Here is a 57,010-nt window from a genome sequence, read left to right on the forward strand (position 1 = left end):
GGTTCTGGCGCTGCTACGCCACCCCGTGCAAGACGACCCCTTCCGGCCGCTCCAACGCCTGGACCCAGGACATACGCCTCCGGGGCAACCGCCCTACTTGAGCGGCTCCAGAATCGCCACGCACTCCACATGATGGGTCATCGGGAACAGGTCGAACGCACGCAGTGTCCGTACCCGGTAGCCGCCCTCCCGGAAGTACGCCAGGTCGCGGGCCAGGGCTGCCGGGTCGCAGGCCACGTAGGCGATGCGGCGGGCGCTCAGGGTGGAGAGGTGGGCCACCGTGTCGCGGCCCGCGCCGGTGCGCGGGGGGTCCAGGACGATGAGGTCGACCTCGGTGATGCCGGTGCGCGGCAGGACCGCGTCGACCTTGCCCTGTTCGATGCGGACGCGGTCGAAGTCGGCCAGGTTGTGCCGGGCGTCCTCCACCGCGCGCTTGCCGGACTCGATGCCGAGTACCGCGCCCTGCTCGCCGAGCCGGTCCGCGAGTGCGCCGGCGAACAGGCCGACGCCGCAGTACAGGTCGAGCGCGGTCTCGCCCTTGCGCGGCAGCAGGCCCTGCATCACCGCGGTCACCAGGGTGTCCGCGGCCTTCGGGTGGACCTGCCAGAAGCCGCCGGCTCCGACGCGGTGGGTGCGGCCGTCGGCGCGTTCGCGGACGAAGGGGCGGCCGTGGACGCGGTGCACCCCGCCGGACCGCTCGTCGACCCTGAGCACCGACACCGGCCGGTCCAGCTCCACCAGGGGCAGCCGTGCGCCGGGCTTCGGGGTGAGGATCACCTGGCGGTCCTGGGAGCCCGTCGCGGCGATGGCCTCGACCGAGTCCATGCCCGTCCAGGACCGCTTCTCGACGCCCAGCTCGCTGACGCCCTCCGCAGCGATCATGCAGCGCTCGACCGGCTCCACCTCGTGCGAGCGGTGCCGTCGCAGGCCTGCCCTGCCGGAGGGGTCCACCGCGTACTGCACCCTCGTACGCCACTGCGGGACGTCGCCCGCCGGGAGCTTGTCGCCCTCGGCCGGCACCACCGTGCCGTCCCAGCCGGCCTCCTCGGGGGTGAGGCCGGCGAGCCGGCTGAGCTGCTCGGCGATCACCTCGCCCTTGAGCCGGCGCTGGGCGCCCGGCTTGGCGTGCTGCCAGTCGCAGCCGCCGCAGCGGCCGGGGCCCGCGTAGGGGCAGGGCGCGTCGATACGGTCCTTGGAGGCCTCCAGGACGCGTACGGCGTCGGCGCGCAGGAAGCGGGCGCCCTCCTCGCCCTCCGTCACCCGCGCCACGACCCGCTCACCGGGCAGGGTGTGCCGGACGAACAGGACCTGGCCCTCGTCCGTGCGGGCGATGCAGTGACCGCCGTGGGCGACGGGGCCGATCTCGACCTCGTACTCCTCCCCCACCAGGGACTTCTTCGGTTCTGCCTGCATGGGGGGACGACTCCAGATGCGCGAGGGGGCAAGGGGGCGGCTACGCCACGGCCGGACAACAGCCCACCAGTCTACGTGGGTGTCGTCCGGCCGTTCACCACGAGCGGGCGGGTTCTCAGCTCTGCGAGGCCGACGACTCCTTGGCGCGTTCCGCGGGGCCCCGCCGTACGGCGCCCGGCGCGTTCCAGTCCTGGCGTCGGCGGGCGCGCAGTTTCGCGGCCTCCGAGGACTGCAGCTGGTAGGGCACCGAGGTCACCATGACACCCGGGGTGAACAGCAGTCGGCCCTTGAGCCGCAGGGCGCTCTGGTTGTGCAGCAGATGCTCGTACCAGCGGCCCACCACGTACTCCGGGATGATCACGGAGACGGCGTCGCGCGGGGACTCCCGTCGCAGGCCCTTGACGTACTCGATCACCGGGCGGGTGATCTCGCGGTAGGGCGAGTCGAGGACCTTCAGCGGGACGTCGATGCCGCGCCGCTCCCACTCGTCCCGCAGCGCCTTGGTCTCCGCCGGGTCGACGTTGACGCTCAGGGCCTCGAGGGTGTCGGTGCGCAGCAGCTTGGCGTAGGCCAGGGCACGCAGCGTGGGGCGGTGGATCTTGGAGATGAGCACCACCGAGTGGACGCGCGAGGGGCGGACGCTGTCGTCGCTGGGTACCTCGGGAGCGGCGAGTTCCTCGGCCACTCCGTCGTAGTGCCTGCGGATCGCGGTCATCGTCACGTAGAAGATGCACATGCCCAGCAGGGCGACCCAGGCGCCGTGTGTGAACTTGGTGACCAGGACGACGACCAGGACCAGGCCGGTGAAGAAGGCGCCGAAGGCGTTGATGGCACGGGAGCGCACCATGTGGCGGCGCTTCGCCTGGTCCGTCTCGCTCGCCAGGTGCCGGTTCCAGTGCCGGACCATGCCGGTCTGGCTGAGCGTGAACGACACGAACACGCCGACGATGTACAGCTGGATCAGCCGGGTCGAGTCGGCACCGTAGATGAAGATCAGCAGGCTGGCCGTGCCCGCGAGCAGCACGATGCCGTTGGAGAAGGCGAGCCGGTCGCCGCGGGTGTGCAGCTGGCGCGGGAGGTAGCGGTCCTGGGCCAGGATCGAGCCGAGCAGCGGGAAGCCGTTGTAGGCGGTGTTCGCGGCGAGGAACAGCACCAGGGCGGTGGCCGCCGCCAGGATGAGGAACAGGAAGCTCCCCTTGCCGAATACCGCCTCGGCGACCTGGGAGATCACCGGGTTCTGGACATAGCCGGCGCCCACTCCGACGCCGTGGTGCAGGAGGTCCGTGGCGGGGTTCTCGGCCATCCGCACCTTGGTCGTCATGGCGAGCGCGATGATGCCGCAGAACATGGTGACGGCGAGCAGGCCCATCATCGCGAGCGTGGTCGCCGCGTTCTTCGACTTGGGCTTGCGGAAGGCCGGCACGCCGTTGGAGATCGCCTCGACGCCGGTGAGCGCGGCACAGCCGGAGGAGAAGGCGCGCAGCAGCAGGAACACCAGCGCGAAGCCCGCGAGGCCCTGGTGCTCCGCCTTGATCGTGTACGCGGCCGTGGGCGCGCGCATGGTGTCGCCGAGGACGAGGCCCCGGAAGGCACCCCAGGCGATCATGATGAAGACGCCGGCCACGAAGACATATGTCGGAATGGCGAACAGCGTGCCCGACTCCTTGACGCCGCGCAGGTTCATCAGCGTGAGGAGCACGACCACGGCGACCGCGCACAGCACCTTGTGCTCGATCACGAAGGGGACCGCGGAGCCGAGGTTCTCGATGCCGGAGGAGATGGACACGGCGACCGTGAGGACGTAGTCCACGAGAAGGGCGCTGGCGACCGTGAGGCCGGCCTTGGGGCCGAGGTTGGTGGTGGCCACCTCGTAGTCGCCGCCACCGCTCGGGTACGCGTGCACGTTCTGCCGGTAGGAGGCGACCACGGTGAACATCAGCACGACGACCGCGACCGCGATCCATGGGCTGAAGTGGTAGGCCGACACTCCTGCGATGGACAGGACCAGCAGCACCTCGCCGGGCGCGTAGGCCACGGAGGAGAGGGGGTCGGAGGCGAAGACGGGGAGGGCGATGCGCTTCGGCAGGAGCGTTTCCCCGAGCCGGTCACTGCGCAAGGCGCGCCCGATCAGGATCCGCTTGGGCACGTCGGTCAGTTTGGACACAAGAGAGGATCGTAAGGGTTCGAACTGGGGGCCGCCCACCCGCGGACGGAGATCTGCCTCACGAGGGGGTCGCGCGGGGCCTCCCCGACGGCTCTCCCGGGGCGCTCTGGCGCGCGGCGGCGCGCAACACGGTCCGGCGCGCCCGTGGGCAAGGGTGACCGACGTGGACCGTGCCTGTGTAGCTTGGGCGGCGGTCTGAGACCCTGTTCCCTGCACTTCACCTGAGCCGCGATATCGACATCGGCGTCGATGTCGCGACATCGGCATCGGATGACATCGGAAGGACGGTCGTGCACATCGTCATCATGGGCTGCGGAAGAGTGGGATCCGCTCTCGCCCAGACCCTGGAGCAACAGGGGCACACGGTCGCCGTGGTCGACCAGGACCCCACCGCCTTCCGACGACTGGGCTCGGGGTTCGGCGGCCGTCGTGTCACCGGGGTCGGCTTCGACCAGGACACCCTGCGCGAGGCGGGCATCGAGGAGGCGGGCGCCTTCGCCGCGGTCTCCAGCGGCGACAACTCGAACATCATCGCGGCGCGCGTCGCGCGGGAGATGTTCGGCATCGAGAACGTCGCGGCCCGTATCTACGACCCCCGCCGTGCCGAGGTCTACCAGCGGCTCGGTATCCCGACCGTCGCCACGGTCCGCTGGACGGCGGACCAGATGCTGCGGCGGCTGCTGCCGTCGGGCGCGGAGCCGCTGTGGCGCGACCCCACCGGGGGCGTCCAGCTCGCCGAGGTGCACGCCTCGCCGAAGTGGGTCGGGCACAAGATCAGCAAGATGCAGGAGGAGACGGGCGTACGGGTCGCGTTCCTCACCAGGCTGGGCGAGGCGATCCTGCCGACCTCGCAGACGGTGTTGCAGGAGGGCGACCTCGTGCACGTGATGATGCGGACGGACGACGTCGACACGGTCGAGGCGTCGTTCTCCGAGGGGCCTGAAGAGGAGGGCGGTCACTGATGAGGGTCGCCATTGCCGGTGCCGGCGCGGTGGGCCGCTCGATCGCGGGCGAGCTCCTGGAGAACGGGCACGAGGTCCTGCTGATCGACAAGGCTCCGACCGCGATCTCGGTCGAGCGTGTCCCGCAGGCGGAGTGGCTGCTGGCCGACGCCTGCGAGATCACGTCGTTGGACGAGGCGGCGCTCCAGCGCTGCAACGTGGTGATCGCCGCGACGGGTGACGACAAGGTCAACCTGGTGGTGTCGCTGCTCGCCAAGACGGAGTACGGCGTTCCGCGGGTGGTCGCGCGCGTCAACAACCCGAAGAACGAGTGGCTGTTCAACGAGGCGTGGGGGGTGGACGTCGCCGTGTCCACTCCGCGCCTGATGTCGGCGCTGGTCGAGGAGGCCGTGAGTGTCGGCGACCTGGTGCGGCTGCTGCGGTTCAGCCATGGGGACGCGAACCTGGTGGAGCTGACGCTGCCGCCGGAGTCGGCGCTGGCGGGTACCCGGGTGGGCGATGTGCAGTGGCCGCAGGACACGTCGCTGGTGACGATCATCCGGGGGACGCGGGTGCTCACGCCGTCCCTGGAGGACTCGCTGGAGGCCGGGGACGAGCTGCTGTTCGTGGCGGCGCAGGCGCGGGAGGAGCAGCTGGAGGAGCTGCTGTCCGTGCGGCGCGAGGAGGCTTAGCCGGTTCGGTTCGCCGGGGGCGTGGGGTTGCGCAGTTCCCCGCGCCCCTGTCAGTGGGCTTGCCCGTTCGTTGTCGGGTGCCGGCCCGTGGGTGGGTTTTGCGCAGTTCCCCGCGCCCCTGGTCGACGGCCCGCGCGTTCGTCGTCGGGTGCCGGCCCGTGGGTGGATTTCGCGCAGTTCCCCGCGCCCCTGTCAGTGGGCTTGCCCGTTCGTTGTCGAGTGCTGGCCCGTGGGTGGGTTTTGCGCGGTTCCCCGCGCCCCTGGTCGACGTCCCGCGCGTTCGTTGTCGGGTTCCGGGCCGTGGGGGGCTCTCGCGGTCCCCCGCGCACCCGGTCAGCCGGGTGGCGGCCTTCCCGGGTCTCTAGCTAGCCAGGGCTACGGGTTCCTGCGGTGTTTGCCGGCCGGTTCGGTGGGCTCCTTCTGGGCCTGCTGGGCCTTCTCGGCCTGTTCCTCCGCCTCCATCTCGGCGAAGACGTCGATCGGGGCGGGTGCCTTCGCCAGGAAGACCCAGGTCAGCCAGACGGCGAGCAGGAACGGCGGGATCTTCAGCGCGATCAGGACCCAGCCGAGCTGGGAGGTGTTGGCCCACCAGTACAGCGGGAAGAGGATCGCGCACTTGGCGAGCAGGATCAGGCCCCACGCCCAGCTGGCCTTCGCGTAGGCCTTCTTGCGGCCCGGGTTGCGCGTGCGCCAGGAGAGGTTCTCCTTGAAGACCGGGCCGAGGATCAGCCCGATCAGCGGGACCCCCGCGAGCGTGGTGACGATGTACGCCAGGGCCAGGCCCAGCGTGTAGAGCATGCCCGGCAGGTAGAAGTCCTTCGCGTTGCCGGTCATCATCGCGAAGACCACGCCGAACGCCACGCCGAACACACCGCTGAAGGCGTGCTTGACGGTGTCCCTCATGACGAGGCGCACCACCACCATCGCCAGGGACACCACGAGCGCGGCGATCGCCGACCAGTGAAGGTCCTTGTTGATCGTGAAGATGGTGACGAAGAACAGGCCCGGCAGCACGGTCTCGACCATGCCGCGGACGCCGCCGAACGCCTCGAAGAGCGCGGCCTCCGTCACCGCCCGTGAATCGTGCTGGGTGTCTTCGGTCGGCTTCTCGAGTGACGTCACCGGCTACTCCCGTCCGAGCGGTCTGAGTTCGTACTTCGGATTGAACAGGACTCTGCGGCCCCGGCTCATGGAGATGCGGCCCGAGGCGATCAGCTTGCGCCCCGGTTCTATGCCGACGATGGAGCGCCTGCCGAGCCACACCACGTCCAGAGCCGCCGTACCGTCGAACAGTTCGGCCTCCAGGGCGGGAACACCGGCCCGCGGACGCAGCGTGACCGTGCGCAAGGTACCAGTAACCGTGACGATCTGCCGGTCGTGGCAGTCGCCGATGCGCGTGCAGCCCGTCTCCTCGGCGTCCTCCCGCAGCTCCTCCGACTCCAGGTCCTCCTGGGACGAGGAGAGCCGGTCGAGCATGCGACGCAGGCGGCCGACCGGCTTTTCGGATCGAGGAACAGCGCTCATAGAGAAAGCGTACCGGGGCGTGCCCGGACCCCGTGCCGGCACGGCCCGCTCACCTCTCGAAGCGGTAGCCCATCCCCGGTTCGGTGATGAAGTGCTTGGGGTGGGCCGGGTCCGCCTCCAGTTTCCGCCGCAGCTGGGCCATGTAGACCCGCAGGTAGTTCGACTCCGTCCCGTACGACGGGCCCCACACCTCCTGGAGCAGCTGCTTCTGGCTGACCAGGCGGCCCATGTTGCGCACGAGCACCTCCAGCAGATGCCACTCCGTGGGCGTGAGGCGTACGTCCCTGCCGTCCCGCCCGACCTTCTTCGCGGCGAGGTCGACGGTGAAGTCGGCGGTCTCCACGACGACGTCGTCCTCGCCCGCCCCGGTCGGCTCGGCCCGCCGGACGGCGGCCCGGAGCCGGGCGAGCAGCTCGTCCATGCCGAACGGCTTGGTGACGTAGTCGTCGGCGCCCGCGTCCAGGGCCTCCACCTTCTCGTCCGAGGTGTGGCGGGCGGAGAGGACCAGGATCGGCACCCGTGTCCAGCCGCGCAGGCCCTTGATCACCTCGACGCCGTCCATGTCGGGCAGCCCGAGGTCGAGCACCACGACGTCGGGATGGCGGGCCGCGGCGAGCTGGAGCGCGGTGGCGCCGTCGGGGGCCGCGTCGACCTCGTACTTGCGTGCCTTCAGGTTGATCACGAGGGCGCGCACGATCTGCGGCTCGTCGTCGACCACGAGCACCCGGGTCATGTGGTTCGCCTTTCTGCTTCGGCGGCGGAGCCGGCGGGTACGGGGATGCGCTCCACGGCCCGGAGGGTGAGGACCATGGTGAGGCCGCCGCCGGGGGTGTCCTCTGCGTTCAGCGTGCCGCCCATGGCCTCCGCGAAGCCGCGTGCCACCGCGAGGCCGAGGCCGACGCCCGCACCGCGCGGTGCGTCGCCGTAGCGCTGGAAGGGTTCGAAGATCCGTTCCTTGGCGTCGTCGGGCACTCCGGGCCCCCGGTCGACGACACGGACCTCCACGCGGTCGGCGAGGGCGCTCGCCAGGACCAGGACGGGCAGCCCGCGGGGGCTGTACTTGACGGCGTTCTCCACGAGGTTGGCGACCGTGCGTTCCAGGAGCCCCGCGTCCACGTGGACCATCGGCAGGGTCTCGGGGACGTCCAGCTCCACGCTGTCCTCGGGTACGCCGCCGAGCGCCATCGGGACCACCTCGTCCACGTCGATCTCGCGGATGATCGGGGTGACGGTGCCCGTCTGCAGGCGCGACATGTCGAGCAGGTTGCCCACCAGGTGGTCGAGCCGGTCGGCGCCGTCCTCGATGGCCGCGAGCAGTTCGGCGGTGTCCTCCTCGGACCACTCGACGTCGTCGGAGCGGAGCGAGGTCACGGCGGCCTTGATGCCGGCCAGCGGGGTGCGCAGGTCGTGGCTGACGGCGGCGAGCAGCGCGGTGCGGATGCGGTTGCCCTCGGCCAGCGTGCGGGCCTGCTCGGCCTCCTGCCGCAGGCGCTCGCGGTCCAGGGCCACGGCGGCCTGGGCGGCGAAGGCGGCCAGGACCCGGCGGTCGGATGCGGGCAGGACCCGCCCGGACAGTGCCAGCGCCATGTGGTCCCCGACGGGCACGTCGACGTCCGCGTCCTCGGGCCGTTCGACCGGGGTGCCGGGGCCCACGCTGCCCGCGCAGGTCCACGGGTCGACGTCGCTGACGCGTTCCAGCAGGGCCGCCGTGTCCATGGCGAACGTCTCCCGTACGCGGTCGAGGATCGCGTCCAGGCTGGTCTCGCCGCGCAGCACGCTGCCCGCGAGAAAGGAGAGGATCTCCGACTCGGCGCGCAGCCGTGCGGCCTGGTGGGTGCGCCGGGCCGCCAGGTCCACCACCGAGGCCACGGACACGGCCACGGCCACGAAGATCACGATGGCGACGATGTTCTGGGGATCGGCGATCGTCAGCCGGTGCAGGGGCGGCGTGTAGTAGTAGTTCAGCAGCAGCGAGCCGAAGGCCGCGGAGGCGAGCGCCGGCAGGAGGCCTCCGAGCAGGGCCGCGGCCACGGTCAGCGCCAGGAACAGCAGCATGTCGTTGGCGAGGCCGAGGTCGACGGCGTTCAGCGCCAGCGCGAGCACGACCGGGCCGAGGACGCCGGCGAGCCACCCGGCCAGGATCCGGGCGCGGCCGAGTCGGGCACCGCGGGCGACGGGCAGACCGCGCCCCTTGGCGACCTCCTCGTGGGTGACGATGTGCACGTCGATGTCCGGGCCGGACTCCCGGGCCACCGTGACGCCCACGCCCGGCCCGAAGACGTACTGCCACGTCTTGCGGCGGGAGGAGCCGAGGACGATCTGGGTGGCGTTGGCGCCGCGCGCGAAGTCGAGCAGCGCGGCGGGGATGTCGTCGCCCACCACATGGTGGAAGGTGCCGCCCAGGTCCTCGACGAGGGTCCGCTGGAGGGCCAGTTCCTTCGGTGAGCCGGAGGTCAGTCCGTCGCTGCGGGAGATGTACACGGCGAGCACCTCGCCGCCCGCGCCCTTCTCGGCCAGTCGCGCGGCCCGCCGGATCAGGGTCCGGCCCTCGGGGCCGCCCGTGAGGCCCACCACGATCCGCTCGCGCGAGCCCCAGATCTTCGACACCTGGTGCTCGCTGCGGTACTCGTTCAGGTACTCGTCGACCCGGTCCGCGACCCACAGCAGGGCCAGCTCCCGCAGCGCGGTCAGGTTCCCGGGCCGGAAGTAGTTCGACAGGGCCGCGTCGACCTTGTCCGGCTGGTAGATGTTGCCGTGCGCCATCCGCCGGCGCAGGGCCTGCGGCGACATGTCGACCAGCTCGATCTGGTCCGCGCGCCGCACCATCTCGTCGGGTACGGTCTCGCGCTGCCGTATGCCCGTGATGGACTCGACGACATCGCCGAGGGACTCCAGATGCTGGATGTTGACGGTCGAGACGACGTCGATGCCCGCGGCGAGCAGCTCCTCGACGTCCTGCCAGCGCTTGGCGTTGCGCGAGCCGGGGACGTTGGTGTGGGCCAGTTCGTCCACCAGGGCGACGGCCGGGGCGCGGTGCAGGACGGCGTCCACGTCCATCTCGGTGAACGCGGAGCCCCGGTGGACCAGCTCCTTGCGCGGGATCTGCTCCAGGCCGTGGAGCATCACCTCGGTGCGCGGGCGCCCGTGGTGCTCCACGAAGGCGACGACGCAGTCCGTTCCCCGCTCGACCCGCCGGTGCGCCTCGGACAGCATGGCGTAGGTCTTGCCCACGCCCGGTGCGGCACCGAGATAGATCCGCAGCTTTCCGCGTCCCATGGTCCTATTGTCTTCCCGTCGCAGCCGCGCACACCGAGGTCGCCGTGTACGCTGCGTCGACCTTACGGCCAACAAATACGACAATCGGGACAGCGAGCATCCGGGGTGGGCGTCTTTGACGCAACTCTGACACCGCGCCGTGGGCCCGGTCGCCGCGGGACTCCTCGCACGCGGACGGCCGCACCCCGGGTCGAGGGGTGCGGCCGTCCACGATGCGACTGTTTCGACTCCGTGGTGCCGGTCAGCGGACCTCGGTGATCTCGGGGCCGCGCTGGAGCTGGCCCATGCCTCCGGAGAAGCGCGAGCCGCCGTCGTCCTCCTGCGGCTGCATCCCCTCGGCCACCATCTGCGCGTCGTTCGGCAGCCTCAGGACGATCGGGTCGCGCGGGGCCATCGGGCCCTCGCCCCGCACCACGACCGCGTCCCGGAAGATCTGCTCCAGCAGACCCGCCGCCTGCGGCTGCACGGCGCCCTGACCGGAGATCACACCGCGCAGGAACCAGCGGGGGCCGTCCACGCCGATGAACCGCACGACCTGGAAGCCGCTCGTGCCGTCCGGCAGCTGCACCGGAACCTGGGCGCGCAGCTCCCAGCCCAGGGGGCCCTCGACCTCGTCCACGATGCCGCCCTGCTGGGTGATGCCGCCCGCGATCTCCTCGCGGACCTCGCCCCAGATGCCCTCACGCTTGGGGGCGGCGAAGGCCTGCAGCTGAACGGCACTGTCCTGCAGGACGACGGTCGCCGCCACGATCGCGTCTCCGGCGACCTCGACCCGCAGTTCCATGCCCTCGACCGCGGGCACGAACAGGCCACCCAGGTCCACTCGCCCCTCGGCGGGGTCGCGGACCTCCGAACCGTCCCAGGGGCCCTCGGGCCTCGGCTCCGGTTCCAGCCTCACGCGCTCGCGCTCGGCCTCTTCCTCGTCCGCCTCAGCGTCGACACCGTCGACGACCTGCTCGGCCTCGCCGGCCGCGTCCTCGGCGGCACCCTTCTTGTTGCGACGTCCGAACACGTCACTGTCCTTCCCGGTCGGATACGACCGAAGCGTATCGATTCCCACCCGTTGTGCCGCCCACGGCGGCATGACCGCCGGTGGACCCGAAGCCCCCCTCGGCCCGCGCCGAATCGGGAAGTTCCGCGACCTCCTGGAAGCGGACCCTCTCGACCTGCTGGACGACCAGTTGGGCAATCCGGTCGAAGCGCTCGAACCGCACGCTCTCGTGCGGGTCGAGATTCACCACGATCACCTTGATCTCTCCACGGTACCCGGCATCCACCGTCCCCGGGGCATTCACGAGGGCGACACCGCAGCGAGCGGCGAGGCCGGAGCGTGGGTGCACGAAGGCCGCGTACCCCTCGGGCAGGGCGACGGACACGCCCGTGGGCAGCACGGCCCGTTCGCCGGGCTTCAGCTCACGGCTCTCGGTGGTGCGCAGATCGGCTCCGGCGTCGCCCGGGTGCGCGTACTCCGGAAGCGGTACGTCGGGGTCCACGCGGCGGATGAGCACGTTCACCGGGCCGCTCACGGGTTCACCTCGAAGGCCCGGGCGCGCCGGACTCCGTCCGGGTCGTTCATGACCGCCTGGATCTCCTCCTGCCGGCCGTTGTCCGTGAAGTGCTCGACCTTCACCTCGACGAAGAGGGCTTCGGCGCGCACCGCCACGGGACCGCCGGGGCCGCCGATCCGTCCGGTCGCCCTGGAGTAGATCTTCCGGCCCGCCACGGCCGTCACCTCGGCCTCCAGGAACAGCACGGTGCCCACGGGCACCGGCCGCACGAAGTCGGTCTCCAGCCGTCCGGTGACCGCGATGGTGCGCAGCAGCCAGTTCAGCGAGCCCAGCGTCTCGTCCAGGGCCGTCGCCAGCACCCCGCCATGGGCGAGCCCGGGAGCTCCCTGGTGGGCGGGCTGGACGGTGAACTCGGCGGTGATGGTGACGCCCTCGCCCGCCCGCGCCTGAAGGTGCAGCCCGTGGGACTGCCCTCCCCCGCAGCCGAAACACTGCGTGTAGTGCTCGCCGAGCAGGTCGCCGGGCGCGGGGGCGTCGGGATGCCGTACGGGCGCCAGCGCGTCGGCGGGGGGCGTCAAAGCCGGGGAAGAACCACTCACAGGCGCAGACCTTACCCGCGCGTGAACGCACCGCCGACACCGTGCCAAGCTGGACTCCATGCAGCTGACCGCGTCGCCGTACGAAGAACGTCTCACCGCGCCTCGCTCCTGGTGGCTGATGTGCCTCCTGGTGGGCATCGCCATGGCCCTGGTGCTGGTCCCGTTCGGCACGCTGCCGCTGCTGGGCGGACTGGTCGGCGGCACCGCGGCCGCGGCGGTCGTGGCGAGTTCCTACGGCTCCTTGCGCATCCGCGTGGTGGGGGACTCACTGATCGCGGGCGAGGCGCGGATCCCGCTGGCGGCGCTGGGCGAGACGGAGGTCCTGGACGCCGAGGAGGCCCGCGCCTGGCGGACGTACAAGGCGGACACGCGCGCGTTCCTGCTGTTGCGCGCGTACATCCCGGGGGCGCTGAAGGTGCAGGTCACGGACCCTGAGGACCCGACGCCCTACCTGTATCTGTCGACCAGGGAGCCGGAGCGGCTGGCGGCGGCGATCAAGGCCGCGCGAGCCGGGGTGTAGCCCGGGGCGCAGGCACCGGCGCGCGCGGGAGGCCGCGGCTCAGGGCGCACGCGCACGACCTCCGAGCAGCGCGCGGGGGCGCGGTCGCCCCGGCGCGAGGGTGCTCAGTCCCCGAGGTCCTCGACGTCCAGGGGATTCTCCGGCTGTTCCAGTCGCGGCAGCTCGGGCAGCGCGTCCCACGGGACCTGCGCCTTCCGCAGGTCCTTGCGGATCCGCTCCGCGAGGCGTCTGGTGTCGCGCCGGTTCATGACGGCGCCCACCGCGGCGCCCACCATGAAGGGCATCAGGTTCGGCAGGTCCCGGACCATGCGCTTCATGACCTGCTGCCGCAGCTCACGCTTCATCCGCCCGCCGAGGGCCGCGTCCACGCTCGACGGCTTGGTCACCTCGATGCCGCGCTCGCCGGCCCAGGACCTCAGGTAGAGGGTGGTGCGCTGGGGGAGCGTGCCGGGCGGGCGCAGCCCGTACACCTCGTGCAGTTCGGCGATCAGCTTGAGCTCGATCGCGGCGACCCCGGTGATCTCCGTGGCCAGTTCGGTCGGCATGGCCGGGGGCACCGGGAGCATCGCCGCGGCCCCGACTCCGGCTCCGACCGTGGCCGTCGCCCGGGACGCGCCCGCGACGAGCTTGTCCGCGAGTTCCTCGGGTCCCAGTCCCGGGAACTGTCCGCGCAGCGTCGCGAGGTCCCGTACGGGGATCCGCGGGGCCATGTCGATGATGCGGTCGGCGAGGTAGCCCACGCCCGCCCGGGCCCGGCTGCCGCCTTTGCGGACGCCCTGAAGGACCCCGTCCCGGACGGCCGCCACGCGCCGCGCCATGGGCGCCGGGGAGGCGACCGGTGCCGCGGGCCCCGACGGGGCCTGTGACGTGGGAGCCGGTTCGAGCGAGGCTGCTCCCTGTCCGGAGGAGCCTCGCCCGTCGTCACGCACGCCTGAGGAGCCTTCGTGAGGCTCCGGGTCCGCTCCCTCGTGTGGGAAGCGGCGCTTCCGGGGAGGGGTCGAGCCAGTCACGGCCGACCCCGCCTCAGTCGCAGTCGCGGCAGATCGGCTGACCGTTCTTCTCTCGGGCCAGCTGGCTGCGGTGGTGCACGAGGAAGCAGCTCATGCAGGTGAACTCGTCCTGCTGCTTGGGCAGGACGCGGACGGCCAACTCCTCGTTCGAGAGGTCGGCGCCCGGCAGTTCGAGGCCTTCTGCGGCCTCGAACTCATCTACGTCGACCGCCGACGCGGACTTGTCGTTCCTCCGGGCCTTCAGCTCTTCAAGGCTGTCGGAGTCGACGTCGTCGTCGGTCTTGCGTGGGGTGTCGTAATCCGTTGCCATTTCGCTCTCCCCCTCTGGGTGTCTGCGGGTGTCTCCAGCGCACGTAACGCGTGAGAGGCCGGACTTGTGCCCGCCTCGAGGCGGAGATTTTGCCTCACATCAAGGTCTGTTACTCAATCGACACCCAACCGGACTCCTCAAGAGTGATCGGGTTGGATGGCGAACGGGACCGTACACGGTCTGCATGCCGCACTTCAAAGGCATCTCACCGTGTACTTCCCGTGATCAGGGCCCGGGAAAACCCGGATTTTCCGGCATTATGAACGGCTTCGAGGTCACCGAGAGTAGATGGCCGGAAAGCCCTCTCTGTGATCGATCACACACGCCCCGGCCGCGGTCCACGTCCGAGGATTCCGCGCAGAGCGAACAACGTCGGATAGGCGAGCCCGGGGCGGGAGCATGATCTCAGATCGGCAGGCTGACCCGCATCACGAGCCCGCCTCCCTCATGGGGCAGTGCGCTGATGTGGCCGCCGTGGGCGCGCGCCACGGAGCGCGCGATGGACAGGCCGAGGCCCACCCCCTTGTCACTGCCCGTGCGGTCCGTACGGAGCCGGGTGAAGGGCTCGAACAGGTTGTCCACCTCGTAGGCGGGGACGACCGGACCGGTGTTCGTGACCAGCAGGACGGCCTGTCCGTGCTGGACCTGGGTGACGACCTCCACCCAGCCGCCCTCCGGGATGTTGTAGCGCACCGCGTTCTGGACCAGGTTCAGGGCGATCCGCTCCAGCAGGACCCCGTTGCCCTGCACCACCGCGGGCGAGCGCTCGCCCCGGATCCGCACGCCCTTGCTCTCCGCCTCGGCGTGCACCTGGTCGACGGCCTGTGAGGCCACCTCGGCCAGGTCGACGGGCTTGCGCTCGACGATCTGGTTGTCGCTGCGCGCGAGCAGCAGCAGCCCCTCCACGAGCTGCTCGCTGCGCTCGTTGGTGGCGAGGAGGGTCTTGCCCAGCTGCTGGAGCTCCAAGGGGGCCCCGGGATCGGACAGGTGCACCTCCAGAAGGGTGCGGTTGATCGCCAGCGGGGTGCGCAGCTCGTGCGAGGCGTTGCCGACGAACCGCTGCTGGGCCGTGAACGCCCGCTCCAGCCGCGTCAGCATGTCGTCGAAGGTGTCCGCGAGCTCCTTCAGCTCGTCGTCCGGGCCGTCCAGCTCGATGCGGCGGGACAGGTCCGAGCCCGCCACCGCCCGCGCCGTGCGGGTGATCCTGCCGAGCGGCGACAGGACCCGGCCGGCCATCGCGTACCCGAAGGCGAAGGCGATCACCGCGAGGCCGAGCAGGGCCAGCAGGGAGCGGCTGAGGAGGCTGTCCAGGGCCTGCTGGCGCTGCTGGTTGACGCAGGCGTTCATGGCGTCGTTGAGCTCGTTCGCGGGCAGGGCGACCGGGAAGTTGCAGGTGTCGCTGCTGACCGCACCCTTGACGATCTTGAACGGCAGTTCGCTGCCCACCTTGAGCGCCTGCGCGGCGAACAGGTAGATGATCGACAGCAGCAGGATGCCGGCGATCAGGAACATGCCGCCGTAGAGCAGCGTGAGCCTTATCCGGATCGTGGGGCGCAGCCAGGGGAAGGGGGGCTCCTGTTTCCGGGGCTCCCAGGTGGGCTTGGGCGGTGCGGTGGGCGGGGCCGGAGTCGTCGCCACGGTCATCAGATCCGGTATCCGGAGCCTGGCACGGTGACGATCACCGGAGGCTCGCCGAGCTTGCGCCGCAGGGTCATGACGGTCACCCGCACGACGTTGGTGAAGGGGTCGGTGTTCTCGTCCCACGCCTTCTCCAGGAGCTGCTCGGCCGAGACGACGGCGCCCTCGCTGCGCATGAGCACCTCGAGGACGGCGAACTCCTTGGGAGCGAGCTGCACCTCTCTGCCGTCGCGGAAGACCTCGCGGCGGTTGGGGTCGAGCTTGATCCCGGCGCGCTCCAGGACGGGCGGCAGGGGCATGCTCGTGCGCCGGCCCAGCGCGCGCACGCGCGCGATGAGCTCGCTGAACGCGAACGGCTTGGGGAGGTAGTCGTCGGCACCGATCTCCAGACCCTCCACTCGGTCGCTGACGTCGCCCGACGCGGTGAGCATCAGCACGCGGGTGGGCATGCCGAGCTCCACCAGCTTGCGGCAGACGTCGTCCCCGTGCACCAGGGGAAGGTCGCGGTCGAGGACGACCACGTCGTAGTCGTTGACCCCGATGCGTTCGAGGGCGGCCGCGCCGTCGTACACGACGTCGACGGCCATGGCCTCCCGGCGCAGTCCGGTGGCCACCGCATCGGCGAGCAGCTGCTCGTCCTCGACGACGAGTACGCGCACGGCTGGGTCCTTCCTGTGTCCACCCGGGCAGCCCAACCGTGGGCAGCCGACGGGCAGGCCTGTCGTGAATGGGACTCCATCCTGCCCTTTTCGGCCGTAAACCGGCTGTAAGGCGGGGGAGCGCCCGTGCGCGGGCCGGCCGGGGGCCCGGCCGGGATCGGGGACGGGCGGTGGGGAATGCGAAGTTTTCTTCCGAGGTTGAGGTTTCCCGAGAAGGGAGCGGGGGGAGGACGGCTTTACACCCCGCGATCACGCTCTGCATGTGACGCACCACCATGTGGTCGGTCGCTCACGTTTCCACCGAGCGGGCGTGGGTGTCCGGCACCGTGGCCGCCCGGCCGGGGCAGCGCCGGGCACCCAGTGAAGACGTGATCGTCCCTTCCCAAGGGCACACCCCCGTGCCATCGACCCACGACCCAGGACGAGGGGGCGCAGCATGGACGCTTTCACCACAGGACTTCTGCAGCGCATACGGGCAGCCGAATCCGACCTGACAAGGGCCCGCCAGACCGGCGACGACTTCCTGGCGGAGGTCGAGATGTCGGAGCTCGACGACCTGCACCGCCTTGCCGCCGAGCACGGTGTGGAAGTCGGCGCGACACCCGTCTGAGCGACTCGCACGCAGCGGGCCCCGGCAGATCCGGACCGGGGCCCGCTTCGTGTGCCCCCACGGACGCGACGCGGTGCCGCGTAGAGGGCACGGTCAGTCGTGCCAGGCTCCCAGCTCGTCCAGCCTTGCCTGGAACGGCTCGAACAGGCCCGGCGGGGCCGCGACGGCCAGGGCCGGGGAGAGCGGCTCTCCCGGGCGGCCGCCGGTCACGGCGCCCGCCTCCCGGGCGATCAGGTCCCCCGCCGCGTAGTCCCAGGGGTTCAGGCCGCGCTCGTAGTAGGCGTCCAGGCGCCCGGCCGCCACGTCGCAGAGGTCGATCGCCGCGGAGCCGCCCCGGCGGATGTCCCGCACCTCGGGGATCAGCCGACGGACCACCTCGGCCTGCGCGGCCTTGCGCTCGGCGAGATAGCCGAACCCGGTGCCCACCAGGGCCAGCCCCAGCTCCGTCGCGGGCCGCACCCGCGCCGGTCGGTCTCCGAGGAACGCGCCCTCACCGAGGACCGCGCGGAAGGTCTCCCCACGCAGGGGGACGTGGACCACCCCGACGAGCGTCCGGCCGTTCAGTCGGGCCGCGATGGAGACCGACCAGCCGGGAAGCCCGTACAGGTAGTTCACGGTGCCGTCGATCGGGTCGATCACCCACTCGACGCCGCTGGTGCCCTCGACGCTCGCGCCCTCCTCGCCGAGCAGCCCGTCCTCCGGCCGTCGGTCCGAGAGCAGGCCGGTGATCAGCTTCTCGGCGGCGATGTCCATCTCGGTGACGACGTCGATGGCGCTGGTCTTGGTGGCGGCCACCCCGAGGTCGTCGGGGCGCCCGTCTCGCAGGAAGTCGCCCGCACGGGTGGCGGCCTCCAGCGCGAGGTCCAGCAGTTCTTCCTTCAGCCGGTCGGACGGCTCGTCCTGCTCGGTCATGGTGCTCCTCACGTGTACGGGCTGTCGGCGCCCGCGGCGGCGGGCTTGGGGGCGCGGGCCGGGCAGCAGCCCACGGGGCACAGGTCGTGGCTCGGTCCGAGGGCGCCGAGGGCGCAGGGCCTCACCCGCTGCCCGCGCTCGGCCGCGGCGCGCTCGACGACCAGGTCGCGGACGGCCGCGGCGAACCGCGGGTCGGCGCCCACGGTGGCCGAGCGGCGCACCGGCAGGCCCAGCTCCCGCGCCTTGGCCAGGGCCTCGGTGTCGAGGTCGTAGAGCACCTCCATGTGGTCCGAGACGAACCCGATCGGTGCCATCACGACGGCCGGCGCGCCCGCCCGGTGCAGCTCCTCCAGGTGGTCGCAGATGTCCGGCTCCAGCCAGGGGATGTGCGGGGCGCCGGAGCGGGACTGGTAGACGAGGCGCCAGGGGTGCTCGGTGCCGGTCCGCTCGCGCACGGCGTCGGCGATCAGCCCGGCCACCTCCAGGTGCTGACGCACGTACGCGCCACCGTCCCCGTGGCCTTCGGCCGGGCCCGAGGTGTCCGCCGCCGAGGTGGGGATGGAGTGGGTGGTGAAGGCGATGTGCGCGCCCGCCCGGACCTCCTCGGGGAGGTCGGCCAGGGCGTCCAGGACGCCCTGCGTCATCGGCTCCACGAAGCCGGGGTGGTTGAAGTAGTGCCGCAGCTTGTCGATCCGCGGCGACTCCAGGCCCTCGGCCTCCAGGGTCGCGAGGGCCCCGGCGAGGTCCTCGCGGTACTGGCGGCAGCCCGAGTAGGAGGCGTACGCGCTGGTGGCGAGGACCAGGACGCGGCGGTGGCCGTCCGCGACCATCTCGCGCAGGGTGTCGGTCACATAGGGTGCCCAGTTGCGGTTGCCCCAGTAGACGGGCAGGTCGAGGCCGTGGCCGGCGAAGTCCTCGCGCAGGGCGTCCAGGAGGGCGCGGTTCTGGGCGTTGATGGGGCTGACACCGCCGAACAGGAAGTAGTGCTGCCCCACCTCCTTCAGGCGCTCCTTGGGGATACCGCGGCCCCGCGTCACGTTCTCCAGGAACGGGACCACGTCGTCCGGGCCCTCGGGGCCCCCGAACGAGAGGAGCAGCAGGGCGTCGTACGGCCTGGCGTCGAGCGCGTTGTGTGCATGGTCCGGCATGTCTACGATCCTGCCACCCACCTTCGGCATCCCCGCCGCCACCCGCCCTCCGGCCACCGGGAACCGTGTTTCGGACGGTCCTCGGTCCGACACCGGCACACCCCCCAGGCATGGGTTAGGGTTGCCTAATTCGTAAGGCGCGTGCGGTGATGTGACGCCTTACCGGACCCATCGGAGATCCCGTGCCCAGCCGCTACCGCGCCCTCTTCGCCGCCCCCGGCTCCAAGGGTTTCTCCGTCGCCGGCTTCGTCGGCCGGATGCCGCTGTCGATGACGGGCGTCGGCGTGGTGACGATGATCTCCCAGCTCACCGGACGCTACGGGCTCGCCGGTGCGCTCAGCGCCACCATCGCGCTGTCCGCCGCCGTGGTCGGACCGCAGATCTCCCGCATGGTGGACCGGCACGGGCAGCGGCGGGTGCTGCGCCCGGCGACGCTCGTCGCGCTGACGGCCGCCGCGGGACTCCTGCTGACCGCGCGCCTGTCCCTGCCGGACTGGCTGCTGTTCGTGTGCGCCGCGGGCATCGGCGCGGTGCCGAGCGTCGGGGCGATGGTCAGGGCCCGGTGGGCGGCGCTGTACGGGGGCACCCCGCATCTGCACATCGCCTACTCCTTCGAGTCGGTGGTGGACGAGGTCTGCTTCATCCTCGGGCCGATCATCTCCATCGGGCTGTCCACCGCCTGGTTCCCCGAGGCCGGCCCCCTTCTCGCGATGTGCTTCCTGGCCGTCGGCGTCTTCTGGCTGACGGCCCAGCGGGCCACCGAGCCCGACCCGCATCCGCGCGAGGCGGAGGGCAGCGGCAGCGCCCTGCGCTCCCCCGGACTCCAGGTCCTGGTCGCCACGTTCGCGGCGACCGGCATGATCTTCGGCGCCATCGACGTGGTCACCGTCGCCTTCGCCGACGAGCAGGGCCACAAGGCCGCCGCGAGCGTCGTCCTGGCCCTCTACGCGGCCGGCTCGTGCGCCTCGGGCGCCGTGTTCGGGCTGATGCGCTTCACGGGGGCGGCCGAACGCAGGTGGTTGCTGGGCGTGTGCGCGATGGCCGTGAGTATGATCCCCCTCCTACTGGTCGGAGACTTGCCGTTTCTGGCCGTGGCGCTGTTCGTTGCGGGCCTCACCATCGCACCCACGATGATCACGACGATGGCCCTCATCGAGCGGCACGTACCACGCGCGCACCTGACCGAGGGGATGACCTGGGTGTCCACCGGGCTCGCGGTCGGGGTCGCGATCGGCTCGTCCGCGGCCGGCTGGGTGATCGACGCCGCCGGTGCGAGGGCCGGGTACGGGGTTCCGGTGGTGTCCGGGGCCGTCGCGGTCGCGGTGGGTCTCCTCGGGTATCGCCGGCTGAGCAGGCCGGTTCCGCGGCGGGGAGGGCCTCATGAGCACCACAGCGAGCGGGAAGAACGGCACGTGGCGTAACTGGGCGGCCAACGTCACCGCCCGGCCGGTACGGGAGGTCGCCCCGGCCTCGGTCGAGGAACTCGCCGCCGCCGTGCGCACGGCGGCGGAGGACGGCCTGCCGGTGAAGGCCGTCGGCACGGGCCACTCCTTCACGGCGACCGCCGCGACCGACGGCGTGCTGATCCGTCCTCACCTGATGACGGGCATACGTGGCATCGACCGGGCGGCCGGCACGGTGACCGTCGAGGCGGGCACTCCGCTCAAGAGACTCAACGCGGCGCTGGCGCGCGAGGGGCTGTCGCTCACCAACATGGGCGACATCATGGAGCAGACCGTCTCCGGCGCCACCAGCACCGGCACGCACGGCACCGGACGCGACTCGGCCTCGCTCGCCGCCCAGATCACCGCGCTCGAACTGGTGACGGCGGACGGTTCGGTGCTGACGTGCTCCGCGCGGGAGCACCCGGATGTCTTCGCCGCCGCGCGCGTCGGCATCGGCGCCCTGGGCATCATCACCGCGATCACCTTCGCGGTCGAGCCGCTCTTCCTGCTGACGGCCCGTGAGGAGCCGATGCCCCTGGACCGGGTCCTGTCGGACTTCGACGAACTGTGGGCCGAGAACGAGCACTTCGAGTTCTACTGGTTCCCGCACACCGGCAACACGAACACCAAGCGCAACAACCGCAGCGCGGGTCCCGAACGGCCGCTCGGGCGGTTGAACGGCTGGTTCGAGGACGAGTTCCTCTCCAACGGCGTGTTCCAGGCGGTCAACTGGGTCGGCCGCGCCGCGCCCGCCACCATCCCGCCCATCGCACGGGTCGCCAGCCGCGCGCTGTCGGCCCGCACCTACACGGACATCCCCTACAAGGTGTTCACCTCGCCGCGCCGGGTGCGGTTCGTGGAGATGGAGTACGCCGTCCCGCGCGCGGCCCTGGTGGAGACCCTGCGCGACATCAGATCCATGGTCGAGCGGTCGCCCCTCAGGGTGAGTTTCCCCGTCGAGGTGCGCACCGCCCCCGCGGACGACATCGTCCTCTCCACGGCGTCCGGCCGCGACAGCGCCTACGTCGCTGTACACATGTTCCGCGGTACGCCCTACCAGGCGTACTTCAGCGCCGCCGAGCGCATCTTCACGGCCCATGAGGGACGTCCGCACTGGGGCAAGGTCCACACCCGGGACGCGGAGTACCTCGCCGGCGCCTACCCGCGCTTCGGCGAGTTCACGGCACTACGGGACCGCCTCGACCCCGACCGGCGCTTCGGGAACGACTATCTGCGCCGGGTCCTGGGCGCCTGACGGGTGCCGAGGGCTCCGGTCGCCCGCGTATCCGTACCCCTGTCCGTCGTCCGACCGCATGAGATCAAGGACGCATGTACGAAGGGATTAGTTCTGTTTCTACCGATTAAGTGAGATCTGTGGCGTTTGATAGCCGCGAAAACGGCGCATCGGGCGGCCAAGTCGCACCTCTTGCCAGAAGTTGGACGGCGTGCCGATCCACGCGGGTGGCCCGAATGGAGTACTGTTGCCACCCCTGGACCCGGTCTCCCGCCAGGGTGTCCGGAGCTTGCCGGAGCGCCGGGAGGGGGCTTGTTGCACAAGGTGACGAGGTTCGTCACTGAGCGTTGCGAATAGGTAACCGTGCCATAACGGCGGCCCAGGGCGCGTGCCCGACACGCCGGGCACCTCGGCAAGGTTGTGGCAGGCTGCACCCGGGCAGGCCACACTCGACGACTAGCGGAAGCAGCGACGCACGTGACGTCGGCAGGCACCACCCGGGAGGTCCCCATGCCCGAACTGCGTGTCGTGGCCGTCTCCAATGACGGCACACGGCTGGTGCTCAAAGCTGCGGACAGCACGGAGTACACGCTTCCCATCGACGAGCGGCTGCGCGCCGCCGTCCGCGGTGACCGCCCCCGGCTCGGCCAGATCGAGATCGAGGTGGAGAGCCATCTCCGCCCCCGGGACATCCAGGCGCGTATACGTGCCGGTGCGTCGGCCGAGGAGGTGGCGCAGCTCGCCGGGATCCCCGTGGACCGCGTCCGCCGTTTCGAGGGGCCGGTGCTGGCCGAGCGCGCCTTCATGGCCGAGCGGGCCCGCAAGACACCCGTGCGCCGTCCCGGTGAGAACGCCGGCCCCCAGCTGGGCGAGGCCGTGCAGGAACGGCTGCTGCTGCGCGGCGCCGACAAGGACACCGTCCAGTGGGACTCCTGGCGCCGCGACGACGGCACCTGGGAAGTGCTGCTGGTCTACCTCGTCGCGGGCGAACCGCACTCGGCGAGCTGGACGTACGACCCGCCCCGGCGGCTGGTCCAGGCGGTCGACGCCGAGGCCCGTTCGCTGATCGGCGAGTCCGACGACCTCGCCGCACCCGAGCCGAGCTACCCCTTCGTGCCGCGGATCGCCCGGCTGCCGCGCGAGGGCCGGATGGACCGCGCCCTCGACCGCCAGATGGAGCGCCCCGCCCTGCCCGCGCAGTCCTCGGAGCCCGCCGAGGAGATCTCCGCCGAGCGCGACTCGCTCACCAGCCTCCTGGAGGCGGTGCCGAGCTTCCGCGGCGACCTGGTGGTGCCCGAGCGGCCCGTGGAACCGCAGGAGGAGACCGAGGAGGAGCCCGAGGTCGAGGAGCCGCCCGCGACGGCCGCCTCGGCCGGATCCGCGTACGCGGACGTACTCATGCCGCGCACGGTCGCCAGCCACCGCGACCGGCTGGTCGGGGCGACGGACCGGCAGGCCGAGGCGGACGGGGTCCGCCCGGGCCGCCGGGCGGCGGTCCCGAGCTGGGACGAGATCGTCTTCGGGACGCGACGCAAGAAGCAGGAGTAGCGGGCCCGGCACAACCACGCCGGCCCCACACCCCTCACCCCGAGCGGACCCGCACGCCCCAAAGGGGCGCGGGGAACTGCGCGACCGGCCACGACGGCGCCGCAGACGAACGACGGGCGCGGTGAACCGCGGTGCGGCGCCGCGCCCGTGCGGGCGTTCGGAAAGGGCCTCAGCCCCTCACTACCCTCACTGCGGGTCCGGCCCCACCGCCACAGGGCGGCCGCCGTCCGCCGACCACTGCGACCACGAACCGGCGTACAGCGCGGCCGGGATGCCGGCGATCGCGAGCGCCAGCACCTCGTGCGCCGCCGACACGCCCGACCCGCAGTAGACACCGACCTCGGTGCCCTCCGTCGCGCCCAACGCCTTGAAGCGGTCGGCGAGTTCGGCGGCGGACCGGAACAGACCGCTCTCGGCCGTGTTCTGCGCCGTCGGGGCCGACACCGCGCCCGGGATGTGACCGCCCACCGGATCGATGGGCTCGACCTCGCCCCGGTAGCGCTCACCGGCACGCGCATCCAGGAGCAGTCCGGTCCTGGCGAGTTCCGCCGCGCCGTCCGCGTCAAGCAGCGGCAGCCCGCCCGTGACCGGCCGGAAGTCACCGGGGGCCGGCTCCTCGGCGCCCGTGGCCGAGGGCCCGTCCCAGGCGGCGTATCCGCCGTCGAGGACGCGCACGTCCGGGTGACCCGCCCAGCGCAGCATCCACCACGCGCGGGCGGCGGCCCAGCCCTGCCCGCCGTCGTACACGACCACCGGCCGGTCCGCGCGGACCCCGGCGGCCCGCATGGCCGTGCCGAAGCGCTCCGGGTCGGGCAGCGGATGACGGCCGCCGGCGCCCGGCGGATCCGCGAGGTCGGCGTCGAGGTCCACGAAGACGGCGCCCGGGATGTGCCCGGCGGCGTGGGCCGCCCGGCCGTCGAAGGGAGGGGCGCCGTCGGCGGTCGCCAGGGACAGCTGCCAGCGCACGTCGAGGAGCACCGGCGGCCGCGGTCCCGTCAGGTCGCTCGCGAGTTCGGATGCGGAGATGATGGCCTTCATGGCCCCCATCCTCGCGCACGGGGTGGCCGAGTCGCCCGGGTACGGCTACTCTGCTCCGCCTGACGGGTTGGATCACCCGGTGTACAGGGCCGGGTACATGCTGTGCAGCAGATGGACGGCGCAGGGCAATCTCCTCGAAACGGATGGTCCACCCGGCAACGGGCATCCTCTGCTCGTGGGGCGCCGTGGGACGAGGGCCGAGGAGAGAGTTGACCATGACCGAGACACGGGGGTCGGCGGGCCTGAGCGGCACGACGCGGCGGCACGCGCCCGGCACTCCGTGCTGGGTGAGTCTGATGGTGCACGCGATGACCCCGACCCAGGACTTCTACCGGGCGCTGTTCGGCTGGGAGTTCCAGCCGGGCCCCCAGCCCCTGGGGCCCTATGTGCGGGCCCTGTTGGACGGCTACGAGGTGGCGGGCATCGGACGGCTGCCGCCGGACCGCCATCTGCCGATCGCCTGGACCCCGTACATCGGCTCGGACGACGTCGACGCGACGGCCGAGCAGGTGCGCAGTTGCGGCGGCACGGTCGGCGTCGGCCCCCTGGACGCGGCCGAGGCGGGGCGGCTGGCCATCGCCTGCGACCCTGCGGGCGCGGTGTTCGGCATCTGGCAGGCCGCCAGGCACCTGGGCACGGGCCTGACGGGCGTCTGCGGCACCCCGGTCTGGAACGAGCTGCTCACCTATGACACGGCGGGTGTCGCGCAGTTCTACCGGACCGTCTTCGGCTACACGCAGGAGGCCGTGGTCTCCCCCGACTTCGACTACGTGACCCTCCATGTGGAGGGCCGCCCGGTCGCGGGCATCCACGGCGTCGGGCACACGCTGCCGCGGGACCGGGGTGCGCACTGGATGACGTACTTCCAGGTCTCGGACGCCGACCGGACCGCCGAGCGGGCCGCCGAACTGGGCGGTCACGTCGTCCGCGCCCAGTGCACGACAGCACTGGGCCGCATGATCACGGTGGCGGACCCGGAGGGCGCGACGTTCTCGGTGGTCAGCCCCCTCGGCTGACCGCCTGCCCCGCCGCCGCGCTCGACGGCTTCCCCGGCCGGGCCGTCAGCCCGGGGTGACGGGCAGCACGTCGGGCGACAGTGCCGCCGCGCGGGCGCCGGCCGCCGTCATGCGGCGCCGGTGGTGGCGCCGGCACAGGACCTCGTAGCCGATCTCGTCCGCGGACTGGTTGACGTCCCCGATGACCACCTGGGCGCCCTCGACCACCATCTGCCCGCCGACCGTACGGGCGTTGTGCGTGGCGCGGGCGCCGCACCAGCACAGGGCCTCCACCTGGAGGACCTCGACCCGGTCGGCGAGCTCGACCAGGCGCTGGGACCCGGGGAAGAGCTTGCTGCGGAAGTCGGTCGTGATGCCGAAGGCGTACACGTCCAGGCCGAGGTCGTCGACCGTACGGGCCAGCTGGTCGATCTGCTCGGGTGCCAGGAACTGCGCCTCGTCGGCGATCACGTAGTCCGCGCGTCCGCCCCGCGAGAGGTGGTCCACGACGTACGCGTACAGGTCCTGCCCGTCCGCCACCTCCACCGCGTCCGTGACCAGGCCGAGCCGCGAGGAGAGCTTGCCCTCGCCGGCACGGTCGTCACGCGTGAAGATCATGCCCTGGAGTCCGCGCGCCGAGCGGTTGTGCTCGATCTGGAGAGCCAGCGTCGACTTCCCGCAGTCCATCGTTCCGGAGAAGAACACCAGCTCGGGCATGGGGGGTCGGGAACCTTTCGAGGTCAGGGGGCGGACGGCCCCGGGGGCCGTACGGCGGTCGGATGCGGGACGTGGGGGGCGAACGGGGGGTGAGCGACGGGTCAGGTGCGGACTTCCAGCAGCGGGACCAGCTGTTCCGCCGGCGTCATCGACCCGTGGTTGCCGACCATCGCCGACTCCCTCGGCTCCCGGTCGGAGGCGATGATGAGCACGTCGTCGCGAGCCGCCGCCAGCACGTCGCCGAGGCGTCCGCGGACCCGCTCGTCGACGTGCGGTCCGAACCAGCCCGCCTCGATCGCCTCGTCCCGCGAGGCCACCCAGAACTGCTCGCCGAGCACCTCGCGCCAGCACGCCAGCACGTCACCGGCGGCGCCGGGGACCGCGTACACATGGCGGGCGCGGCCCTCGCCGCCGAAGAGGGCGACCCCCGCGCGCAGCTCCCAGTCCGCGTCGAAGTCGATGCGGTGCTCTTCGTCGAACGGGATGTCGAGCATGCCGTGGTCGGCGGTGATGTACAGGGCCGTGCGCGGCGGGAGCTGCTCGGCCAGCCGCTGGGCGAGCCGGTCGACGCACATCAGCTGGCCGCGCCAGGCGTCCGAGTCGACGCCGTAGCGGTGGCCGGAGCCGTCGAGCTCGGAGTAGTACGTGTAGACCAAGGACCGGTCCCCCGCGGCCAGTCGCTCGGCCGCGAGGTCCATGCGGTCCTCGCCGGTCAGCCGGCCGAGGAAGGTTCCGCCGCTGAGCGCGACCTTGGTCAGCGGGGTGTTCTCGAAGGTCGGGGAGGACACCTGGGCCGTGTGCACCCCCGCCGCGTGGGCGAGCTGGAAGACGGTCGGGTACGGCTGCCAGGCGTGCGGGTCGGTCCAGGGATGCCAGCGCAGCTGGTTCATCAGCTCCCCGGTCGCGGGGTCGCGCACGGTGTAGCCGGGCAGGCCGTGCGCGCCGGGCGGCAGGCCGGTGCCGACGGAGGCGAGGGACGTGGCGGTGGTCGCGGGGTAGCCGGCGGTGATCGGGCGGCCGGTGCCGCCGCGGGAGGACGCCAGGAGCGAGGTCAGGAACGGGGCGTCGTCGGGATGGGCCCGCAACTGCTCCCAGCCGAGGCCGTCGACCAGGAACACACAGGCGCGGTCGGCGGGGGCGAGCTCCGGTATGGCGGCCGACAGACCGGACACGCCCATGCCCGCGGCGAGCGTGGGCAGGAGGTCGGCGAGGGAGCCGGTTCCGTACTCGGGCAGGGGCGCGGAGGCGACGGCGAGCGGCTCCGGGTGGTCGTCCCAGGTGGTCAGGGCCATCAGCGGGCGAGATCCGCGGTCGCCTCGGACAGGGACTGCGCGAAGACGAGCGCCTGGCGGACCGTCTCCGGTCCGTCCCCGGCCTCGCTGACCCGCAGGCTGAGGTCGTCGGCGGTGGAACTGCCGGTGTAGCCGTGGTCGGCCTCGCAGTTGGGGTCGCCGCAGGCGGCGGGCTCCAGGTCGATCCGGGAGACGGCGCCCCAGCCGATGGTGAGGACGACCTCGCGGGGCAGCGTGCCCGGCGCGTAGGACTCCGGGTTGGCGACGACGCGGCTGACGACGACCGAGGAGATCCGGCCGAGCTTCACGGACTCCGTGGAGGTCGTCGCGTACGGCGTCGGGGAGGTGTCGTCCGAGGCCTGCTCGTCGGTGTGGCTGACGATGAAGCGGGTGCCGGTGAGCACGAGCACGGTCACATGGCGGCGCACTTCGTTGGCGTCGAACGTGGTCTCCTGGTGGACCAGGTACGACCGGATGGGCTCGCCGCCCACCGCGGCGTCCACGGCCTCGGCCACGAGAGCCGGGTAGTAGCCGCTGCGCTCGATCGCCGAGCGCAGCCCCTGGGTCGTCGTACTGGTCTTGGCCATGACGTCCATCCTAATCCCCGGACAAGGCGGGTCCGGGCCAGTGAGCGGCATCAACGGCACTGTCCCGTGCCCGGATGCCGTGCGCAAGGACGGGGCGCGAGGAGGAGGCGCTCGGACGTGCTCGGCCAGGGGCCGTGCGCGGGGGCGCGCGGGCGACGCGGAACGCTGGGGGTTCCCCCGCCCAGTACCCGGGACGCAGTACACGGGACTCAGTACACGGGAAGCGTCCTCGGCCCCAGGTCGTCGCGGGCCGGGGGCGGCGCCAGGCGCACGGTGGCCCCGAGGACGCTCAGGCCGCGCGGGGCGACGACGACGGGTTCCAGGGTGACGGCGACGACCTCGGGGTGGTCGTGGACCAGGTGGGACACCCGGAGCATCAGCTCTTCGAGGGCGGGGGTGTCCACGGGGGCGGAGCCGCGCCAGCCGAACAGGAGGGGTGCCGTGCGGATGGACCTGACCAGGGAGGCGGCATCACGGTCGGTGACCGGGATCAGGCGGTGTGCGGTGTCGCCGAGGAGCTGTGTGGCCGGTTCGGCGAGCCCGAAGGACAGGACGGGGCCGGCCGCCGGGTCGGTGACGGCGCGGACGACGGTGTCGACGCCGCGCGGCGCCATGGCCTGGACCACCGGCCACAGATCCTCCGGCGGCCCGAAGAGTGCGGTCAACTCGCCGTAGGAGCGCCGCAGTTGCTCCTCGTCGGCCAGGTCCAGATGCACTCCGCCCAGGTCGGCTCGATGCCGCAGATGGGGCGCGGTGGCCTTGAGGGCCACCGGGTAGCCGATCGCGCGGGCGGCCTCGGCGGCCGCTTCGGGCGTGGGAGCGGGCAGTGACCTGTGCACATCGATGCCGTAGCGGGTGAGCAGGTCGCAGGTCTGGTTCCCGCCCAGGGTCAGGCCCTGTCCGCGCGCCAGCAGTTTGTCGATCAGTTCGGCGGCGCCCCGCTCGTCGATGTCGTCGTACTCGGGCACCTTGCCGGGCTCGGCGGCCTCCCGCTTCCACTGGGCGTACTTGACGGCTTCGGCGAGCGCCCGGACACCGCGCTCCGCGGCGGGGTAGGCGGGGATCAGGCGGGCCTGCGCGGGGGCTGGGGCGGAGGCGGGCGCCCGGTCCGAGGCGGGTGTCCCGGCGGCGGAGGACCGCGCCGCGAGGGGTGGCGGAACAGGCGGTTGCTGCCCCGGGCGCGGGAGATCGCCCCCCTGGGGCTGGGGCTGGGGCTGCGGGGGCGTCGGTGAGGTGCTGGCCGCCGCCGACAGCGCTTCGGCGAGCCCGCCGAGTTCCACGTGCACCACGAGCACCGTCTTTGCGGGTGCCGAGGCGGCCGCGGACCTCAGCGCCTCGGCGAGCGTGGCGTCGTCGGGAGAGGACTCGCCGAGCGCCGGGATCGCCGTCACCACGACGGCGTCGCACGACGCGTCGGCGAGCGCCGCCGTCAACGCGCGGTGGAAGTCGTCCGCGGTCGCCGCCGTCGTCAGGTCGAGCGGCGGCTGCGGGCGCAGCCCCTCGGCCAGGCAGGCGTCGTAGGTCAGCAGGCCGAGCGACTCGGAGTTGCCGAGGATCGCCACCCGCGGCCCGGCGGGCAGCGGCTGCCGGGCCAGGAGCAGTCCCGCGTCCACCAGTTCCGTGATCGTGTCCACGCGGATCACACCGGCCTGCCGCAGCAGCGCGGACACCGTGGCGTGCGGCAGGCGCGTCGCGCGGACGGCGTGGCCCTGCGGGGTGCCTCCGTGGCGCGCGCCCTGCACCACGACCAGCGGCTTGGCCGCGGCCGTGCGCCGGGCGAGCCGGTTGAACTTGCGCGGGTTGCCGATGGTCTCCAGGTACATGAGGACGACGTCGGTGTCGGGGTCGTCGTACCAGTACTGCAGCACGTCGTTGCCCGAGACGTCCGCCCGGTTGCCGGAGGAGACGAAGGTCGACACCCCGGTGGTCCCGGTGACGCCTCCGCCGCGCCGGTGCAGCCGCGACAGCAGCGCGATGCCGATGGCGCCGGACTGCGCGAACAGCCCTATCCGGCCGGGGCGCGGCATCTCGGGCGCGAGAGAGGCGTTGAGGCGCACCGCCGGCGAGGTGTTGATGATCCCGAAGGCGTTCGGTCCGATGATCCGCATGCCGTACGACCGCGCCTGGCGGACCAGCTCCCGCTGCCGCTCCCGGCCGCCCGGACCGCTCTCCGCGTAGCCCGCGGCGATGACGACCAGCCCCTGCACCCCGTGCTCACCGCACTCGGCGACGACCTCGGGCACCCGCTCGGCGGGCACGGCCACGACGGCGAGGTCGACCGGCCCGGCGACCTCGCGGATCGAGCGGTGGGCGGGCACCCCGTCGAGTTCCTCCAGGTCCTCGGGGAACGCGCTGTTGACCGCGTGGAGCCGGCCAGTGTACCCGGCCTCCCGCAGATTACCGAGGATGCCCCGGCCCACTCCGCCGGGCGTACGGCCCGCGCCGATGACGGCGACCGAGCCGGGGGCCAGCAGGCGCTGCACGGACCGCGCCTCGGCGCGCTGCTCCCGGGCGCGCTGCACGGCCAGGGAGCGGTCGGTGGGCTCCAGGTCGAACTCCAGGCGGACGACGCCGTCCTCGAAGCTGCGCTTCTGCTGGTACCCGGCGTCCGTGAACACCTTGATCATCTTGCTGTTGGCGGGCAGGACCTCCGCGGCGAAGCGGCGGATGCCGCGTTCCCTGGCCACCGCCGCGATGTGTTCGAGGAGGGCCGAGGCGACCCCGCGCCCCTGGTGCGCGTCCTGCACGAGGAAGGCGACCTCCGCCTCGTCGGCGGGCGCGGACGCGGGCATCCCGTTCGCCCCGATGCGGTCGTAGCGCACGGTGGCGATGAACTCTCCGCCCACGGTGACCGCGAGTCCCACCCGGTCCACGAAGTCGTGGTGCGTGAAGCGGCGGACGTCCTTGGCGGACAGCCGCGGATACGGGGCGAAGAAGCGGTAGTACTTCGACTCGTCCGAGACCTGCTCGTAGAAGCTGACGAGGCGCTCGGCGTCATCCACGGTGATGGGCCGGATGCGCGCGGTGCCGCCGTCGCGCAGCACCACGTCCGCCTCCCAGTGAGCGGGGTACTCGTGCCGGTCCGGGGCCGTCTGCATGGGCTCCACAGTAAGGCTCGGTCGCGTCAGGTGGTGGCGCGAGGCAGGCTGGGAGGGCCGGACCGGGCGCGCCCGCCGCCCCTTTATGAGCGCGCCGCACCTGTGGAACACTGGTCTAGACAACCCTGTACACCTGAAGGGCAGCATCACATGGCTGAGCGCCGCGTCAACGTCGGCTGGGCCGAGGGCCTCCACGCCCGCCCCGCCTCCATCTTCGTCCGGGCGGCCACGGCCTCCGGCGTTCCCGTGACCATCGCCAAGGCGGACGGCGCCCCCGTGAACGCCGCGTCCATGCTCGCGGTCCTCAGCCTGGGCGCACAGGGCGGCGAGGAGATCGTCCTGGCGTCGGAGGCGGAGGGCGCGGACGCCGCCCTGGACCGGCTCGCCAAGCTGGTGGCCGAGGGCCTGGAAGAGCTTCCCGAGACCGTCTGAGCCGTCGGCCACCCCTCGGGGAAACACCGCGCGACCGAGCCGCGTCGCCCTTCGGGGCGGGCGCGGCTTTGTCATGCGATTTCCCTGCAGGAAGAAATCAGGACGTCCGAAACGGTCGCGTGAAACGGCTGTCCGAAACGGCCGACCATGCCGCGCGGAACAGACCGACGAAAGACACCCGGAGAATATCTCTTTTGTACGGCCCTCTTGTTAATTCCGGAGAGCGTTCGTGTTTACGGGATGTTGCGAAGCCCTCACGTCGTCGACGGAAGCGGGGCGGAGGCGGTGCGCGCCGGCCGTGCGCACGGCGTGCCGGGCCGTGATCGCCCGCGCGCGCTCCGCGTCCCGCCGGGTCACGGCGTCCACGATGGCGCCGTACTCGACCCAGGCCTCCGCGAGACCGACGCGGGGTGCCTCGATCGCGTACATCCAAGCGATCTTGTGGCGCAGCTGAGCGAGCGCGGAGGTCAGGGCGGGGCTCCCACCGGCTTGGGCGAGCGTCTCGTGGAACCAGGTGTCGAGCGCGCCCAGATCCTCGCCGCCGCCCTTCCTGACCCGCTCCTGGCCCAGCCCCACCAGGCCGCGCAGCACCTTGAGATGGGCCTGGGACCGGCGCTGCGCCGCGCGTGCGGCGGCCAGCGGCTCCAGGAGCGTCCGCATCTCCAGGAGGTCGGCGCCCTCCTGCTCGGTGGGCTCGGCCACGCACGCGCCCGCGTGTCTGCGGGTGACCACGAAGCCCTCGGCCTCCAGGGTGCGCAGCGCCTCGCGCACGGGGACGCGGGAGACGCCGTAGCGGCGCGCGAGGAGTTCCTCGGTGAGCCGGCCGCCACGCGCGTGGACGCCCGAGACGATGTCGTCACGGATCGCCGTGCATACCGCGTGCGCCGGAATGCGCATGTCCGACCTCCGCCTCGAATTCCCGCCGAACGCCACCGGCCGGTGTCTTCGACCGACTCTATGGCAACGGGACGGAATTTCCGACGGCGGGCCGGAATCGTGGATATTTTTTGGACAGACGGCTGTTCGAAACGCCGACGGCCCCGGATCGGATCCGGGGCCGTCGTATTGCTCAGCTGTTCGGTCGCTCAGGTTTTCAGACGTTCACGCCGTGCGACCGGAGGTAGGCGACCGGGTCGATGTCCGAGCCGTAGTCCGGGGAGGTGCGGGCCTCGAAGTGCAGATGAGGCCCGGTGGCGTTGCCGGTGGCCCCGGAGAGCGCTATCTGGCGGCCCGGGGTGACCCGCTCCCCCACCGAGACGCCGATGGACGACAGGTGGCCGTACTGGGTGTAGGAGCCGTCGTTCATCTTGATGACGACCTGGTTGCCGTACGCACCGCCCCACCCCGTGTCGACGACCGTACCGGCGCCCACCGCGTGCACGGGCGTACCGGTGGCGGCGTGGAAGTCGATACCGGTGTGGCTGCCGGAGGACCACAGGGACCCACCGCTCTTGTAGCCGGTGGAGACGTAGGAGCCGAAGACCGGCGCCACGAACGTGTTCAGGCGGCGGCGCTCGGCCGCGCGGGCGGCGCGCTCCTTGGCCTCGCGCTCCTTCGCCGCCTTCTCGGCGGCCCGCTTGCGCGCGGCCTCCTCGGCCTGCTTCCGTTCGGCCGCCTGCTTCTGGGCGGTGGCCTGGGCGTCGATCTGCTCGGCGACCGAGTCCCCGAGCGTGACGGCCTGCATCAGTCCGGTCTGCTCGACGGGATGGCCGGCGGCGAGCGCCGGCGCGGCCAGCGCGCCGACGACGCCGGTGGTGGTCAGGGCCGCGACGCCCACGGCGTTCGCGGTCGTACGCTTCATGCGGCTGGGACGACGGTGCTTCCCGGTGGCGCGAGTGAACGCCATGAAGTGGCTGGTCCTTTCCTTCCCTCTCGCCTACCGGGTTAGCTGACGGGTTCGGAGCAGGAAGGTCTCCTACGGGCTGACGCCCGATTCACCCCAGGGACGTGGGCGCCTGCGGTGACGAAGGCGCGGGATGGGTCCCCGGCTCCCCTGGCTCGCGCCGTACGGGGACTCGGCGATGGCTGTCCGGTGCCGCGGGCGCGGCGCACTGCCTGACGAACAGCCCGGTCGACGCTAGAAGGACCCTCTTACCAACGCCAAACCGACAGCCGTGTTTGTAGCGCATCCCACAGGGCGGAGCGTCAACCTTGCGGCAATACGGACATAAGGGAGGCCGGGGCCTGGTGGCGGAACGACCACCAGGCCCCGGCCGGACGCCGTGCGCGACCCTCACCCGGCCGGGGCGGCGCCCGACCGGCCGGGACGCCGCCCTACTCCGCGGTCACGACCTTCACCTCGCCGATCCCGAGCGCCCTGACCGGCTCCTCGATCTGCGCGGCGTCGCCGACCAGGATCGTCACCAGGCGGTCCATCGGGAACGCGTTCACGACGGCCGCGGTGGCCTCCACCGTGCCCGTGGCCGCGAGCGCCTGGTAGAGCCTTGCCTGGAAGTCGTCCGGCAGGTGCTGCTCGACCTGGTCGGCGAGCGTGCTGGCGACGGCGGCGGCGGTCTCGAACTTCAGGGGGGCCACCCCCACCAGGTTCTGCACGGCGACATCGCGCTCGGCGTCCGTCAGGCCCTCGGCGGCGAGGGTGCGCAGCACCTTCCAGAGGTCGTCCAGCGCCGGACCGGTGTTCGGCGTGTCGACGGAGCCGCTGATGGCCAGCATCGCGGCGCCCGTGCCGTCGGGTGCCGACCGCAGCACCTGGCCGAAGGCCCGCACCCCGTAGGTGTAGCCCTTCTCCTCCCGCAGGACCCGGTCCAGACGCGAGGTGAGGGTGCCGCCCAGGCAGTAGGTGCCGAGCACCTGCGCGGGCCACACACGGTCGTGCCGGTCGGCGCCGACCCGTCCGATCAGCAGCTGCGTCTGGACGGCCCCGGGACGGTCCACGATGATCACACGGCCGGTGTCGTCCGCGGTCACCGGAGGCACGGGACGCGGCCCCGCGGGGGATCCCGTCCAGGCGCCGAGGGTGTCGCCGAGCAGCTCGTCCAGGTCGACCCCGGTGAGGTCGCCGACCACGACCGCGGTGGCGGTCGCCGGGCGGACATGGCGCTCGTAGAAGGCGCGGACGGCCGCGGAGTCGATGCCGGAGACCGTCTCCTCGGTGCCCTGGCGGGGGCGGGACATGCGCGAGGACGCCGGGAACAGCTCCTTGGAGAGCTCCTTGGCGGCGCGCCGGCCCGGGTTGGCGGCCTCGTGGGGGATCTCGTCGAGGCGGTTGCGCACCAGGCGCTCCACCTCGCTGTCGGCGAACGCCGGTGCCCTGAGGGCGTCGGCGAGCAGTCCGAGCGCCTTCGACAGCCGGGAGGCCGGGACTTCGAGGGAGAGGCGGACACCGGGGTGGTCGGCGTGCGCGTCGAGGGTGGCACCGCAGCGCTCCAGCTCCGCGGCGAACTCCTCGGCGGAGTGCTTGTCGGTGCCCTCGGAGAACGCGCGCGCCATGATCGTGGCGACGCCGTCGAGAGCCTCGGGCTCGGCGTCCAGGGGCGCGTCCAGCATCACCTCGACGGCGACGACCTGCTGTCCGGGGCGGTGGCAGCGCAGCACGGTCAGGCCGTTGTCGAGCGCGCCGCGCTCGGGGGCCGGGAAGGCCCAGGGCCGGGCCTGGCCGGGCTGGGGCTGCGGATGGAAGTCCATGGTCGCGAGCTCGGTCACTTCGCCGACTCCTCGTCGTCGCTGGCGCCTTCGGCGCCGGTGGTCTCGGCTGCCTGGCCGGTCTCGGCCGCGGGCGCGAGCGGTTCGTAGACGAGCACCGCGCGGTTGTCCGGGCGCAGCCTCGCCTGGGCGACCTCCCGCACCTCCTCGGCGGTGACCTCCAGGACGCGGCCCACGGCGGTCAGCGCGAGCTGCGGGTCCCCGAACAGCACCGCGTAACGGCACAGTTCGTCGGCACGGCCCGCGACCGTGCCGAGGCGGTCCAGCCATTCACGCTCCAACTGGGCCTGAGCGCGCTCCATCTCCTCGGCCGTTGGCCCCTGCTCGGCGAAGCGCGCCAGTTCCTCGTCGATCGCCTCCTCGATGACCGGCACCCGCACGTCGCCGGAGGTCTTCACGTCCAGCCAGCCCAGGGAGGGCGCGCCGGCGAGCCTCAGCAGACCGAACCCGGCGGCGACCGCGCTGCGGTCACGCCGTACGAGCCGGTTGTAGAGGCGGGAGGACTCGCCGCCGCCGAGGATGGTCAGCGCCAGGTCGGCCGCGTCGCACGCGCGCGTGCCGTCCTCGGGCAGCCGGTAGGCGGCCATCAGGGCGCGTGCCGGCACCTCCTCCTCGACGACCTCGCGCAGCTGCCCGCCCATGACGTCGGGCAGCGAGCCGTCGCGCGGCTGGGGCTTGCCGTCGTGGGCGGCGATGGAGCCGAAGTACTTCTCCACCCAGGCCAGGGTCTGCTCGGGGTCGATGTCGCCGACCACGGACAGGACGGCGTTGCCCGGCGCGTAGTACGTGCGGAAGAAGGCCCGCGCGTCCTCCAGGGTGGCCGCGTCCAGGTCCGCCATCGAGCCGATCGGCGTGTGGTGGTAGGGGTGGCCCTCCGGGTAGGCGAGGGCGGTCAGCTTCTCGAAAGCCGTGCCGTAGGGGACGTTGTCGTAGCGCTGGCGGCGCTCGTTCTTCACGACGTCCCGCTGGTTCTCCATGGACTCGTCGTCGAGCGCGGTCAGCAGGGAGCCCATGCGGTCGGCCTCCAGCCAGAGGGCGAGCTCCAGTTGGTGGGCCGGCATGGTCTCGAAGTAGTTCGTGCGCTCGAAGCTGGTGGTGCCGTTGAGCGAACCGCCGGCGCCCTGCACCAGCTCGAAGTGCCCGTTGCCCTTCACCTGTGCCGACCCCTGGAACATCAGGTGCTCGAAGAGGTGGGCGAGGCCGGTGCGGCCCTTGACCTCGTGGCGGGAGCCGACGTCGTACCAGAGGCACACCGCCGCGACCGGGGTGAGGTGGTCCTCGGAGAGCACCACGCGCAGGCCGTTGGCCAGGCGGTGCTCGGTCGCTGTCAGGCCCCCGGAGCCTGCCTCGGCTGTGGCCGTGTGACCCATGGGCATGTACGTCCCTTCCCTCACCAAAGCTGTAGCGGAAACCGCCGGTTTCCGGCCGGTCCTGTCACTGTATGCAACCGGGACAGCCCGTGGACAAGTTCCCGGGCGACGTACGCCGAGAGCGAGACCGGGATTAGCGGAGGTGGGGGGACCGAACGCGCCGCCGGGTGCCCCCTCGCCCGCGCGGGGCGGCGGTCGCGACGGCCGCCGTGGCGACGGAAGGCCCTTTCCGGACGGTCCAGGGGCCCTGAGGGACGGGGGCTGGTCGGCGTTGTCACCGGCGCGGTCCACAATGGTCCGCGTCAGATCGTTCATGCCCAGCACAGACTGTGAAGGAGCCGGCAGCAATGGCCCGCCGCAGCACCAAGACCCCACCGCCCGACGACGCGTACGAGGAGAAGATCCTCGACATCGACGTCGTCGACGAGATGCAGGGCTCCTTCCTCGAGTACGCGTACTCGGTCATCTACTCCCGGGCCCTGCCGGACGCGCGTGACGGCCTGAAGCCGGTACACCGGCGGATCGTCTACCAGATGAACGAGATGGGGCTGCGCCCCGACCGCGGCTACGTGAAGTGCGCCCGCGTCGTCGGCGAGGTCATGGGCAAGCTGCACCCGCACGGCGACGCGTCCATCTACGACGCCCTGGTGCGGCTGGCGCAGCCGTTCTCCATGCGCGTCCCCCTGGTCGACGGCCACGGCAACTTCGGTTCGCTCGGCAACGACGACCCGCCGGCCGCCATGCGGTACACCGAGTGCCGGATGGCCGAGGCGACGAGCCTGATGACCGAGTCGATCGACGAGGACACGGTCGACTTCGCACCCAACTACGACGGCCAGGAGCAGGAGCCGGCGGCACTGCCCGCCGCCTTCCCGAACCTCCTGGTGAACGGCTCGTCGGGCATCGCCGTCGGCATGGCCACGAACATGCCGCCGCACAACCTCGGTGAGGTCATCGCCGCCGCGCGCCATCTGATCCGCTATCCGAACGCGGACCTGGACGCGCTGATGAAGCACGTGCCGGGCCCCGACCTGCCCACCGGCGGGCGGATCGTCGGCCTTTCCGGCATCCGGGACGCCTACGAGTCGGGCCGCGGCACCTTCAAGATCCGTGCCACGGTCTCCGTGGAGGACGTCACCGCGCGCCGCAAGGGGCTGGTCGTCACCGAACTGCCCTTCACGGTCGGCCCGGAGAAGGTGATCGCCAAGATCAAGGACCTGGTCGGCTCGAAGAAGCTCCAGGGCATCGCCGACGTCAAGGACCTCACCGACCGCCAGCACGGGCTGCGCCTGGTGATCGAGATCAAGAACGGCTTCGTGCCGGAGGCGGTCCTGGAGCAGCTCTACAAGCTGACGCCGATGGAGGAGTCCTTCGGCATCAACAACGTGGCGCTCGTCGACGGCCAGCCGCTCACCCTCGGGCTCAGGGAACTGCTGGAGGTCTATCTCGACCACCGCTTCACCGTCGTCCGGCGCCGCTCGGAGTTCCGCCGCGGCAAGCGGCGCGACCGGCTCCACCTGGTCGAGGGCCTGCTCACGGCACTGGTGGACATCGACGAGGTCATCCGCCTGATCCGCTCCAGTGAGAACTCCGCGCAGGCCAAGGAGCGCCTGATGCGGCGCTTCTCGCTGAGCGACGTCCAGACCCAGTACATCCTGGACACGCCGCTGCGCCGCCTGACCAAGTTCGACCGCATCGAGCTGGAGTCGGAGAAGGACCGGCTGAACGCCGAGATCGCCGAACTGACCCGGATCCTGGACTCCGACGCGGAGCTGCGCAAGCTGGTCTCCGCCGAGCTGGCCGCGGTGGCCAAGAAGTTCGGCACGGAGCGGCGTACGGTGCTGCTGGAGTCCTCCGGCGCCCCGGCACCGGTGGTCTCGCTCCAGGTCGAGGACGCCCCGTGCCGGGTGCTGCTGTCGTCCACGGGCCTGCTGGCCCGCACGGCGAACGGCGACCCCTTCGAGGACGACGAGGCCGACGGCAAGCGCGTGAAGCACGATGTGGTCGTCTCGGCGGTGGCGGCGACGGCACGCGGCGAGGTGGGCGCGGTGACGTCCTCCGGCAGGCTGCTGCGGCTGAACGTGATCGACCTACCGCAGCTGCCGCCGACGGCGGCCCGGCCGAGCCTGTCGGGGGGCGCGCAGATCTCGGAGTTCGTCTCCCTGGAGGCGAACGAGACGGTGGTTTGCCTGACGACGCTGGACGAGTCCTCTCCCGGTCTCGCGCTCGGCACCGCGCAGGGTGTCGTCAAGCGGGTGGTTCCCGACTACCCGGCGAACAAGGACGAGCTGGAGGTCATCACCCTCAAGGAGGGCGACCGGATCGTGGGCGCGGTCGAGCTGCGCACCGGCGAGGAGGACCTGGTCTTCATCACGGACGACGCCCACCTGCTGCGCTACCAGGCGTCCCAGGTGCGGCCGCAGGGACGGCCCGCGGGAGGGGTGGCCGGCGTCAAGCTCATCGACGGCGCGAAGGTGATCTCCTTCACCGCGGTGGACCCGGCCGTGGACGCGGTGGTCCTCACGGTCGCCGGCTCACGCGGCACCCTGGACGACTCGGTGCAGACGACGGCCAAGATGACGCCGTTCGACCAGTATCCGCGCAAGGGCCGCGCCACGGGCGGCGTGCGCTGCCAGCGGTTCCTGAAGGGCGAGGACTGCCTGTCCTTCGCCTGGGCGGGCGCGACGCCCGCCCGCGCCGCGCAGAAGAACGGCACTCCGGTCGAGCTTCCCGAAATCGACCCGAGGCGCGACGGATCGGGCGTGTCGCTGCCGAAGACGGTCGGGGCGGTCGCGGCCGTGTAGCCGGGCCGCGGGTGGCTCGGTCCGGCCCGCGGTCGGCCGGCCGGTCCCGCTCAGCGGGCGAGGTCGCCGGGGCTCGGGAGAGTTCCGGCCTCCTCGCCCTCGGCGGGGTCCTGGACGTAGCGCAGGACGCCCCACATGCTGTGGTCGCCGGGAGGCGGGGCGTCGGTGTCCCGCACCGTCGCCTCCAGTCGCCCCCGCAGGGCGGCGGTGTCCAGACCGGACCCGATCAGGACCAGCTGCGTGCGGTGCTCCTCGCCGCCCGGCCAGGGCTGCGGGTAGAACCTCAGGAACCGGCCCACGGCGTGCACGGCATAGCGGTTGCGGGGATCGGCCGCCCCGAAGTCCACGTACCCCTTGATCCGGTAGAGCCCCGTGGGCCGGCTGTCGAGGAAGTCCAGCAGCCGACGCGGATCGAGGGGCGCGGCGGACTCGAAGGAGAGGCTCTCGTATCCCGCGTGCGGATGGGGGTGCGGGGAGTCCGGGCCGCCCCACCCACCGTCGTGCCGACCGAGGTCGTCGAAGGTCAGCTGCCCGATCCGCTCCTCGGCCGGGCGGCAGTCGAAGAGCAGTGCGGGATCGATGCGCCCGTGGGCCGCGGGGGTCACGGCGGCGCGGTCGGTGAGCGAGCGGACGAGTTTGAGCACCCGTTCGCTGTCGTCGGCCCGGTCCGTCTTGTTGACGACGACGAGATCGGCGAGGGCCAGATGACGGTCGATCTCGGGGTGCTTGTCCCGGGTGGCGTCGAACTCGACCGCGTCGACGACCACGACCAGTCCGCCGTAGACGACGCGCTCCTGCTCCCCGGCGAGCACCATGCGGACGAGTTCCTGGGGCTCGGCGAGCCCGCTGGCCTCGATCACGATGACGTCGATGCCGGCGGACGGCCGGGCCAGGCGGTCGAGGTAGTGGTCGAGTTCACTGGCGTCGACCGCGCAGCACAGACAGCCGTTGCCGAGGGAGACGGTGGAGTCCCCGAGCGCCCCGGCGACCGCCATGGCGTCGATCTCGATGTTCCCGAAGTCGTTGACGACGGCACCGATACGGCTGCCTCCGCTGTGGTGGAGCAGATGGTTGAGCAGGGTGGTCTTGCCCGCGCCGAGGAATCCCGCGAGCACGACGACCGGAATCTGCTGCTCGCTCGGCGACCTGCCCACCGTGCGCCCCTTCCCTTGCCGTACGAGGTGTGCGTCGTCCCAGGATAGGAGCGGCGGCGGGCCGCGCTCGTCCGTCGTCCGCGCACGGCGTCGGTGCTCAGGCCTTCGGCGGCACGGGCACCGGAGGAACCGGGCCCACGGAGCGGGCCGCCGGCGGCCTCGCCCACCGGCTGCTGCCCGGCTTGCTGCCCGGCGTCCTGGACCGGGGCGCCACGGCCCCCGTGGCCGCCGACGATGTGCGCGCCGGGCGCCGCGGCCCCGACCTCGACCTCGGCCATCGGCTGTATCCCGGAGATGGCCCGCGCGCCCGGACCCTGTTCGTGCTCCTGGAGGACGTGCCGGCGGCGGCACCGGCCCTGGCGGCGGCCCGGGACATCGTGTCCACGACGGCCCGCCACGCGCCCCCGCACGCGAACGTGGACCTCGCGCTCCCCGTCCGCGCCCGCCCGCCCGTTGACCTGGCCGGAAGTCGCCCCAGCCGAAGTCAGGTTAGGCTCACCTCTGTGAGTAGGTGCACGACCGCGTCCCGGGACCTCGACGAGCCTTTGGCGGGGACCGCGGCGACCGCGCGGACATGGCTGCTGCTGGAACAGCCCGGCCCCTGGGGTGCCAAGGCGCTCACGTCGAGCCACCTGGACCCGCGGCTCGGCCGCGCCCTGGAGGCGGCGGCGGAGGGCACCGGCGTACGGATCGCCCTCATCCGCCGTGCCGGCCGGCACGCGGACTGGGGCGCACCGGCCGTACGGCAGGTGTACGCGGCGCACACCACGCCCGGGAACGCATGGCTGCACGCGGCCGCCACCGACGCCCCCGAGAAGCTGCTCGACCTGGATTTCGCCGCTCTCGGCAGGGGTGAACCGCACAGTTTCGACGCCGCGCTCCAGGGGCGGCCCCACACGGCGCATCCCCTGGCCCTCGTGTGCACCAACGGGCGGCGCGACCGCTGCTGCGCCCTGCTGGGCCGCCCGCTCGCCACCGAGCTGACCGCCTCCGGGGTCGACGGCGTCTGGGAGGTCACCCACCTCGGCGGCCACCGCTTCTCGCCCACGCTCCTGGTCCTGCCGTACGGATACGCCTACGGGCGGGCGCAGGCCCCGCACGTCAAGGAGGTGCTGCACGGCGTGCGGGAAGGCCGGATCGTGGTGGACGGATGCCGCGGCAGCTCCGCCTGGGAGCGGCCGGCGCAGGCCGCGGAGCTGGCGGTGCGCAGGGCGACGCACGAGAACGCGGCGGACGCGCTGAACGTCGTCCGCACGGACGGAGCGGCACCCCGCTGGCAGATCACCGTCGCCCACGCCGACGGCCGCCTGTGGCGCGTCCTGGTGGCCCAGGGGGCCTGTCTGCCGCCGCGGCCGGAGAGCTGCGGCTCGGCGCTGGGCTCCCCGGCCCGGATGGACGTCGTGTCGGTACGGGAGCTGCTGCCCACCGCCACCGTCGGCAAGCACACCTACTGCTGAGACGCGCCGCCCACGGGGCGCACGGGCCGCGCGGCACGCGGGGCGCCGGTGCCCCGCCCCTGCGGCCCGCGCGCCTCAGACCGCTCCGGCACCCGTCAGGGAGCGCACCTCGGTCTCCGCGTGCTTCGCCTCGTCGGCGGGTTCCGTCGAGGTGACCGTGCCGAGCCAGCCCGCCAGGAAGCCGAGCGGGATGGAGACGATGCCCGGGTTCTCCAGGGGGAAGTACTGGAAGTCGGCGCCGGGGAACAGGGATTCCGGGCTGCCGGACACGACCGGGGAGAGCAGCACGAGCACCAGGGCGGGCACCAGGCCGCCGTAGACGGACCAGACCGCACCGCGTGTGGTGAAGCCGCGCCAGAACAGGGTGTACATCAGGACCGGCAGGTTCGCGGACGCGGACACGGCGAAGGCCAGCCCCACCAGGAAGGCCACGTTGAGGTCGCGGGCCAGGAGCCCGAGCCCGATCGCGAGCACACCGATGCCCACGGCGGCGGCGCGCGCCACGCCCACCTCACCGCGCTCCTCGGTACGGCGGCGCCGCAGCGACGCGTAGAGGTCGTGGGCGACCGCGGCCGACGAGGCGAGGGTGATGCCGGCGACGACCGCGAGGATCGTGGCGAAGGCGATCGCGGCGACCATGGCGAACAGCACCGCCCCGCCGGTCGAGCGGGCGCCGCCCCCGAGGTCGAGGGCGAGCAGCGGCACGGCCGTGTTGCCGGCGGCGTTCGACTCCCGCACGGTGTCCGGGCCGAGGATCGCGGCGGCGCCGAACCCCAGCACGATCGTCATCAGGTAGAAGCCGCCGATCAGCCCGACCGACCAGACGACCGAGCGGCGCGCGGCCCGGGCCGTCGGCACCGTGTAGAACCGGGACAGGATGTGCGGCAGTCCGGCCGTGCCCAGCACCAGCGCCAGGCCCAGGCTGACGAAGTCGGTCCGTGAGGTCCAGCTCCCGCCGTACTTCAGCCCCGGGGCGAGGAAGGCGTCTCCGTGCCCGCTGCGCCGCGCCGCCGTCCGCAGCAGGGATTCGACGTCTCCGTGGAAGCGCAGCAGGACCATGGCGGTCAGCGCCACGGTGCCGCCGAGCAGCAGGACCGCCTTGACGATCTGGATCCAGGTCGTGGCCCGCATCCCGCCCATCGAGACATAGACCACCATGAGCGCCCCGACGACGACCACGGTCCAGGCGCGCGCCGCCGCACTCGTGCCGCCGAACAGCAGCGCGACCAGGCTGCCCGCCCCCACCATCTGCGCCACCAGGTAGAGCACGGACACGGTCACCGAGGACAGGCCCGACGCGATACGCACCGGTCGGGCGCTCATCCGTGCCGCGACCACGTCCGCGAGCGTGAACCGGCCGACGTTGCGCACGAGTTCGGCGACGAAGAAGAGCACCACGAGCCAGGCGACGAGAAAGCCGACCACGTACAGCAGCCCGTCGTAGCCGAAGAGCGCGATGAGCCCGGTGACGCCCAGGAAGGAGGCCGCCGACATGTAGTCACCGGCGATGGCAAAACCATTCTCCATCGGCGAGAACAGTCGGCCGCCCGTGTAGAACTCCTCCGCCGACCCATGCCTGTTGCGGCTCACCCATGTGGTGATCGCCAGTGTGATCGCGACGAACACGCCGAACAGCGCGAGCGCGAGCGCCTGATGGTGTCCGCTCACAGCTCGCCACCCCTGAGCCCCCGGGTCAACTCCTGGGTGTCCCAGCGCAGATCGAGCGCCGCACGGTCCCTGCGCAGCCTGGCGTGCCGTGCGTAGGCCCAGGTGAGCGCGAACGTCGTCAGGAACTGCCCCAGGCCCGCCAGCATCGCCACGTTCACCGCGCCGACCACCGGACGCGCCATCAGTCCCGGCGCGGTCTGCGCGGCCACCACATAGCCCACGTACCAGGTGAGGAACACGGCGAGGCCGGGGAGCACGAAACGCCGGTAGCGGCTGCGCACCTCCTGGAACGCCTCGCTGCGCTGCACCTCCAAGTAGGCCGCGGCCACGTGCGGCGAACGGTCCTGCCCGGCGCGCGCGGGCGGCACGGGGGGCGCGAGAGCCGCCGCGTCGTACCAGGGGTCGTCGTGCCTGGCCTGTCCGGCCGCACCGTCGGGGGTGGCGACGTCGCCTTCGTGTGCGACGACCGGACTCTCGGGACCGCTCCCGCCTCCGCGGAAGCGACCATTGCTTGACTTCATACCCCAGCATGGACAGATCGGGAAGATCCCCGGCTCGCCTTCCCCGGGCACTTCACCCCATCAGGTGACTCACCGCGACGGTGGCGTGACCTGGCCTTTCGCAGACGGGCCTCCTCACCGCCCCTCCTCCCAGGCCGGGCGCGCCATGCCGTCGCCGTAGGCCGCGACCGGACGGTCCGAGGAGGCGAGCGCCCTCGCCCGCTGGACCAGGAGCCCGGAGCGGACCAGCAGGGTGCCCGCGAGCGCGAGCAGCATCGCCGCGCTCTCCTGGTGGACGCCCAGCAGCGCTCCGAGGGCGAAGAGTGCCACGCGCAGGGCGATGCCGACGCCCCAGACGGCCATGCTCGCCTTGCTGCTCCTGCTCCACACGGTGCCGTCCTCCGCCGCCCATACGCGGGTGGTCCAGGCCCAGCCCGCTCCGGTGGCCAGGCCGATGAGCACCTCGGCGGCGAGGAGCAGGGCCGACGCGGTGGGGTGGTGGGCGTCGAGGATCCCGGGCTTCCGCAGCGCCGCGACGATCATGACGACGGGGATCACCCACCAGCGCTTGTCGGCGTCCACACGCCGTGCGCCGAACTGCCGCGCGATCACCAGCACGACGACGGCCACGATCAGCAACGCGTTGACAGGCCCGGACATCACAGCCTCCGTGAGCAGACGAGGAAGGGCGCCGCCGGCGAGTGCCGACGACACCTTCGACGCTACGGAGATCCGCGGGCCGGCGGATCGGACCGCGGGTGGATCGCGGGTGGATCCGGGACGGCCCCGACTCCACCCAGGGGTGGAGCCGAGGCCGGGGAAGGCACCGGAGCCGGCGGCTAGGCGTCGATGCGGGAGCGGTCCAGCGTCGCCGCCGAGCTGGAGATGAACTCCTTGCGCGGCGCGACGTCGTTGCCCATCAGCAGATCGAACACCTGCTCGGCTGATTCCAGGTCGGAGAGGTTGATGCGGCGCAGGGTGCGGTGGCGCGGGTCCATGGTCGTCTCGGCCAGCTGGTCGGCGTCCATCTCCCCGAGGCCCTTGTAGCGCTGGATGGAGTCCTTGTACCGGACGCCCTTGCTCTGGAGCTCCAGGAGCTTGTCCCGCAGCTCGCGGTCCGAGTACGTGTAGACGTACTTGTCCTGGCCCTTCTTCGGCTGGACGATCTCGATGCGGTGCAGCGGCGGCACGGCGGCGAACACCCGGCCCGACTCGACCATGGGCCGCATGTAGCGATGGAACAGCGTCAGCAGCAGGGTGCGGATGTGCGACCCGTCCACGTCGGCGTCGGTCATCATGATGATCTTGCCGTAGCGAGCCGCGTCGATGTCGAAGGTCCGCCCCGAGCCGGCCCCTATGACCTGGATGATCGCTCCGCACTCGGCGTTCTTGAGCATGTCGGTCACGGACGACTTCTGCACGTTCAGGATCTTGCCCCGGATCGGCAGCAGGGCCTGGAACTCGGAGTTGCGGGCGAGCTTCGCCGTGCCGAGCGCGGAATCCCCCTCCACGATGAACAGCTCGCTGCGCTCGACGTCGTCGCTGCGGCAGTCGGCGAGCTTGGCGGGCAGCGAGGAGGACTCCAGTGCCGTCTTGCGGCGCTGCGCATCCTTGTGCTGACGTGCGGCGATGCGGGTCCGGGCGGCGGCGACGGCCTTCTCCAGGACCACTCGGGCCTGCTGGGCGGCGTCCCGCTTGGTCGAGGTCAGGAACTCCTTGAGCTCCTTGGAGACCACGTTGGTCACGATGCGGCGCGCGGCGGAGGTGCCGAGGACCTCCTTGGTCTGGCCCTCGAACTGCGGCTCGGCCAGGCGCACGGTGACGACCGCGGTCAGCCCCTCCAGGGCGTCGTCCTTGACGACGTCGTCCTCGGCGACGCGCAGCAGCTTCTTGGCGCGCAGCACCTCGTTCATCGTCCTGGCCACGGCCTGCTCGAAGCCGGCGACATGGGTGCCGCCCTTGGGCGTGGCGATGATGTTGACGAAGGACCTGAGGGTCGTGTCGTACCCGGTTCCCCAGCGGAGCGCGACGTCGACAGCGAGCTCTCGGGTGACCTCGGTGGGCGTCATCTGCCCCCGGTCGTCCAGGACCGGGACCGTCTCCTTGAAGCTGCCCTGTCCGGAGAAGCGGAGGACGTCGCAGACCGGCTTGTCGGTGGCCAGGTACTCGCAGAACTCGCTGATGCCGCCGTCGAAGCGGAAGGACTCCTCCCCCTTGCTGCCGCCCTCACCGAGGCCGTACTCGTCGCGGACGACGATGGTCAGGCCCGGGACCAGGAAGGCGGTCTGGCGGGCGCGCTGGTGCAGCGTCTCCAGGGAGAGCTTGGCGTCCTTGAGGAAGATCTGGCGGTCGGCCCAGTAGCGCACCCGGGTGCCGGTGCGGGTCTTGGGGATCTTCTTCGTCTTGCGAAGGCCGCTCTTCGCCTCGAACGTCGCGTCCGGGCCGTCGCCCGTGAAGGCGCCCGGCACGCCGCGGCGGAAGCCGATCGCGTGCGTGTGCCCCGCACGGTCGACCTCGACGTCCAGCCGCGCGGACAGGGCGTTCACCACGGACGCGCCGACGCCGTGCAGACCACCGGACGCCGCGTAGGAGCCGCCGCCGAACTTGCCGCCGGCATGCAGCTTGGTCATCACGACCTCGACACCGGACAGCCGGGTCTTGGGCTCCACGTCGACCGGGATGCCCCGGCCGTTGTCCCGGACCTCGACCGAGCCGTCGTCGTGGAGGATCACGTCGATGTGGTCGCAGTAGCCGCCCAGGGCCTCGTCGACGGAGTTGTCGATGATCTCCCACAGGCAGTGCATAAGGCCCCGGCTGTCGGTCGAGCCGATGTACATGCCGGGACGCTTGCGGACCGCCTCAAGACCTTCGAGGACGAGGAGGTGCCGCGCGGTGTAGTTGGAACCGTCCCTGTCTGCTCCGGTCAGCAACGCTGTGGACGGCACGGACGTATCGGCGGCGGTCACGCGGTTCGCTCCTCGCTGAATTTCACCTGGGGCCCTTTGGGGTAACGGGCCGACTTGGATTGCCCGTCCGAGGGTACCGATGCCTGGTAGAGCCGTTGTCACGCCACCCTAGACGTGAACTCAGACTAGTCCAGAGTCGTACGGACGTTCGACGTCTCGCGTGGGGTGAAGTACATGTCACGTTCCCTTCGAGGCATGAACCATTTAGCCTCGGGGCACGTCCTCATGCACAACCGGCAAGCCAGCCGGGAGGACCGGACCACCGACAGACTGCGCGAACCCGTACGACATAGAGACGTAATACGGCACATTCGCCGCCAACCGGCAGCAGACAGCCGACTCGGAAAGAAATTTTCGAGGAGAAGCCGCGAGCGGGAACGTTTTCGGCCTGGTTGGATGTTGACCCTGGTACGACAGCTCGTCGAGCTAGAGAAGAGGCGACGTGACTACTGTTCTGACCCCCGCGAGCCCGCTGACGGCCGCTGACCGCTGCGACCGCTGCGGCGCCCAGGCGTACCTGCGCGTCGTCCTCATCAGTGGCGGAGAGCTGCTCTTCTGCGCCCATCACGGCCGCAAGTTCGAACCGGAACTCAAGAAGATCGCCGCTGAGATACAGGACGAGACGGAGCGGCTCACATCCGCTCCGGTGAGCGCACCCGAAGACGAGCGCTGACACCCGCGTCGACGACGAGCAGTCACCGGCGCAGAGGCCGGTGTACGGGCGGTCACTCCGATCACAGGGAGTGGCCGCCCGTCCTCGTTCCCCCATCGTTCGCACGGGCCTCTTCGACCCGTCCGGCCAAGCGCGCCGGACCCCGAAGGCCGGCAGGTGCCCCTGCGCGGGGCGCCTGCCGGTCCGGACGCGGCCGCCCCGGCGCGTGCCGGGCGCCGAGGCCCGGCACCAGGAGGGTGGCTCAGCCGCCGGCGTTCAGCGTCCGGACGACGTCGGAGACCCGTGTGTACACCCCGGGGCTCCCAGGCTGCCCACAGCCGCTCCCCCACGACACCAGCCCCACCAGTCGCCCCTTGGCGACGAGCGGGCCCCCGCTGTCCCCCTGGCAGGCGTCGTGGCCGCCCTGGGGCAGTCCCGCGCACAGCATCGAGGACGGCAGGTACTTGCCGTCCAGGCCGCCCGGATACGCCTGCGCACAGGACGCGTCCGGCAGGATCTGGAGAGCGGCGCCCCGCAGACTGTGCGCGTAGTCGGCGTCCCCTGTGGTGTCGCCCCAGCCGTAGACGGTCGCCGCCGTGCCCGGCGCGTAGGCCGGATCCCCGGCCGCCGCCATGTGGATGACGGAACCGGCCGGGAGGGGAGTGGCCAGTGTGAGCACGGCGAAGTCACCGGCGTTCGTGACGCTGCTGTACTGCGGATTGACCCAGGTCGACGCCACCGGGATCTCCTTGCCCGCGCTGGACACCAGTTCCGTGCGACCGGCGATGACCTTCAGGTCCCGCGCCTGTCCTGGTGGTGCGCCCAGGACGGCCGTGCTCATGCAGTGGGCCGCGGTCAGGACCTTGGAGCGGTCGATCACCACTCCCCCGCAGAACTGACCCGCGCGCGTACCTCCGAACCGGTCACGGCTGGCGAGGGCGACGGTCCACGGGCTCTGTGCGCTGTCGACCGGGAAGCCCCCGATGACAACGCTGTCCGCCGTCGCCGGCGCGGGGGACGCAAGCGGTATCAGGGCCGCTGCCGCTCCGGCGGCGAGTGCTCGGGCGAGGTGGCGACGCATGAGCTCTCCTCACTGTCAGATGATCGTGGAACACCCACAGTGATCCACTGCGTGCCACCGCGCACACGCAAAGGGGCCGGTTCCCGCGGGAACCGGCCCCTTCACGTCACTGAGCGAGGACTAGTCGAGGTAGTCGCGCAGCACCTGGGAGCGCGACGGGTGACGCAGCTTCGACATCGTCTTGGACTCGATCTGCCGGATGCGCTCGCGGGTGACGCCGTACACCTTGCCGATCTCGTCGAGGGTCTTGGGCTGACCGTCGGTGAGACCGAAACGCATGGAGACGACGCCCGCCTCGCGCTCGGACAGGGTGTCGAGGACCGAGTGCAGCTGCTCCTGGAGGAGCGTGAAGCTGACGGCGTCCGCAGGGACGACGGCCTCGGAGTCCTCGATGAGGTCGCCGAACTCGCTGTCTCCGTCCTCACCCAGCGGGGTGTGCAGGGAGATGGGCTCACGGCCGTACTTCTGGACCTCGATGACCTTCTCCGGGGTCATGTCGAGCTCCTTGGCCAGCTCCTCCGGGGTGGGCTCACGGCCCAGGTCCTGGAGCATCTGGCGCTGCACACGCGCGAGCTTGTTGATGACCTCGACCATGTGCACCGGGATACGGATGGTGCGGGCCTGGTCGGCCATGGCGCGGGTGATCGCCTGCCGGATCCACCAGGTGGCGTACGTGGAGAACTTGTAGCCCTTGGTGTAGTCGAACTTCTCGACCGCGCGGATCAGACCGAGGTTGCCCTCCTGGATGAGGTCCAGGAAGAGCATGCCGCGGCCGGTGTAGCGCTTGGCCAGGGAGACCACCAGGCGGAGGTTGGCCTCCAGGAGGTGGTTCTTGGCGCGGCGGCCGTCCTCGGCGATGATCTCCAGCTCGCGCTTGAGCTTGGGGGCGAGCTTGTCGGCGTTGGCGAGCTTGTCCTCGGCGAAGAGGCCGGCCTCGATCCGCTTGGCCAGCTCGACCTCCTGCTCGGCGTTGAGCAGGGGGACCTTGCCGATCTGCTTCAGGTAGTCCTTGACCGGGTCGGCGGTGGCGCCGGCCGCGGCGACCTGCTGCGCGGGCGCGTCGTCCTCGTCGTCGTCGGAGAGGACGAAGCCGGCGCTCTCGGTGCCTTCCGGCTCGTCGCCGGTCTTGCCAGGCGTCTCCTCGATGACCTCTTCCTCGAGGAGCTCGACGTCGTCCTTCTTGGCGGCGGTCTTCTTGGCGACGGTCTTCTTCGCGGCCGTCGCCTTCTTCGCGACGGTCTTCTTCGCAGCCGTCGTCTTCTTCGCGACGGTCTTCTTGGCGGACGCGTCCTCAGCCGGGTCGTCGTCGGCGACCGGCCCGGCCGGCACGACGGGGGCGGTGGCCTTCTTGGTGGTCACCGCCTTCGTCGCCACCGTCTTGGTGGCGGTGCGCTTGGCCGGACTCTTCGCTGCGACGCTCTTTCGGGTGCGCTTGGGCTCTGCGGCACTGACCATCAGCGTCACACCCTCTTCCTCGAGGATCTGGTTGAGGCTGCGCAGTACGTTCTTCCACTGAGTGGCCGGAATCTGGTCAGCTTCGAAGGCCCGACGCACATCGTCGCCGGCGATCTGCCCCTCAGCCTTTCCCCGCTCAATCAGAGCCATGACAGAGACGGACTCGGCGATCTCCGGCGGGAGCGTACGGGATGTGCTGGCCGACACGAACAACCTCTCGGAACGTTGGAAAACGGCTTCCGGCTCCGTCCAGGACGGACAGGAGCCGACCGCCGGCTTGGGGATGGGCCGACGGTTGCGGGCGGGAACCGGGGAGATGCACAGCGCCGTGAACAGCGTCTGTATTCCCTCCTCGACTGTCGCCTCTTAGGTCATCGCGCAGTTCCGTGGAGCGTTACGCCCAATCTGCGTGGCCCGGGTCACACCCCGTAACCCATCAAAAACGTCCAGACACGGGCAGAGAAGAGCCGACCGACGTCATACCCGGTGCTCGGCCGTCGACGACCCTCGCTTCACCGTCCAGTGACCCGCACTCTCTCGTACCCCGGAATCCGCAGCGTACGCCGACGCGCCCCGAAGTGCCCGGCCCGCGGCGGTACGCGTGCCGCTTCCGTCCACCCCCACGCCCCCACTCAGCCATCCGGGTGACCGACGGCCGTCGTCCGGCACGGCTCGCGACGCCACCCTGACCGGCACCCCGGTGGCCTGTCCGGGGTCCGGCGGGTTCCTGCGAGGTCCGCCGGACTCCGCCGGGTCCCGGAAGGATCCGACGGAGTCCGGCGGCAGACGATCGCCGCTCGGCGGCCACTGGCCGCCGGCGGATGCCGGACGGCCGGGGCACCCGCACCTGGTCACACCCCGCGCGGCGAGCGGTCAGTGCTCGCGGGGCGCCGGTACGACGCGCTCCACCTCGGGGTGCACGGTCAGCAGTTGACGCATGGCCGCTTCGGCGGCCGCGCCGTCACCCGACGCGAGCGCGTCGGCGATCCGGGCATGCTGGGTCAGGGAGGCGTCGCTCGGGCGGTCGCAGCCGGTGACCGGTCCGCCGGAGACCTGGAGCGCCGAGGAGACGATCCCCGAGAGGTGCTCCAGCATGCGGTTGCTCGCAACCTGGATGAGCAGCGAGTGGAACTCCGCGTCGGCGCGCGCGAAGGTCAGGGTGTCTCCCTGGCCCATGGCGTGGCCCATGATCTCGACCATGTCGCCGAGCCGCTGCTGGACGTCCTCACGGCCGTGGCCGGCGGCGAGGCGGGCGGCGAGCGGCTCGATGGTCCAGCGCAGCTCGTTGAGCTCCCGGCGCTGGTCGTCGCGCTGCGGCCCGAACGCCCGCCACTCGATGATGTCCGGGTCGAGGAGGTTCCAGTCGCTGACCGGGCGCACCCGCGTGCCGACGTTCGGGCGGGCGCTGACGAGGCCCTTGGCCTCCAGGACACGCAGCGACTCGCGGACGACGGTGCGGGACACCTCGAAGCGCTGGCCGATCTCCTCGGGGACCAGGGGGCGGTCGGCGCCCAGATCACCGGAGACGATCATCTGTCCCAGCTGCTGGACGAGTTGGCCGTGCAGCCCGCGTCCACGGCTGCCGGCGGCGCGCCGGCCGACACGGCCCAGTTCCTGGTCCGCGGTCTCCCAGGGGGGAGGTCCGACGCGGTCGGCGGCAGGCGCGTCGGGGTAGGGGTAGCGGTCGAGTTCGCCCGGTCCGGCGAGGCCGGAGTCGGCGGAGCGGGCGGCGGTCATCATGGCGTGCGCAAGGGTACTCACGTGTCCTTTGTCGGCGTCCTCTCCAACTGCCTTGAGGTCTTTGGTGAAAAGCACACGAAAGGGTGATCGCTCACCCCGTCGCAATTGACGCCTTATCGGAAAGAAATGGGCGCCTTTCGGGGAGTTGTGCGCACAGGGGTAGCGGATGAGCACGGAACGTCGTCAGCGGACCCCGCCGCGAAGCGTCATGAGCAGATACGCGCAGAGCAGGACGGCCAGGGACAAGGCCAGTGATCCACCCACGGGTTGGGTGATCATGCGCGCCGCGGCGGACAGATACCGGGAGCCGCCGAGGGGCCACGGCAGCGGCAGGAGGTCGTGGAGCCGTGCCGTGAGGCCCGTGACGGCACGCACCGGCGGCCCGGCGACCGCCTTCTGCACGAGGGGCACGACGGCGACCGGAACCGCGAGCACCACCGCCAGCCCGGCCGTCACGGATCGGAACACGCCCGCCGCCAGCACGCCGGCCCAGGCGCACCCGACGACCAGTCCGCACCAACTCACGCCGGACAGGGCCCAGTCGGCGGGAACCGGGGCGACCTCGCGCCCGTAGAGCAGGCGCAGAGCCCCGAAGTCGAGGCAGGCCGTGAGGACGGCCAGGGCCAGCGCGGCGGCTCCCGCGACCAGGAGCTTCGCGGTGAGCAGCCCCAGACGTCGGGGGACGTTCCCGCGCTGCGCCGCCAGAGCGGGGTGGCGGAACTCGTCGCCGAACGCGAGGGCGCCGAGCAGCCCCGAGCCGAGCGCGGCGGGCGGCAGCGGGAGGTCCCCCGGCCAGGCCGCGATCAGCCGGCGCTGCGGGGTGTGCCCGACACGAGCGGCCAGTACGGACACCAGGACGGAGGCGACGAGCACGACGGCCGCGACGAGGTAGATCGTGGCCACTCCGGTGGCGCGGCGCAGCTCGTAGCGGAGCGGGCGCAGGGGGCTCGGGGCGACGCGGACCGTCACGGGCGGGGCCGGCGCGGGCACGTCGCCCGACGGCGGCGCTCCGCCGGTCAGGGCAGGGGAACGAGGGGCAGGAGCAGACACAGGGGTGGCGGTGGAGGCGGACGAAGGCGGGGACGGGGCACAGGCGACGGTGTCACCCACCCCTGGGCCCATGTCCGCGATCTCATCGGCGAGTTGGTGGATCAGGATCGTGCTCCGGAAAGCGACCTCTCCGACCTCGGCGCATGTACTTCCGTACACCGACAGCCGATTGCCCTCCTCGTGGACGACCTCTACGGAGCGCTGCGCCGCTCTGGCCTCCTTGGCGAGCAGGGCGCCCAGACGGGCGGCGTGAGGGCTGCGCACGGCGACGCGTGGCCGCAGGCGGGTGCGGGCGAACTCGACGGCCTCCTGGGCGGCGACCAGCCGGCCCCGGTCCAGCGTCACGACGCGATCCGCGGTGCGCGCCGCCTCCTTGGGATCGCGGGTGGCGAACAGGACGGTGCCCCCCGCGCGCGCGTGCGCACGCAGCCGGTCGTGCAGCCAGCGCCCCTCCTGGGCGGAGAGGCCGTCCGCGGGGTCGTCGAGCACGAGCGCGTGGGGGTCGGCGATCAATGCGCAGGCGAGGCCGAGACGGCGGTCCATGCCACGCGAGAGTGTGCTCAGCCGCTCGTTGCGCAGACCGACGAGGCCGACCGCGTCGAGGACTTCGTCGGCGCGGCGCACGGGCACACCGGCGGCGCAGCAGAGCATGCGCAGTTGTCCGCGGACCGTGCGAGCGGGATGGCCGGGGACATCGCCGAGGAGGACGCCCACCTCCCGGCAGGGGTGGGCGGCCCGGTGCAGCGGAAGGCCTCGGAAGTAGGTGATGCCGCGACCCGGTTGGAGTTCGAGCATGAGTCTGAGCGCCACCGTCTTGCCCGCACCGGGGGCTCCGAGGAGCGCGGTCACCTGGCCCGGCCGCGCCTCGAAGGACACGTCGTCGACGGCGGGCGGCAGCTCCTTGCGGGGGGTACCGGTCAGTCCGATCGCCTGAATCATTTACAACAAGATATCGCGGAATGTCCGCTTTTTCGGTTACCTCGACGTGTCCCGCCACCCGGCAGTCGGAGCTTCCGGGCGAGGGTCGACCGGCGTGAGCACGCCGAGGCGGTCCTCGATCTCCTGCGCGGCGGCCAAGCACAGGTCCTCCCGGAACGCGCGCCCGATGACCTGCACGCCGGTCGGCAGCCCGTCGCCGACTCCGGTGGGTACGGCGACCGCGGGAACGCCCACAAAGCTGGTCACCGTGCACAGGCGCATGCCCTCGGCGACCCGTTCCCGTCCCGCTTCGTCGCGTGACTCCAGGCCCGGCTCGACGGGCGGCTCGGTGAACACCGGTCCGAGCAGCAGCGGGTACTCGTCGAGGAACTCCGCCCAGGAGCGGCGGATGCCGAACCAGGTCCCCATCAGCTTCGTGAGCTCCGCGGCGCTCGCGGGCGGAGTCTTCTTCATGGCCATCTCGATGTAGCGGTCTCCGCCTTCGCCGAGCAGTGTGCGCACCACCGGCCAGGTCGGCGCGAACTCGGTCACGGTGATCCGGCCGTACGCCTCGAGCGCCTCGGCCATCCGCGGAACGTCCGTCACCTCCCGCACGTCGTACCCGGCGTCGCGCAAGGCGTCCGCTGCCGCCGCGACGGCCCCGCGGACCGCGGGGTGGACGCCGCGACCTCCGGGATCGGCGACAACCGCGACCTTGACCGGCCCCGGCAGCGGCTCGCCGTACAGGGGTGCCGGTACGGCCCGCGGGTCCCGCGGGTCGGTCCCGGCCAGCGCCTCGTACGCCAGTCGCAGGTCGGCGACGGTGCGGGCGAGGGGGCCGTCGGTGACCAGCATCTGCGAGGCCGGTCCGGGGTCGTCCGGGCCGAGGACGCGGTGGTCGGCGGGGAACCGCCCGGCGGTCGGCTTCAGCCCCGCCACACCGCAGAACGAGGCAGGGATCCGTACGGATCCACCGGAATCGTTGCCGAGACCGAGCGCGGCCATGCCGGTGGCGACGGCCACTCCGTCGCCTCCACTGCTGCCACCCGGAGTCCGGCTCCGGTCCCACGGGTTGACGGTGTCGCCGAACAACTCGCTGCGGGTGTGCATCCCGGCCAGGATCAGGGTGGGCATGTTGCTGTGCCCGATCGGTATGGCCCCGGCCGCGCGAAGCCGGGCCACCGGAGGCGCGTCCGCCGACGCCACCAGGTCGCGGAAACGTGGCGTTCCGAGCGTGGTCGGCACCCCTTCGACGGCGGTGGACTCCTTCACCGTGAACGGCACGCCGGCCAACGGTCCGAGCACGTCGCCCGCCGCCCGCCGCCGGTCCGCCTGGCCCGCGGCCTCACGGGCTCGCTCGGCCATCAGTTGCGTGACCGCGTTGACCTGCGGGTTGACCTCGGCGATGCGTTCCAGGTGGCTGTCGACCAGTTCGAGCGCCGATATCTCGCCGCCTCGGACCGCCTCCGCCTGGGCCGCAGCCGTCATTGCCCACAGGGCGTCCTGCCTGATCATCGTGCTCCCCGTTCCTGTGCCGACGTGTTCGTGCACGAACCATAGCCCGGAAGCGATACGATCGTATCGAAATAAGGAGGCCGACCGCGCATGCCCAAACAGGTGGACTACGAAAACCGACGCCGCCGGATCGCCGAGGCCGTCTTTCTCCTTTCCGACGAGCACGGACCGGAGGGAGTGAGCATGCGCGACGTCGCCGCCCGCGCACAGGTCTCTCTGGGCGCTGTCCAACGCTGCTTCCGCAGCAAGGAGGAGATGCTCCTGTTCGCCGTCGACCACGTCGGCGAACGCATCACCGAACGCGTGAGGGCACGCCTGGCCGCCGGCCCGGCCCAGTCGGCCGCCACCGCCCTGGGCCACGCGGTCGACGAGATCGCCCTGCTTCGCGAAGAACACCGCGCCGAAGCACGGATCTGGCTCGCCTTCGTCGCCCGGGCCGCGGTCGACGAGCCACTCGCCCGCCCGCTGAGGAACAGCTACGCGGCCCTCCAGAACCTCGTCGCCCGCCTCATCGCGGAGGCCACCGGGACGAGCCCGGCCGACGAAGGCACCGCACCGCCCGACCCGCAGGTCGAGGCCCGCACCCTGCTGGCCCTCGCCGACGGCCTCACCAGCCACGTGCTCATAGGCCACATGACCGCAGAGGAAGCCGAGGAAGTCCTGCACACACACCTGGTCGGCCTCTGGGAACGCCTCCGCGCCACCCGCCCCCGCGAGGCCGTCTGACACTGTGGGCGCCACTGGCCTGCGACGAGTGCGGCCACGCGATGCACGGGAGACCGCTGGCGGGTCACTTGTCAGCTGGTTCGCCGCTGGTCGACGACAGCCCTACCGATCAGCTGTCAGATCTCCGGACGCAGCATCGGCGGATTGAGCAGAGTCGCGCCACCGGCACGGAACAACTGCGCGGGACGCCCTCCCTGCCGGGTCGTCGTGCCGCCCGCGGGGACGAGGAAGCCGGGTGTGCCGGTCACCTTGCGGTGGAAGTTCCTCGGGTCGAGGACCACGCCCCATACCGCCTCGTAGACCCGGCGCAGCTCACCGACGGTGAACTCGGGTGGGCAGAAGGCGGTGGCGAGCGACGAGTACTCGATCTTGGAGCGCGCGCGCTCGACGCCGTCGGCCAGGATCTGCGCATGGTCGAAGGCGAGCGGCGCCGCCTGCTCCCCGTCCCTGCCGTAGCCCCCCTGCTGCAGCAGTTCCTCCACCGGCGCCCAGCGCGCGCTGTTGGCGTCGCCGCCGGCGCGGGGCGCGGGCAGGTCGGGAGCGAGCGCGAGATGGGCGACACTCACGACCCTCATCCGTGGATCGCGCTGCGGGTCGCCGTACGTCGCAAGCTGTTCCAGATGGGCGCCGTTGCCCTGCGCGGGCGCGGACGGGTCGTGTGCGCACAGGCCGGTCTCCTCGGCCAGCTCCCGTGCCGCCGCCTGCGCCAGGTCCTCGTCCGCCCGCACGAAGCCGCCCGGCAGCGCCCAGCGCCCCTGGAACGGGGACTCGCCCCTGCGCACCGCCAGAGCGCAGAGTGCGTGGCGGCGCACGGTCAGCACGACCAGGTCCACGGTGACGGCGAAGGGCGGGAACGCTGACGGGTCGTAGGGCATGCCGCGATCATAGTCGTCTTCCTGACGATAAACACTCCCTTCGGTTGTCGCTTCGGGTCCGGTCCGCTTCCTCCGGAACCAGGTCCGACCGCTCCCCCATGCTCGC

49 protein-coding genes and 1 riboswitch (1 of these 50 running past the window's edge) are annotated in these 57,010 nt (G+C 71.8%); of the genes, 14 read left to right on the plus strand and 35 right to left on the minus strand.

Annotation, left to right across the window (positions count from 1 at the left end; all coding sequences use genetic code 11):
* A protein-coding gene (locus AB0C59_RS15715; protein ID WP_363004699.1) for an AAA domain-containing protein crosses the window boundary here: on the plus strand, positions 1 to 101 show its final stretch. 3,196 nt of this gene lie to the left of the window's left edge; only the last 101 of its 3,297 coding nucleotides appear in the window; its start codon lies beyond the left edge, outside the window; the stop codon is at positions 99 to 101.
* On the opposite strand, the gene AB0C59_RS15720 is transcribed toward AB0C59_RS15715, so the two are convergent.
* Both AB0C59_RS15720 and AB0C59_RS15725 read right to left on the minus strand, forming a co-directional pair.
* Complete coding sequence (locus AB0C59_RS15720; protein ID WP_363004701.1) at positions 94 to 1,413, minus strand: class I SAM-dependent RNA methyltransferase; 1,320 nt, start codon at positions 1,411 to 1,413, stop codon at positions 94 to 96. The two genes, AB0C59_RS15715 and AB0C59_RS15720, sit on opposite strands and share 8 nt — an antisense overlap.
* A 115-nt stretch (positions 1,414 to 1,528) precedes the next feature.
* Complete coding sequence (locus AB0C59_RS15725; protein ID WP_363004703.1) at positions 1,529 to 3,577, minus strand: APC family permease; 2,049 nt, start codon at positions 3,575 to 3,577, stop codon at positions 1,529 to 1,531.
* A 290-nt stretch (positions 3,578 to 3,867) separates the two neighbouring features.
* Here AB0C59_RS15725 and AB0C59_RS15730 point away from each other — a divergent pair, with 290 nt between their 5' ends.
* Positions 3,868 to 4,539 (plus strand): TrkA family potassium uptake protein, encoded by a 672-nt coding sequence (locus AB0C59_RS15730; RefSeq protein ID WP_363004705.1) that lies wholly within the window; start codon positions 3,868 to 3,870, stop codon positions 4,537 to 4,539.
* Positions 4,539 to 5,210, plus strand: a complete 672-nt coding sequence (locus AB0C59_RS15735) for a TrkA family potassium uptake protein (RefSeq protein WP_363004707.1) — start codon at positions 4,539 to 4,541, stop codon at positions 5,208 to 5,210. The genes AB0C59_RS15730 and AB0C59_RS15735 overlap by 1 nt, the downstream gene beginning before the upstream one ends.
* Positions 5,211 to 5,585: 375 nt before the next feature.
* On the opposite strand, the gene AB0C59_RS15740 is transcribed toward AB0C59_RS15735, so the two are convergent.
* From AB0C59_RS15740 to AB0C59_RS15770, 7 genes are all read right to left on the minus strand, one after another.
* The gene (locus AB0C59_RS15740; protein WP_363004709.1) at positions 5,586 to 6,332 is read right to left on the minus strand and encodes a DUF3159 domain-containing protein; all 747 of its coding nucleotides are present in this window, start codon (positions 6,330 to 6,332) and stop codon (positions 5,586 to 5,588) included.
* 3 nt (positions 6,333 to 6,335) lie between these two features.
* Positions 6,336 to 6,734, minus strand: a complete 399-nt coding sequence (locus AB0C59_RS15745; RefSeq protein ID WP_363004711.1) for an OB-fold nucleic acid binding domain-containing protein — start codon at positions 6,732 to 6,734, stop codon at positions 6,336 to 6,338.
* Positions 6,735 to 6,783: 49 nt separating this feature from the next.
* Positions 6,784 to 7,467 carry a response regulator gene (locus tag AB0C59_RS15750; protein ID WP_363004713.1) on the minus strand — a complete coding sequence of 228 codons (684 nt, stop codon included), beginning with the start codon at positions 7,465 to 7,467 and terminating at the stop codon, positions 6,784 to 6,786.
* Positions 7,464 to 10,010: an ATP-binding protein gene (locus AB0C59_RS15755; protein WP_363004715.1), complete on the minus strand. Its 2,547-nt coding sequence runs from the start codon at positions 10,008 to 10,010 to the stop codon at positions 7,464 to 7,466. The genes AB0C59_RS15750 and AB0C59_RS15755 overlap by 4 nt, the downstream gene beginning before the upstream one ends.
* A 241-nt stretch (positions 10,011 to 10,251) precedes the next feature.
* Positions 10,252 to 11,022 (minus strand): DUF3710 domain-containing protein, encoded by a 771-nt coding sequence (locus AB0C59_RS15760; RefSeq protein ID WP_363004717.1) that lies wholly within the window; start codon positions 11,020 to 11,022, stop codon positions 10,252 to 10,254.
* 1 nt (position 11,023) lies between these two features.
* Complete coding sequence (dut, locus tag AB0C59_RS15765; RefSeq protein WP_363004719.1) at positions 11,024 to 11,536, minus strand: dUTP diphosphatase; 513 nt, start codon at positions 11,534 to 11,536, stop codon at positions 11,024 to 11,026.
* The gene (locus AB0C59_RS15770; protein WP_363004721.1) at positions 11,533 to 12,117 is read right to left on the minus strand and encodes a PaaI family thioesterase; all 585 of its coding nucleotides are present in this window, start codon (positions 12,115 to 12,117) and stop codon (positions 11,533 to 11,535) included. Before AB0C59_RS15770 ends, dut begins: the two co-directional genes overlap by 4 nt.
* Before the next feature lie 58 nt (positions 12,118 to 12,175).
* Between AB0C59_RS15770 and AB0C59_RS15775 the strand changes: the two genes are divergently transcribed.
* On the plus strand, positions 12,176 to 12,637 hold the full coding sequence (locus tag AB0C59_RS15775) for a DUF3093 domain-containing protein (protein WP_363004723.1): 462 nt from the start codon (positions 12,176 to 12,178) through the stop codon (positions 12,635 to 12,637).
* 104 nt (positions 12,638 to 12,741) lie between these two features.
* On the opposite strand, the gene AB0C59_RS15780 is transcribed toward AB0C59_RS15775, so the two are convergent.
* From AB0C59_RS15780 to AB0C59_RS15795, 4 genes are all read right to left on the minus strand, one after another.
* Positions 12,742 to 13,647 (minus strand): hypothetical protein, encoded by a 906-nt coding sequence (locus tag AB0C59_RS15780; protein WP_363004725.1) that lies wholly within the window; start codon positions 13,645 to 13,647, stop codon positions 12,742 to 12,744.
* A gap of 13 nt (positions 13,648 to 13,660) precedes the next feature.
* A complete protein-coding gene (locus AB0C59_RS15785) occupies positions 13,661 to 13,957 on the minus strand; it encodes a DUF4193 domain-containing protein (protein ID WP_003993510.1) in 297 nt (98 codons plus the stop codon).
* A 405-nt stretch (positions 13,958 to 14,362) separates the two neighbouring features.
* Complete coding sequence (locus tag AB0C59_RS15790; RefSeq protein ID WP_363004911.1) at positions 14,363 to 15,595, minus strand: HAMP domain-containing sensor histidine kinase; 1,233 nt, start codon at positions 15,593 to 15,595, stop codon at positions 14,363 to 14,365.
* 5 nt (positions 15,596 to 15,600) lie between these two features.
* Positions 15,601 to 16,254, minus strand: a complete 654-nt coding sequence (locus tag AB0C59_RS15795; RefSeq protein WP_363004727.1) for a response regulator transcription factor — start codon at positions 16,252 to 16,254, stop codon at positions 15,601 to 15,603.
* A gap of 436 nt (positions 16,255 to 16,690) precedes the next feature.
* Between AB0C59_RS15795 and AB0C59_RS15800 the strand changes: the two genes are divergently transcribed.
* Positions 16,691 to 16,864 (plus strand): hypothetical protein, encoded by a 174-nt coding sequence (locus AB0C59_RS15800; protein WP_363004729.1) that lies wholly within the window; start codon positions 16,691 to 16,693, stop codon positions 16,862 to 16,864.
* A gap of 93 nt (positions 16,865 to 16,957) precedes the next feature.
* Here AB0C59_RS15800 and AB0C59_RS15805 read toward each other — a convergent pair whose 3' ends face one another.
* Positions 16,958 to 17,776, minus strand: coding sequence for an inositol monophosphatase family protein (locus tag AB0C59_RS15805; protein ID WP_363004731.1), 819 nt, complete (start codon positions 17,774 to 17,776; stop codon positions 16,958 to 16,960).
* 8 nt (positions 17,777 to 17,784) lie between these two features.
* Positions 17,785 to 18,924, minus strand: a complete 1,140-nt coding sequence (locus AB0C59_RS15810) for a ferrochelatase (RefSeq protein WP_363004733.1) — start codon at positions 18,922 to 18,924, stop codon at positions 17,785 to 17,787.
* A 182-nt stretch (positions 18,925 to 19,106) separates the two neighbouring features.
* Here AB0C59_RS15810 and AB0C59_RS15815 point away from each other — a divergent pair, with 182 nt between their 5' ends.
* From AB0C59_RS15815 to sepH, 3 genes are all read left to right on the plus strand, one after another.
* Positions 19,107 to 20,345, plus strand: a complete 1,239-nt coding sequence (locus AB0C59_RS15815) for an MFS transporter (RefSeq protein ID WP_363004735.1) — start codon at positions 19,107 to 19,109, stop codon at positions 20,343 to 20,345.
* Positions 20,305 to 21,624, plus strand: coding sequence for a D-arabinono-1,4-lactone oxidase (locus AB0C59_RS15820; protein WP_363004737.1), 1,320 nt, complete (start codon positions 20,305 to 20,307; stop codon positions 21,622 to 21,624). Before AB0C59_RS15815 ends, AB0C59_RS15820 begins: the two co-directional genes overlap by 41 nt.
* 489 nt (positions 21,625 to 22,113) lie before the next feature.
* Positions 22,114 to 23,151, plus strand: a complete 1,038-nt coding sequence (gene sepH / locus AB0C59_RS15825) for a septation protein SepH (protein WP_363004739.1) — start codon at positions 22,114 to 22,116, stop codon at positions 23,149 to 23,151.
* Between the two features lie 186 nt (positions 23,152 to 23,337).
* Here sepH and AB0C59_RS15830 read toward each other — a convergent pair whose 3' ends face one another.
* Positions 23,338 to 24,189: a sulfurtransferase gene (locus AB0C59_RS15830; RefSeq protein ID WP_363004741.1), complete on the minus strand. Its 852-nt coding sequence runs from the start codon at positions 24,187 to 24,189 to the stop codon at positions 23,338 to 23,340.
* Positions 24,190 to 24,404: 215 nt separating this feature from the next.
* Here AB0C59_RS15830 and AB0C59_RS15835 point away from each other — a divergent pair, with 215 nt between their 5' ends.
* Complete coding sequence (locus AB0C59_RS15835) at positions 24,405 to 25,205, plus strand: VOC family protein (protein WP_363004743.1); 801 nt, start codon at positions 24,405 to 24,407, stop codon at positions 25,203 to 25,205.
* Between the two features lie 45 nt (positions 25,206 to 25,250).
* Here the strand turns inward: AB0C59_RS15835 and AB0C59_RS15840 are convergent, their stop codons facing one another.
* The 4 genes from AB0C59_RS15840 to AB0C59_RS15855 all read right to left on the minus strand — a co-directional run bounded on the left by AB0C59_RS15840 (position 25,251) and on the right by AB0C59_RS15855 (position 30,878).
* On the minus strand, positions 25,251 to 25,901 hold the full coding sequence (locus AB0C59_RS15840) for a thymidine kinase (RefSeq protein ID WP_363004745.1): 651 nt from the start codon (positions 25,899 to 25,901) through the stop codon (positions 25,251 to 25,253).
* A gap of 101 nt (positions 25,902 to 26,002) precedes the next feature.
* Positions 26,003 to 27,193, minus strand: coding sequence for a nucleotide pyrophosphatase/phosphodiesterase family protein (locus AB0C59_RS15845; RefSeq protein ID WP_363004747.1), 1,191 nt, complete (start codon positions 27,191 to 27,193; stop codon positions 26,003 to 26,005).
* Positions 27,193 to 27,780 carry a DUF5998 family protein gene (locus tag AB0C59_RS15850; RefSeq protein WP_363004749.1) on the minus strand — a complete coding sequence of 196 codons (588 nt, stop codon included), beginning with the start codon at positions 27,778 to 27,780 and terminating at the stop codon, positions 27,193 to 27,195. Before AB0C59_RS15850 ends, AB0C59_RS15845 begins: the two co-directional genes overlap by 1 nt.
* A gap of 209 nt (positions 27,781 to 27,989) precedes the next feature.
* Complete coding sequence (locus tag AB0C59_RS15855; protein ID WP_363004751.1) at positions 27,990 to 30,878, minus strand: GNAT family N-acetyltransferase; 2,889 nt, start codon at positions 30,876 to 30,878, stop codon at positions 27,990 to 27,992.
* A 150-nt stretch (positions 30,879 to 31,028) separates the two neighbouring features.
* Here AB0C59_RS15855 and AB0C59_RS15860 point away from each other — a divergent pair, with 150 nt between their 5' ends.
* Entirely contained in the window at positions 31,029 to 31,310 is a 282-nt protein-coding gene (locus AB0C59_RS15860; protein WP_363004753.1) for an HPr family phosphocarrier protein, read from the plus strand.
* Positions 31,311 to 31,520: 210 nt separating this feature from the next.
* On the opposite strand, the gene AB0C59_RS15865 is transcribed toward AB0C59_RS15860, so the two are convergent.
* The 4 genes from AB0C59_RS15865 to AB0C59_RS15880 form a co-directional block, all read right to left on the minus strand.
* Positions 31,521 to 32,207, minus strand: coding sequence for a GntR family transcriptional regulator (locus AB0C59_RS15865; protein WP_363004755.1), 687 nt, complete (start codon positions 32,205 to 32,207; stop codon positions 31,521 to 31,523).
* 196 nt (positions 32,208 to 32,403) lie between these two features.
* A complete protein-coding gene (locus tag AB0C59_RS15870) occupies positions 32,404 to 33,156 on the minus strand; it encodes a M23 family metallopeptidase (protein WP_363004757.1) in 753 nt (250 codons plus the stop codon).
* 12 nt (positions 33,157 to 33,168) lie between these two features.
* Positions 33,169 to 33,341: riboswitch (cyclic di-AMP (ydaO/yuaA leader) on the minus strand.
* 243 nt (positions 33,342 to 33,584) lie between these two features.
* Entirely contained in the window at positions 33,585 to 34,973 is a 1,389-nt protein-coding gene (locus tag AB0C59_RS15875) for a pitrilysin family protein (protein ID WP_363004759.1), read from the minus strand.
* Positions 34,970 to 36,349, minus strand: a complete 1,380-nt coding sequence (locus AB0C59_RS15880; RefSeq protein ID WP_363004761.1) for a pitrilysin family protein — start codon at positions 36,347 to 36,349, stop codon at positions 34,970 to 34,972. Before AB0C59_RS15880 ends, AB0C59_RS15875 begins: the two co-directional genes overlap by 4 nt.
* Positions 36,350 to 36,690: 341 nt before the next feature.
* On the opposite strand from AB0C59_RS15880, the gene AB0C59_RS15885 reads away from it, so the two are divergent.
* Positions 36,691 to 39,147, plus strand: a complete 2,457-nt coding sequence (locus AB0C59_RS15885) for a DNA topoisomerase IV subunit A (RefSeq protein WP_363004763.1) — start codon at positions 36,691 to 36,693, stop codon at positions 39,145 to 39,147.
* A gap of 50 nt (positions 39,148 to 39,197) precedes the next feature.
* On the opposite strand, the gene AB0C59_RS15890 is transcribed toward AB0C59_RS15885, so the two are convergent.
* Entirely contained in the window at positions 39,198 to 40,301 is a 1,104-nt protein-coding gene (locus AB0C59_RS15890; RefSeq protein ID WP_363004765.1) for a GTP-binding protein, read from the minus strand.
* 503 nt (positions 40,302 to 40,804) lie between these two features.
* Here AB0C59_RS15890 and AB0C59_RS15895 point away from each other — a divergent pair.
* Positions 40,805 to 41,758, plus strand: coding sequence for a sucrase ferredoxin (locus AB0C59_RS15895; RefSeq protein WP_363004913.1), 954 nt, complete (start codon positions 40,805 to 40,807; stop codon positions 41,756 to 41,758).
* Between the two features lie 75 nt (positions 41,759 to 41,833).
* Here AB0C59_RS15895 and AB0C59_RS15900 read toward each other — a convergent pair whose 3' ends face one another.
* The 4 genes from AB0C59_RS15900 to AB0C59_RS15915 all read right to left on the minus strand — a co-directional run bounded on the left by AB0C59_RS15900 (position 41,834) and on the right by AB0C59_RS15915 (position 46,892).
* Positions 41,834 to 43,426, minus strand: a complete 1,593-nt coding sequence (locus tag AB0C59_RS15900) for a cation acetate symporter (protein WP_363004767.1) — start codon at positions 43,424 to 43,426, stop codon at positions 41,834 to 41,836.
* Positions 43,423 to 43,947, minus strand: a complete 525-nt coding sequence (locus AB0C59_RS15905) for a DUF485 domain-containing protein (RefSeq protein ID WP_363004769.1) — start codon at positions 43,945 to 43,947, stop codon at positions 43,423 to 43,425. The genes AB0C59_RS15900 and AB0C59_RS15905 overlap by 4 nt, the downstream gene beginning before the upstream one ends.
* Before the next feature lie 114 nt (positions 43,948 to 44,061).
* On the minus strand, positions 44,062 to 44,586 hold the full coding sequence (locus tag AB0C59_RS15910) for a DUF1453 domain-containing protein (protein WP_363004771.1): 525 nt from the start codon (positions 44,584 to 44,586) through the stop codon (positions 44,062 to 44,064).
* A 179-nt stretch (positions 44,587 to 44,765) separates the two neighbouring features.
* Complete coding sequence (locus tag AB0C59_RS15915) at positions 44,766 to 46,892, minus strand: DNA topoisomerase IV subunit B (RefSeq protein ID WP_363004773.1); 2,127 nt, start codon at positions 46,890 to 46,892, stop codon at positions 44,766 to 44,768.
* 442 nt (positions 46,893 to 47,334) lie between these two features.
* On the opposite strand from AB0C59_RS15915, the gene AB0C59_RS15920 reads away from it, so the two are divergent.
* On the plus strand, positions 47,335 to 47,565 hold the full coding sequence (locus tag AB0C59_RS15920; protein ID WP_363004775.1) for a hypothetical protein: 231 nt from the start codon (positions 47,335 to 47,337) through the stop codon (positions 47,563 to 47,565).
* A 241-nt stretch (positions 47,566 to 47,806) separates the two neighbouring features.
* On the opposite strand, the gene AB0C59_RS15925 is transcribed toward AB0C59_RS15920, so the two are convergent.
* From AB0C59_RS15925 to AB0C59_RS15945, 5 genes are all read right to left on the minus strand, one after another.
* The gene (locus AB0C59_RS15925) at positions 47,807 to 48,625 is read right to left on the minus strand and encodes a serine protease (RefSeq protein ID WP_363004777.1); all 819 of its coding nucleotides are present in this window, start codon (positions 48,623 to 48,625) and stop codon (positions 47,807 to 47,809) included.
* Between the two features lie 120 nt (positions 48,626 to 48,745).
* Positions 48,746 to 50,287, minus strand: a complete 1,542-nt coding sequence (locus tag AB0C59_RS15930) for an RNA polymerase sigma factor (RefSeq protein ID WP_363004779.1) — start codon at positions 50,285 to 50,287, stop codon at positions 48,746 to 48,748.
* Between the two features lie 666 nt (positions 50,288 to 50,953).
* Positions 50,954 to 51,841, minus strand: coding sequence for a FadR/GntR family transcriptional regulator (locus tag AB0C59_RS15935; protein WP_363004781.1), 888 nt, complete (start codon positions 51,839 to 51,841; stop codon positions 50,954 to 50,956).
* A gap of 162 nt (positions 51,842 to 52,003) precedes the next feature.
* Positions 52,004 to 53,809, minus strand: a complete 1,806-nt coding sequence (locus AB0C59_RS15940) for an ATP-binding cassette domain-containing protein (protein WP_363004783.1) — start codon at positions 53,807 to 53,809, stop codon at positions 52,004 to 52,006.
* A gap of 36 nt (positions 53,810 to 53,845) precedes the next feature.
* Positions 53,846 to 55,303, minus strand: a complete 1,458-nt coding sequence (locus AB0C59_RS15945; protein WP_363004785.1) for an amidase — start codon at positions 55,301 to 55,303, stop codon at positions 53,846 to 53,848.
* Between the two features lie 90 nt (positions 55,304 to 55,393).
* On the opposite strand from AB0C59_RS15945, the gene AB0C59_RS15950 reads away from it, so the two are divergent.
* Entirely contained in the window at positions 55,394 to 56,029 is a 636-nt protein-coding gene (locus tag AB0C59_RS15950; RefSeq protein WP_363004787.1) for a TetR/AcrR family transcriptional regulator, read from the plus strand.
* A 116-nt stretch (positions 56,030 to 56,145) separates the two neighbouring features.
* On the opposite strand, the gene AB0C59_RS15955 is transcribed toward AB0C59_RS15950, so the two are convergent.
* A complete protein-coding gene (locus AB0C59_RS15955; protein WP_363004789.1) occupies positions 56,146 to 56,904 on the minus strand; it encodes an NUDIX domain-containing protein in 759 nt (252 codons plus the stop codon).
* Between the last annotated feature and the right edge of the window lie 106 nt (positions 56,905 to 57,010).

This window comes from Streptomyces sp. NPDC048664, assembly GCF_040650555.1.
Taxonomy (GTDB): Bacteria; Actinomycetota; Actinomycetes; order Streptomycetales; family Streptomycetaceae; genus Streptomyces.

Bases quoted from the DNA above. Each gene is read 5' to 3' on its own strand.
- AB0C59_RS15800 (WP_363004729.1), top strand. From the start codon at position 16,691: ATGGACGCTTTCACCACAGGACTTCTGCAGCGCATACGGGCAGCCGAA.
- AB0C59_RS15810 (WP_363004733.1), bottom strand. From the start codon at position 18,924: ATGCCGGACCATGCACACAACGCGCTCGACGCCAGGCCGTACGACGCC.
- AB0C59_RS15945 (WP_363004785.1), bottom strand. From the start codon at position 55,303: ATGATCAGGCAGGACGCCCTGTGGGCAATGACGGCTGCGGCCCAGGCG.
- AB0C59_RS15870 (WP_363004757.1), bottom strand. From the start codon at position 33,156: ATGGCGTTCACTCGCGCCACCGGGAAGCACCGTCGTCCCAGCCGCATG.
- AB0C59_RS15820 (WP_363004737.1), top strand. From the start codon at position 20,305: ATGAGCACCACAGCGAGCGGGAAGAACGGCACGTGGCGTAACTGGGCG.
- AB0C59_RS15860 (WP_363004753.1), top strand. From the start codon at position 31,029: ATGGCTGAGCGCCGCGTCAACGTCGGCTGGGCCGAGGGCCTCCACGCC.
- AB0C59_RS15735 (WP_363004707.1), top strand. From the start codon at position 4,539: ATGAGGGTCGCCATTGCCGGTGCCGGCGCGGTGGGCCGCTCGATCGCG.
- AB0C59_RS15805 (WP_363004731.1), bottom strand. From the start codon at position 17,776: ATGACCGAGCAGGACGAGCCGTCCGACCGGCTGAAGGAAGAACTGCTG.
- AB0C59_RS15940 (WP_363004783.1), bottom strand. From the start codon at position 53,809: ATGATTCAGGCGATCGGACTGACCGGTACCCCCCGCAAGGAGCTGCCG.
- AB0C59_RS15885 (WP_363004763.1), top strand. From the start codon at position 36,691: ATGGCCCGCCGCAGCACCAAGACCCCACCGCCCGACGACGCGTACGAG.
- AB0C59_RS15880 (WP_363004761.1), bottom strand. From the start codon at position 36,349: ATGCCCATGGGTCACACGGCCACAGCCGAGGCAGGCTCCGGGGGCCTG.
- sepH (WP_363004739.1), top strand. From the start codon at position 22,114: ATGCCCGAACTGCGTGTCGTGGCCGTCTCCAATGACGGCACACGGCTG.
- AB0C59_RS15750 (WP_363004713.1), bottom strand. From the start codon at position 7,467: ATGACCCGGGTGCTCGTGGTCGACGACGAGCCGCAGATCGTGCGCGCC.
- AB0C59_RS15905 (WP_363004769.1), bottom strand. From the start codon at position 43,947: ATGAAGTCAAGCAATGGTCGCTTCCGCGGAGGCGGGAGCGGTCCCGAG.
- AB0C59_RS15745 (WP_363004711.1), bottom strand. From the start codon at position 6,734: ATGAGCGCTGTTCCTCGATCCGAAAAGCCGGTCGGCCGCCTGCGTCGC.
- AB0C59_RS15925 (WP_363004777.1), bottom strand. From the start codon at position 48,625: ATGCGTCGCCACCTCGCCCGAGCACTCGCCGCCGGAGCGGCAGCGGCC.
- AB0C59_RS15845 (WP_363004747.1), bottom strand. From the start codon at position 27,193: ATGGCCCTGACCACCTGGGACGACCACCCGGAGCCGCTCGCCGTCGCC.
- AB0C59_RS15840 (WP_363004745.1), bottom strand. From the start codon at position 25,901: ATGCCCGAGCTGGTGTTCTTCTCCGGAACGATGGACTGCGGGAAGTCG.
- AB0C59_RS15955 (WP_363004789.1), bottom strand. From the start codon at position 56,904: ATGCCCTACGACCCGTCAGCGTTCCCGCCCTTCGCCGTCACCGTGGAC.
- AB0C59_RS15910 (WP_363004771.1), bottom strand. From the start codon at position 44,586: ATGTCCGGGCCTGTCAACGCGTTGCTGATCGTGGCCGTCGTCGTGCTG.
- AB0C59_RS15950 (WP_363004787.1), top strand. From the start codon at position 55,394: ATGCCCAAACAGGTGGACTACGAAAACCGACGCCGCCGGATCGCCGAG.
- AB0C59_RS15720 (WP_363004701.1), bottom strand. From the start codon at position 1,413: ATGCAGGCAGAACCGAAGAAGTCCCTGGTGGGGGAGGAGTACGAGGTC.
- AB0C59_RS15855 (WP_363004751.1), bottom strand. From the start codon at position 30,878: ATGCAGACGGCCCCGGACCGGCACGAGTACCCCGCTCACTGGGAGGCG.
- AB0C59_RS15850 (WP_363004749.1), bottom strand. From the start codon at position 27,780: ATGGCCAAGACCAGTACGACGACCCAGGGGCTGCGCTCGGCGATCGAG.
- AB0C59_RS15835 (WP_363004743.1), top strand. From the start codon at position 24,405: ATGACCGAGACACGGGGGTCGGCGGGCCTGAGCGGCACGACGCGGCGG.
- AB0C59_RS15785 (WP_003993510.1), bottom strand. From the start codon at position 13,957: ATGGCAACGGATTACGACACCCCACGCAAGACCGACGACGACGTCGAC.
- AB0C59_RS15830 (WP_363004741.1), bottom strand. From the start codon at position 24,189: ATGAAGGCCATCATCTCCGCATCCGAACTCGCGAGCGACCTGACGGGA.
- AB0C59_RS15775 (WP_363004723.1), top strand. From the start codon at position 12,176: ATGCAGCTGACCGCGTCGCCGTACGAAGAACGTCTCACCGCGCCTCGC.
- AB0C59_RS15755 (WP_363004715.1), bottom strand. From the start codon at position 10,010: ATGGGACGCGGAAAGCTGCGGATCTATCTCGGTGCCGCACCGGGCGTG.
- AB0C59_RS15865 (WP_363004755.1), bottom strand. From the start codon at position 32,207: ATGCGCATTCCGGCGCACGCGGTATGCACGGCGATCCGTGACGACATC.